The organism is Winogradskyella psychrotolerans (assembly GCF_018860545.1).
GTDB classification, from domain to species: Bacteria; Bacteroidota; Bacteroidia; order Flavobacteriales; family Flavobacteriaceae; genus Winogradskyella; species Winogradskyella psychrotolerans_A.
This window is the reverse complement of the sequence record NZ_JAHKPN010000055.1, coordinates 1-47125: the sequence shown is the minus strand read 5'-3', so window position 1 is coordinate 47125 and position 47125 is coordinate 1. Positions and strand designations below refer to the sequence as shown.

39 protein-coding genes are annotated in these 47125 nt (G+C 33.7%); 16 read left to right on the top strand and 23 right to left on the bottom strand.

From position 1 onward, the window contains the following. Positions 1-95: 95 nt before the first annotated feature. The 8 genes from KO515_RS18180 to KO515_RS18145 all read left to right on the top strand — a co-directional run bounded on the left by KO515_RS18180 (position 96) and on the right by KO515_RS18145 (position 5880). The gene (locus KO515_RS18180; RefSeq protein WP_215937768.1) at positions 96-560 is read left to right on the top strand and encodes an HAD domain-containing protein; all 465 of its coding nucleotides are present in this window, start codon (positions 96-98) and stop codon (positions 558-560) included. Positions 561-563: 3 nt separating this feature from the next. Beyond that, positions 564-1034 (top strand): hypothetical protein, encoded by a 471-nt coding sequence (locus tag KO515_RS18175; RefSeq protein ID WP_215937767.1) that lies wholly within the window; start codon positions 564-566, stop codon positions 1032-1034. Positions 1035-1190: 156 nt separating this feature from the next. Next, positions 1191-1748, top strand: coding sequence for a hypothetical protein (locus KO515_RS18170; RefSeq protein ID WP_215937766.1), 558 nt, complete (start codon positions 1191-1193; stop codon positions 1746-1748). A 183-nt stretch (positions 1749-1931) separates the two neighbouring features. After that, complete coding sequence (locus KO515_RS18165) at positions 1932-2441, top strand: hypothetical protein (protein ID WP_215937765.1); 510 nt, start codon at positions 1932-1934, stop codon at positions 2439-2441. A 190-nt stretch (positions 2442-2631) separates the two neighbouring features. Further along, positions 2632-3123, top strand: a complete 492-nt coding sequence (locus KO515_RS18160; protein ID WP_215937764.1) for a hypothetical protein — start codon at positions 2632-2634, stop codon at positions 3121-3123. Between the two features lie 131 nt (positions 3124-3254). Beyond that, complete coding sequence (locus KO515_RS18155) at positions 3255-4061, top strand: hypothetical protein (protein ID WP_215937763.1); 807 nt, start codon at positions 3255-3257, stop codon at positions 4059-4061. A gap of 198 nt (positions 4062-4259) precedes the next feature. Next, positions 4260-5279, top strand: a complete 1020-nt coding sequence (locus KO515_RS18150; protein WP_215937762.1) for a LamG-like jellyroll fold domain-containing protein — start codon at positions 4260-4262, stop codon at positions 5277-5279. Positions 5280-5421: 142 nt separating this feature from the next. Then, complete coding sequence (locus KO515_RS18145) at positions 5422-5880, top strand: hypothetical protein (protein WP_215937761.1); 459 nt, start codon at positions 5422-5424, stop codon at positions 5878-5880. 150 nt (positions 5881-6030) lie between these two features. Here the strand turns inward: KO515_RS18145 and KO515_RS18140 are convergent, their stop codons facing one another. From KO515_RS18140 to KO515_RS18125, 4 genes are all read right to left on the bottom strand, one after another. Continuing rightward, on the bottom strand, positions 6031-6519 hold the full coding sequence (locus tag KO515_RS18140; protein WP_215937760.1) for a hypothetical protein: 489 nt from the start codon (positions 6517-6519) through the stop codon (positions 6031-6033). 11 nt (positions 6520-6530) lie between these two features. Next, a complete protein-coding gene (locus KO515_RS18135; RefSeq protein ID WP_215937759.1) occupies positions 6531-6791 on the bottom strand; it encodes a hypothetical protein in 261 nt (86 codons plus the stop codon). Positions 6792-6888: 97 nt separating this feature from the next. After that, positions 6889-7365 (bottom strand): Hsp20/alpha crystallin family protein, encoded by a 477-nt coding sequence (locus KO515_RS18130; RefSeq protein WP_215937758.1) that lies wholly within the window; start codon positions 7363-7365, stop codon positions 6889-6891. A 309-nt stretch (positions 7366-7674) separates the two neighbouring features. Then, the gene (locus KO515_RS18125) at positions 7675-8892 is read right to left on the bottom strand and encodes a peroxiredoxin family protein (RefSeq protein ID WP_215937757.1); all 1218 of its coding nucleotides are present in this window, start codon (positions 8890-8892) and stop codon (positions 7675-7677) included. A 118-nt stretch (positions 8893-9010) separates the two neighbouring features. Here KO515_RS18125 and pheT point away from each other — a divergent pair, with 118 nt between their 5' ends. The 8 genes from pheT (at position 9011) to ribB (ending at position 19848) form a co-directional block, all read left to right on the top strand. Beyond that, positions 9011-11437, top strand: coding sequence for a phenylalanine--tRNA ligase subunit beta (pheT, locus tag KO515_RS18120; protein ID WP_215937756.1), 2427 nt, complete (start codon positions 9011-9013; stop codon positions 11435-11437). Between the two features lie 158 nt (positions 11438-11595). Then, a complete protein-coding gene (gene tpx / locus KO515_RS18115) occupies positions 11596-12096 on the top strand; it encodes a thiol peroxidase (protein WP_215937755.1) in 501 nt (166 codons plus the stop codon). Between the two features lie 7 nt (positions 12097-12103). Further along, entirely contained in the window at positions 12104-12469 is a 366-nt protein-coding gene (locus KO515_RS18110) for a diacylglycerol kinase (RefSeq protein WP_215937754.1), read from the top strand. Positions 12470-12639: 170 nt separating this feature from the next. Then, a complete protein-coding gene (locus tag KO515_RS18105) occupies positions 12640-13407 on the top strand; it encodes a M15 family metallopeptidase (protein WP_215937753.1) in 768 nt (255 codons plus the stop codon). A gap of 33 nt (positions 13408-13440) precedes the next feature. Further along, positions 13441-15894 (top strand): FtsK/SpoIIIE family DNA translocase, encoded by a 2454-nt coding sequence (locus KO515_RS18100; protein ID WP_215937752.1) that lies wholly within the window; start codon positions 13441-13443, stop codon positions 15892-15894. A gap of 60 nt (positions 15895-15954) precedes the next feature. Then, entirely contained in the window at positions 15955-16596 is a 642-nt protein-coding gene (locus KO515_RS18095) for a LolA family protein (protein ID WP_215937751.1), read from the top strand. 68 nt (positions 16597-16664) lie between these two features. Then, positions 16665-18668, top strand: a complete 2004-nt coding sequence (locus tag KO515_RS18090; protein ID WP_215937750.1) for an LptF/LptG family permease — start codon at positions 16665-16667, stop codon at positions 18666-18668. 31 nt (positions 18669-18699) lie between these two features. Further along, positions 18700-19848, top strand: coding sequence for a 3,4-dihydroxy-2-butanone-4-phosphate synthase (ribB, locus tag KO515_RS18085; RefSeq protein ID WP_215937749.1), 1149 nt, complete (start codon positions 18700-18702; stop codon positions 19846-19848). A gap of 1 nt (position 19849) precedes the next feature. On the opposite strand, the gene KO515_RS18080 is transcribed toward ribB, so the two are convergent. The 19 genes from KO515_RS18080 to KO515_RS17990 all read right to left on the bottom strand — a co-directional run. Continuing rightward, on the bottom strand, positions 19850-20617 hold the full coding sequence (locus tag KO515_RS18080; RefSeq protein ID WP_215937748.1) for a T9SS type A sorting domain-containing protein: 768 nt from the start codon (positions 20615-20617) through the stop codon (positions 19850-19852). A 12-nt stretch (positions 20618-20629) separates the two neighbouring features. Further along, complete coding sequence (locus tag KO515_RS18075; RefSeq protein ID WP_215937747.1) at positions 20630-21664, bottom strand: hemagglutinin protein; 1035 nt, start codon at positions 21662-21664, stop codon at positions 20630-20632. A 282-nt stretch (positions 21665-21946) separates the two neighbouring features. Continuing rightward, positions 21947-22570, bottom strand: coding sequence for a hypothetical protein (locus KO515_RS18070; RefSeq protein WP_215937746.1), 624 nt, complete (start codon positions 22568-22570; stop codon positions 21947-21949). A 20-nt stretch (positions 22571-22590) separates the two neighbouring features. Next, positions 22591-23772, bottom strand: coding sequence for a hypothetical protein (locus KO515_RS18065; protein ID WP_215937745.1), 1182 nt, complete (start codon positions 23770-23772; stop codon positions 22591-22593). A gap of 108 nt (positions 23773-23880) precedes the next feature. Then, on the bottom strand, positions 23881-25023 hold the full coding sequence (locus KO515_RS18060) for a hypothetical protein (RefSeq protein ID WP_215937744.1): 1143 nt from the start codon (positions 25021-25023) through the stop codon (positions 23881-23883). A gap of 20 nt (positions 25024-25043) precedes the next feature. After that, positions 25044-25736: a hypothetical protein gene (locus tag KO515_RS18055; RefSeq protein ID WP_215937743.1), complete on the bottom strand. Its 693-nt coding sequence runs from the start codon at positions 25734-25736 to the stop codon at positions 25044-25046. Positions 25737-25758: 22 nt separating this feature from the next. Further along, a complete protein-coding gene (locus KO515_RS18050; RefSeq protein WP_215937742.1) occupies positions 25759-27486 on the bottom strand; it encodes an OmpA family protein in 1728 nt (575 codons plus the stop codon). Between the two features lie 12 nt (positions 27487-27498). After that, positions 27499-28788, bottom strand: a complete 1290-nt coding sequence (locus tag KO515_RS18045) for a hypothetical protein (protein WP_215937741.1) — start codon at positions 28786-28788, stop codon at positions 27499-27501. Between the two features lie 23 nt (positions 28789-28811). After that, positions 28812-29426 (bottom strand): hypothetical protein, encoded by a 615-nt coding sequence (locus KO515_RS18040; protein ID WP_215937740.1) that lies wholly within the window; start codon positions 29424-29426, stop codon positions 28812-28814. Positions 29427-29511: 85 nt separating this feature from the next. Next, positions 29512-30816 (bottom strand): hypothetical protein, encoded by a 1305-nt coding sequence (locus KO515_RS18035; protein ID WP_215937739.1) that lies wholly within the window; start codon positions 30814-30816, stop codon positions 29512-29514. Positions 30817-30827: 11 nt separating this feature from the next. Next, complete coding sequence (locus tag KO515_RS18030; RefSeq protein WP_215937738.1) at positions 30828-32414, bottom strand: tail fiber domain-containing protein; 1587 nt, start codon at positions 32412-32414, stop codon at positions 30828-30830. A gap of 11 nt (positions 32415-32425) precedes the next feature. Then, complete coding sequence (locus KO515_RS18025; protein WP_215937737.1) at positions 32426-33955, bottom strand: tail fiber domain-containing protein; 1530 nt, start codon at positions 33953-33955, stop codon at positions 32426-32428. Between the two features lie 11 nt (positions 33956-33966). After that, on the bottom strand, positions 33967-35379 hold the full coding sequence (locus KO515_RS18020) for a tail fiber domain-containing protein (protein ID WP_215937736.1): 1413 nt from the start codon (positions 35377-35379) through the stop codon (positions 33967-33969). Between the two features lie 4 nt (positions 35380-35383). Beyond that, complete coding sequence (locus tag KO515_RS18015; RefSeq protein WP_215937735.1) at positions 35384-35536, bottom strand: hypothetical protein; 153 nt, start codon at positions 35534-35536, stop codon at positions 35384-35386. Positions 35537-35841: 305 nt separating this feature from the next. Next, a complete protein-coding gene (locus tag KO515_RS18010) occupies positions 35842-38463 on the bottom strand; it encodes a response regulator (RefSeq protein WP_215937734.1) in 2622 nt (873 codons plus the stop codon). A 91-nt stretch (positions 38464-38554) separates the two neighbouring features. Next, entirely contained in the window at positions 38555-39751 is a 1197-nt protein-coding gene (locus KO515_RS18005) for a DegT/DnrJ/EryC1/StrS family aminotransferase (protein ID WP_215937733.1), read from the bottom strand. A 79-nt stretch (positions 39752-39830) separates the two neighbouring features. Then, positions 39831-40460, bottom strand: a complete 630-nt coding sequence (locus tag KO515_RS18000; protein ID WP_215937732.1) for an NAD(P)H-dependent oxidoreductase — start codon at positions 40458-40460, stop codon at positions 39831-39833. A 139-nt stretch (positions 40461-40599) separates the two neighbouring features. After that, the gene (locus tag KO515_RS17995; RefSeq protein ID WP_215937731.1) at positions 40600-46557 is read right to left on the bottom strand and encodes a T9SS type B sorting domain-containing protein; all 5958 of its coding nucleotides are present in this window, start codon (positions 46555-46557) and stop codon (positions 40600-40602) included. Positions 46558-46837: 280 nt separating this feature from the next. Beyond that, on the bottom strand, positions 46838-47125 hold a 288-nt coding region (locus tag KO515_RS17990; RefSeq protein WP_215937730.1), incomplete at its 5' end, for an OmpA family protein.

The window sequence follows — 47125 nt, the reverse complement described above, 5'->3', positions numbered from 1 at the left end:
GAATATTCCTGCGGAATATTCACGGATTCGTTAAAGTTTGCTAACTTAGTTGCTAAACCACGCAACTAACCATCTACAAACACGTTAGCTACAATTTGAACGACAAACTTTTGATATTAGATTTAGATGGAGTTTTATTAACAAATCCATCGTGGAAAGCCGACCGAATTCACTCGGATGGGTATTCTGAATTTAATGAATCTTGTGTTGAAAATCTAAACCGACTTCTTACTCTTGCGGAATTTGACATTTGGTTGAGCTCAACTCGTAGAACTGTCAAAACTCTGACTGAATTCAATCTCATTTTCAAAAATCGTGGAATAAAAAAAGCAATTGTTGGGTTTTTACCTAAATACTCTCATTGTAGAAACCGAAAAGAGGAAATCTTAAATTTTATAACGGAATTTAAAACATCTGACTTTCTGATTATCGATGATGACAAATCACTAAACGGATTGGAAAGTGAAATAAAGAAAAAACTAATTCTGACTGTATTAACAAAAGGATTTGATTCAGAGAAATTAAAAGAAGCGATTAATAAAATAAACAACTGCAACTAAATTATGAACGATAATTTTACAGAAAAAATAGATTCAAAAAACATACACTATTTTGGAATTGGAGCTTTCTTCATATTAACATTATTTGAACTATGCGGATTTTTTGGCGAAATACTAAAAGATACTTTAATTGTATTTAACCAAAACCCAAAAACAACCTATATATTATCAGTTTTAATTTCACTTGTAACTTTTACAATAATGCTAATATTATTGCTAAAAAAGATAAAATCAAGCTCTAAAAATGATTCTCGAAAATTATTAATAACTTCAATTGTCGCTTTAATTATTACTTGGGTTTTGACTGCTGGTTATGACCAGTTTATTTCTGATTATTTGTCAACTGAGTACTTGGAAAAGTATAAAACTTATAGGGACTTTTGGAGTGATAAATATCTTTTATTAGGATTTTTAGCGTTAGTACCAACTCTTTATTATGTTGTACTTGGAATTTTAGTTTTGAAAAGAAAATAAAAACTGTAGCTAACACCGTGTATAATTAATTGCTTGTTTCTAGCCTACTTACGAATATTCCTGCGGAATATTCACGGATTCGTTAAAGTTTGCTAACTTAGTTGCTAAACCACGCAACTAACCATCCACAAACACGTTAGCCACAAGCTGAAAAAAATGACAACCGAGAAACAAATAGCATTAGGAAAAAAGACAGCTCAGATTTCATTCATTATCGGAACTGCAATTTTTGGAATATATTTTTTGACATCTAATTGGCAATTACTTTTTGTCGGTTACGGATTTATAATTATTGCAGGAATTTTTAATATCATAATACTGATTTTAACGCTGACTAAAGCAAGTAAAGACTCTGAAAATCGGCAAAAATTACTAAAAACGAGCGGATTAATGCTTTTGAATATTCCAGTTTTATTTATTTACGTTTGGTTCGCAATGTTGTTGATTGGAAATATGCGAATTACATTTACGAATACAACTGAAAACAAACTGACTGAAATAAATATTATTGGATGCGAAACTGAACATATTGTGAAACTCGAACCGAAAGAAAGTAAAACAGTTTGGGTAGAAATTACTGGGGATTGTTCTATAAATATAGATTACAACGAAAACGGAGAAATAAAAAACGAAATTGTTGCTGGATATGTAACTCGTGGAATGGGACAAAAAATGAACCATAAAATTGGGGGCGAAAATCATTTGGAATTTTAGAACGGAAAAAAGCCAGATAACTAACACCGTATATAATTTATTGCTAGTTCTAGCCTACTTGCGAAAATCCTCACAGATTTCCGATTAGGTTTGTATTTGGTAAATTAGGGGCTTAAACACGCCACTAATCATATACAATCACGTTCTGTGAAAGCTCAACCAAACATTACGCTGAGAAAATAAATGGATAAAACTTATTACGCTGAAAAAGGATTATTTGTTGGAATTACTTCTATTATCTGTGCATTTTACTTTTTTGCACCAACTTTTTTTACCCTTAAAAGTTCTCTAATTAAACAAACCGGAAAAATTGAACATTTAAGTATTCATTATACTGAGGTAGAAAGTTCACGAGGTTCAAAAAGTATTAAATCTGAACTAAAATTCACGCTGAACTCAACTCATAGTTTTTATGTTCTAATGAAAAATATAGGATACAGTAGATATAACGAAAGATTTGAAGAGTTAGAAAAACAATTAAATAAATCGGAAATAGCAACTGTATGGATAAAAGAAAGTCAAAAAGAAGAATACAAGCCAACCGTTTTTCAAATAGCCGATAAAAGTGGAAATGTACTTTATGACTTAAATGAATCGAAATCGCATTCAAAATTCGGGTTTCTAATTTCTATTTCACTAGGAATTTTCGGAATTGGATTATATTTAAGACATAAATACTGGAAAAGGCTATAAAAATCACCGAATAAAAAATAATGACCATTTTGTGCGTAATGAAGGTAATTAGGTATTTGCTTCGCCTGTTCTCTTCACTCGGGTCTATCTGTGATTTATTTGATAACTTTAGTGCTTAAAGGCGCAACTAAATCATACACAAAACTGTTGTGAGCAATTAAAAAGACAATCTGTGAGAAACATTTTCAATTTGATTTTACTACTAATTTTCTTCGTTTCTTGTGGACAAAAAAGAAATGAAGCTACCGATAATGAACTCGGAAATTCTGATTTAAAAAATCAGGATAATTTATTTGAATTTAAAATACCTGATACAATTTCTCTAGGAAAACATATTGGAAGAATAGCTAAATATAAACGGAATAAAAAAGCGAATTTTGACTATTTATTATCGGTAATTGTGAGTAATGAGTATAAAGATTCTAAAATCAAAACTGATACCTTCAGTAATGGAACTTTTAATCCATTTTTTGGAATAAACGGATTTAAAACTGGAACACAGGACATAAAATTAATCGTTGAGGAGCAAATTTTGGAACCTTATAAAATGGATATAGATTCGTTTTTAAATATAAATAAAATATATCACGAGTACGAAGTCCGAATTACTGTAGTTGAAAGAGATTATATTTCTGACATTGAGAAAAATTTACTCGCTGAATTGAAAAATGAAAAACAATAACTGCACACTACACCATGTCTAAATAATTGCTTTGTTCTTTCCCTACCGTTGAATATTTCCTAAATTACGTGCTTAAACCACACAACCAACCATACACAATCACCTTACCACACATTTGAACCACCCTACTAATGGAAAGACTTAAAGACAAAAAAATACCATTTACAATTATACTAGTCTCTATTCTCATGTTAATTTTCGGCATAATCACAAAGGATTATTATGGAGAAAGAGTTTATCTTATAAGAAGAAGATTAGAAGAAGCACCTTTAAGGCTTTTAGATGTACAGATTTTTGGAATTTCATTTGATTACAGGAATTTTCTTTTATTTTTCATTGTTACTCTAGGCATTGGAATTTATTTATTTGTGTATAAAAATGACAAATCTCTTAAAAATGGAATAAAGAAACCTGCTGTTTATGCATCGCTAAAGAACAAATATTCAAAATTTGAAAACAAAAGTCTTCCCAATAAAGAATTGGACGCTAAAATTGATTTAGGAAATGAGAGCAGAACTTTGTCTATAGTTGGAACCGTTTCGCTTTTTGCTTTATGCTTTACTTTTTTTATGGCATATAAAACAAGTTTTTCACTTTGGTTTTTTGTAATACTATCATATTATCATCACATATCGCTAAAGCCAAAAACAAGGAAAGAAATACTAGTAAAATCAATTGGTTATCCCTTAATTTTTCTTTTCCTTTTTATGATAATCGATAGTGGAGATTTATACGACTTGAGCAGAAATTTGTCTGGTTTATCAAAACATGTCATTCCTTTTTTAATTGGCGTTTTAATTATGTTCTTTACGCTACGAAAAAGATTTGAAAAAGAGCCTGCATTCAATATTAAGAGTCCATTGTTATGGGTTTCTACAATTTGCTTATTGGTAAGTATCGTCAGATTTGGAATTTATAAATCAATGGAAACATTTTAATTCGGAAATAAAAATCTGTATTAACACCGTATCTAATTTATTACTAGTCGCCTATTTAAGAACATCTTATAGGACTTTACTTCGCCAGTTCGCTTCACTCGGGTCTATCTGTGATTTATTTGATAACTTTAGTGCTTAAAGGCGCAACTAAATCATAAACAAAACCGTTGTAAACAATTTAAACAAAATCCTGAATAAATGAAAAAAAGTATCTTAATCCTGATTTTAATTATTTTAATTTCTTGTAGTTCAGACAATAGTTCTGATAATAACACAAATAATTCACCAAGTAATTTTGATATTTCTGTATCCGAAATCACAAGAATTTCTGCGACTATAACTTGGACAGAATCAATTGACCCTGAAAATGAAGTTGTTAAATACGATGTTTATTTGGATGAAAATTTAACTATTGAGAATACTTTAGTACAAAATTATAACTTTATAAATCTTGAAATAAACACATTGTATAATGGGAAAGTAATTGCAAAAGATGAATTTGGGAACACACTCGAAAAACAATTTTCATTCACTACCGAGACTATTTCTTGTATTCCAGATGAATTACAAAACGAAGTAATTGCATTTTATCCTTTTAATAACGGAAGTTTAAACGATATAGTTAACTTTAATATATTAACCAATAACACATCTGCAAATTCTACATCAGATAGAAACTCTAACGAAAATTGTGCATTCGAATTTAATACTTCTACAAATGATTTTTTGACAACTACTGATACAGACTTCTTAAATGACTTATCTGAATTTTCAATTTCGCTTTGGTTTAATCCTCGTTTATATTGGAATTGGAATTATAATGTATTAGTAAGTAGAGACGAAGGTTTTAGTTGTCCAGACACCTATGGTCAATGGTCTCTAGGTTTATATGATTTAAACAGACCTACATTTGGACATCTAAATTCCGTATGGGACCAATCATGGGATTCTGATAATGACTACAATAATTGGCATCATTTAGTTGCAACATACAATGAAATAAATAATTCTTTAAGTCTTTATAGAAACGGTATTCTTGAAGGAACTATAACGGATATTACTAGTGGTTGTTCAGATACACCTACTTCTGAAGATATTGGCGATTTAATAATTGGTAAAAATTTTGATGGAAAACTTGATGACATTGCTATATTTAATGTTGAATTGAACCAAGCACAAGTTACAGAATTATTTGAAATAGAACCTTGCTGCGAATAAAAAACTGGCTAAACAAAGTACTGTGACAAAACACAAGAAAAAACGCATTCATTTTTCACTAATGTATCTTGTAGCGCTATTTTATGATGAGATAAACGCAACCCTTACCATATTTTTACATCTTAAATAAAACATCTATTTTATGAAAAAACTATTGTTACTCATTATGAGCATATTGTTTTTCAATGTGGCTATGACCCAAAATAATGCGATAAAAATCACCAACTTAAATACCAATAAAGAAAAAGTCATTAAGGAAAATAAAAGAATAAAATTAAAAACTTCAGATGGACGGAAGATTAAAGGTCGTTTTAAAATAGAAAATACAAGCACCATTAGCATTGATGACGTACAACTAAATTTAATTGACATAGAAGAATTAAAACGCAATCCTCTTTTAACAGCTATACTCACCACCGGATTTTTTATATACGTTGGCACTATTACGGCTGGAGTTGCTGTTTTAGTTGGAATATTAGTAGATTCCACCGCGTTTTGGTTGGTTTTGCCGGCAGCTGGTCTCATATATGCAGGAATTACATCACCAAATATTAATAAAAATCATAAAATTAATAAAGGTTGGAAATTTGAAATCATTTAATATCAAACTAAAACAGTTACAAATAAGCAGAGCGCTATAAACTACGTATAAAAACTTTCTCCTTTTTTTCCTATTGTTATTTCAAAACAGGAACACTTTAGTGACCATACGGTCATAATAAAACGAAGGCATAAAAAAGACGAAAACTGGTTAGTCTTCGTCTTCAGTTTTAATAAATTCTGATTGGTACTTTTCTAAAAACTTCCGCTGGCGATCCATCATTTGTTGTCTTAATTGATCTATTTTCATAACATCGTTACCAAAATTACTATCAAAAAAATCATCATTAAAAAAATGGTTACTGAACAATGAATCTTGTAAAAAAATAGCGTCGAATCCTTGGTTTTCAAATCCCGAAAAATTGGTAAAAAATCGTGATTTAAAAGATTGCATCACGCTATCCTTATCGGACTCTGAGAGATCATTATACATATCATGGGAAGACCAAGAATAAATACTATCATATCTAATTAAATTCCCTTGTTCATCAAACTCTTTATTAACCGTCCAATTTCCTTCGGGTTCTTTAAGTGTTTTGACTTTGCTATCATCGTTTTCTGCTGTTTTGGCCTTACTATCTTGTCCACTACAGTTTGTACACAATAAGCCAACCATAATTAATAAAATATACTTTTTCATCACTTTATATTTTAAGTTAATCTCAATTTTGGATTTGTTCTAAAGGTTTGAAACAACCCTCCACTTTCCATAACTTTAATCAATTTCCTTTGGTGAAACACTTCTAATAAGCGTTCCCCATTTTTATACCAAACACATTCCAAATAATTATCATGATCTACCACACCAAATATGGAATCTTTTTTAGGAACATATTTGATAACTTGCATTTTTGGAGCGGTAAGTTTACCTCTAACTTTCACCCAGTCTCCAGGTTTAAATTTTCTTGGCATAACATTATAATTTTAAAGAATTAATCCAATCATTGAGAGGATGCTGAACTTAATCAACACCCTCCTCAATTGTATACTCTAAAATTTAGTGAAACACTTACGAAATCTTAATACTTCTGGCTGGCTTTTGTATAGCCTCTTCTTTTTTAGGTAAATGGATACCTAAAATACCATTATCATAATTGGCTTTAATCTTTTCCTCGTTTACACTTTCTGGTAAATTGAAGGTTCTTTTAAAAGAGGAATAACCAAACTCTCTACGGGTGTAGTTTTCTTCCTTAATTTCATTCTCCTCTTTCGTTTCTGTAGAAATAGATAATACTTGATTATCAAGATCAATATGAAAATCTGATTTCTTTAAACCTGGAACCGCCATTTCAACCTCAAAAGCATCAGCCGTTTCTTTAATATTTACTTTTGGTAAAGTCATACCCATATTAAAATTTGAAGTAAATACAGATGGTAGATCTCTATTAAAAATATCATCTAACCAACTTGATAATGTTGTGTGGTTTTGATTTGAATTGCTGTTCGCTAAACTTCCATTTTTAGGAACACTAACTAAATTGTTCATAATTAAAAGATTTAAATTAAACATTATTTCAAATTTGAAATCGTTTTCGACTTCACTACTCTATTAGCAAATTAAATGCCAAAATTAGACGTATACAGTTGCACTGTAATATTTTCACATATGCTATAAAACGCTACTATAATTCTGAAAAAATGACAGCATTTAGCCCATTAAAAATGACATATTTTCACTTGAATTAGAATTTACAAAAAGATGCGAACTTCATTGCAGATAAATTAAAAGGTGCTCAATTATAAACGCAATACTCACGGCATAGAAAAGACGATATAACCAATACAATACAGAGTCTTATTCGTTTAACAAGGCATCAACAAACGATTCAAATTCAGTTTTAAACTCTTCATATTTATCGCCAGTAGCAGGACCATTAAAACCTGTGTGAATTTTTCGTACTTTTCCTGTCTTATCGATAAATATAGAAGTTGGATACGACAGCACATGGTTTAACATCGGTAACTTTTCTTGAGCCTTAACTTTGTCAGAACTTCCATATTGCGCCAAAAGAATAGGATACTCTATGCCAATACGAGATTGTAAACGATTTATATTACTATAAGCGTCTGCTTTGGTTTTAACATATTCAAACGCCAACGCCACAAATTCAACTCGTTTAGAGTTATTGTTCTTATAAAACTCTGAGAAATATTTAGTTTCATCTAAACAATTAGGGCACCATGTGCCCATTATTTGCACAATGACAACTTTACCTTTAAATCGATCGTCTTTTAGAGACACTAATTCGTCCGACGTATTAGGAAATGTAAATTCAATACTATCATAGCCGTCTTTTAAAAACGTAAGATCGTTAGCTTCTGGCAATTCAAAAGATTCATTTCTCTTAGCTACAAACGGTTCTTTCCAATGGTTCCCAGAATAGAACGTACCAACCATAGTAGAGTCCGTCACTTGAGCAGTAAATAAAAACGCATGTGCTCCATCAAACGTGGATAGCTTCATTTCGTTTCCGTCCATAACACCTTCTAAATAGCGATAATCTCCAGTTGTGGTTCTAAAAGTTCCGGTAACTCTATCTCCCTCTTGTTCAAAAATACCTTTCGCTATATATTCCTCACCAGCAATATCTTTACTAAAAACGGTTTCCCAAATTCCAGAAACATCTTTTGTGGATTTCGATTGCACTTCAAATCTATTAGTTAAATGCCCTTCTGCCTTAAAAGGCACTACTCTATCCAAACTTTCTTTCACGTAATAACCTTGCAGAGTTTCTTCGTTACTAATTTTAGCTACTAAATAACCTTCAAAAACTGGAGCCTTTATATAAACGGAATCATTTTTATACTCAATTTCATCAACTTCAATGACTTCTTCGGCATTGTAAATATGTAAACTATGAGAAGATTTGACTTCAAAAATAAATGGAAGCACCTCATTATCTTGCATTGTTAACCAAGCTCTATAAGTGCCCACTTCCAAATTTTTAGTCTTAATTTCATTACGACAAGAGAAAATCAATACAGTTAAAAGGCAAGTAATTATAAGGCGCATAAAAAGTTTATTTTAATAAAGTTCGAAATAACAACAAATACCTTACATAAAAAAGATAAAATCAAGTTTCGCAACCTAAGTTGAATTACTATCTTTGTGCCCTGATTAAATTGAAAAAATGAAGATTTCATACAACTGGCTTAAACAGTTTATAAAGACCGATTGGAACGCTGAAAAAACAGGCGAATTACTAACTGATCTAGGTTTAGAAATAGAAGGCATAGATACATACGAGTCTGTAAAAGGTGGCTTAAAAGGCATTGTTGTTGGCGAAGTATTAACTTGTGTACAACACCCAAATGCAGATCGTTTAAAAGTAACCACTGTCAATATAGGTGAAGAAACTCCATTACAAATTGTATGTGGTGCACCAAATGTGGCTGCCGGACAAAAAGTACCTGTGGCCACTATAGGCACAACCTTATATACTGCAGAAGGTGAAGCCTGGACCATCAAGAAAGGTAAGATTAGAGGCGAAGAAAGTCATGGTATGATTTGTGCCGAAGACGAATTAGGTCTTGGAGAATCTCACGATGGTATTATGGTTTTAGATGCCGATTTAAAAGTAGGTACGCTAGCTGCAGATCTTTTTAAGGTTGAAAATGACGAGGTATTTGAAATAGGCCTAACTCCAAACCGAGCAGATGCCATGAGTCATTATGGTGTTGCTCGCGATTTAAAAGCAGGTTTATTACAAAAGGAAATTTCCTTAGAGTTAATTACCCCTTCGGTAAGTTCTTATCACGTTGATGCTAGAGCTTACAAAGTAGATGTGGACGTACAAGATTATGAAAAAGCTCCACGGTATTGTGGTGTTACGATTTCAGGAATTAAAGTTGAAGCCTCTCCAGCTTGGTTACAAAACCGTTTAAAATCAATTGGCTTAGCTCCTATTAATAATATCGTAGACATCACTAATTATGTGTTACACGAATTAGGACAACCCTTACATGCATTTGATGGTGATAGAATCACAGGAAATAAAATTGAAGTTAAAACCTGTGAAGCTGGTACAAAATTCACCACTTTAGATGGTGTTGAGCGTGAATTACACGAGGATGACTTAATGATTTGCAACGCTAATAAACCAATGTGTATCGCTGGGGTTTTTGGCGGTATTGATTCTGGAGTTTCAGAACATACCTCACGTATCTTTTTAGAAAGTGCGTATTTTAATCCGGTAAGTGTTCGTAAAACGGCAAAACGTCATGGTTTAAATACGGATGCTTCGTTTAGATTTGAGCGTGGTATTGATCCAAACCTTACAGAGTATGCTTTAAAACGTGCCGCTTTATTAATTCTTGAAATTGCTGGCGGAGAAATTACAAGTGATATTGTGGATACGTACCCAAAGAAAATTAAAGACTTTGAAGTACGATTAAGTTTTGACAATGCAAAAAAATTAATTGGTGAAACCATTCCTGAAGAAACCATAAAAAGCATCTTAACCTCTTTAGAAATTAAGGTTAATAATGTGACTGAAGCCGGTTTAGGATTAACGGTTCCGGCGTATAGAAATGACGTACAGCGAGAAGCTGATATTATTGAAGAAATTCTAAGAGTCTATGGCTATAATAATATAGCAACGACAACGAAATTAAATGCGTCTATTTCAAATTCATCGCGTTTTGAAGATTATAAACTTCAGAATATTATTGGAAATCAATTAGCGTCTCAAGGCTTTTTTGAAATCATGGCTAATTCCTTAACCACACCAAAGTACGTGGAGTTAAGTGATGATTTAAATGCTGATCACAATGTAAAAATGATCAATCCGCTCAGTAGTGATTTAGAAGTAATGCGTCAGTCGTTATTATTCTCTGGATTGGAAGCTGTAGCTCATAATATTAATAGAAAGCGCAATGATTTAAAATTGTTTGAATACGGTAAAACCTATCATCAATTTAATGAGTCTCGTGAAGAATTTAAGCACTTATCACTTTTTGTAACAGGAAATAAAACAGAAGAACGTTGGAATGCTGCGGCAAACCCAAGTGATTTCTTTTATTTAAAAGGAACCATTGAAGTAGTTTTAGAGCGCTTAGGATTAACCCGTTTTAAATCAGCACCAAGTACATCTGATGTCATTAGTGAAGGCATGAGTTTTTCTGTTGGAAAGAAAAAGATAGTTGACTTTGGATTGGTTAAAAAATCAGTATTAAAGCACTTTGGAATTTCTCAAAATGTATTATTCGCTGATTTTAATTGGGATAATGTTATAGAAATGGCAAAATACAATAAAATTAAGTTTAGCGCTATTTCTAAATACCCATCCATCCGTCGTGATTTTGCTTTGTTATTAGATAACAAAGTTACGTTTGAAGATATTGACACGATCGCAAAACAAACGGAAAGACATTTACTTAAAAACGTGAGTTTGTTCGATGTTTATGAAGGTAAAAACTTACCTGCTGGTAAAAAGAGTTATGCCGTGAGTTTTACTTTTCAAGACGAAAACAAAACGCTTAACGATAAGCAAATTGATAAAATTATGTCTAAGCTACAAGCCAATTTTGAAAACAAGCTTGCTGCTGAGTTGCGTTAACCACACGCCAATATTACATACAAAGCCCTTAAACTATTTTAGATTAAGGGCTTTTGCATTTTTAAAAACGCATATACTATTTAAAATATTTAGTCTTTCTTTAAGATAAGTACGCCTAAAAGTTGGTATTTTTAACAAACTAAAAAAAAATAAAAGTCATGGCAAATATAACTTTAGGTGGAAATCCTATTGAAACTACGGGAACCTTACCGTCTGTTGGTAGTAAAGCTCCAAATTTTAATCTTACAGCAACAGATTTATCTACAAAATCTATCGAGGATTATGCAGGCAGTCGAATCGTCTTAAACATTTTTCCAAGTGTAGATACTGGGACTTGTGCTCAATCGGTTAGAACATTCAACGAAAAAGCAAGTACATTAGACAACACAAAAGTGTTATGCATATCTAAGGACTTACCTTTTGCTTTAGCTCGTTTTTGTGGAGCTGAAGGTTTAGATAACGTTGAAAGTCTTTCAGATTTTAAAACTGGTGATTTCGGAAAGGATTACGGTTTAACGTTTAAAACAGGCCCTTTAGAAACTTTATTATCAAGATGTATTGTTGTTCTTGATACTGATGGTACAGTTTTATATACCGAACAAGTTGCAGAGATTAAAGACGAACCAAATTATGAAAACGCTTTAGCTAGTTTAGCATAAATTCTGCATGCAAAAAAAAGAATCGTTTTTAATTAATAGATTAAAAAGTGTCGGCTTTGCTTTTAAAGGCATGCTGATTCTAATTAAAACAGAAGCTAGTATTAAAGTCCAATTGTGTATTGCGTTGGTCATAACATGTACTGGCTTCTATTTTGATATTTCCAAAATGGAATGGATAGCTCAGGTCACTATGATTGGTTTGGTGATGTGTGCAGAAGGTATCAATACTGCTGTTGAAGCTATTGCCGATTTCATTCATCCAGATTATAATAAAAAAATAGGACTCATAAAAGATGTTGCTGCTGGTGCCGTTTTTATTGCGTCTATTGCTGCAGTTATTATTGCATGCATCATTTACTTTCCTAAGTTCTAATTCACATCCAAAGCGTAGCTTAAAAATCATTAAAATACTGAAGCCTTGACATTCGTCAATACATTAATTGTTTTCAATTATATATCACGTTTACATACCAAAATCCACATAATAAACGTTTCATATTTGTATTTTTGTAGCGTCCAAAATCAAATAGTATATAGCATCAAATGAACCTCTCTATTGCCATATTTTCTTTATTTACTAGTTTTCTAAGTTTCAATTGGAGCACGACTAAAATCTATCCTGTCAACATAGTAAAAACTGAAGCAGACTCTATTAAACCTGTTGAGAAGTTAAGTATCACCAAGGCATTTGTATTGGGCAAGTTTGATTATAAAACAGATACTACATTCATAAAAGTGAGTGCTCAACATTCGGCAAAACCCATATATTTGAATAAAGACGTGTATTCGGCTTTTTTAGAAATGTATAACGCAGCTTTAAAAGACGACGTACAATTAGTAATCTTATCTGGCACGCGAAATTTCGAAGAACAAAAAGCGATTTGGGAGCGTAAATGGCATAGGTATTCTATTCTAAAACCGATAGAACGTGCTCAGAAAATTTTAGAATATAGTTCTATGCCAAGTTCATCACGTCATCATTGGGGAACAGATTTAGACCTAAATAGTTTAAGTAATTCGTATTTTAGCAGTGAAAAGGGAAAAGCTATTTATGATTGGTTAATTTTAAATGCTCATAAGTTCGGATTTTATCAAGTGTATACGACCAAAGAAAATGGTAGAACTGGCTATAATCTCGAAAAATGGCATTGGTCCTATTTACCATTAGCACATCAGTATTTGGAATTTTATAATTCCAATATTAGTATTGACGATATAAATGATTTTGAAGGTTTTGAAATTGCGAAAGAATTACATATTATAGAAGACTATGTCAATGGCATTTCTCAACAGGCAAAAAATTACAATTAAACAATAGACTTCTGAAACATTCAGAAAGTAAGTATGGCAAAAAAAGCAACAAAAAAGAAAACCCCAACTAGAGCAACATCTAAGGCTAAAACAAAAACGGCATTTAAAAAGCCTTCGTTAAAGTTATCGAATCAGCAAAAACTGATTTTAGGTAGTTTTCTTATTATTTTAGGAGTCCTTCTATTTATTTCGTTCTTATCTTTTGTATTTACAGGAAGAGAAGACCAAAGTGTACTTCAAAATTTCCCAGAACGCTCTACGGAGTATAAAAACTGGGCAAGTCAGCTGGGCGCATGGGTGAGTGAATTTTTTATTACCAAAGGATTTGGTTTACCATCTTTTATTTTTGCTGGTCTATTTTTTCTTTCAGGTGTTTACGTGACTTTGAATTTAAAAAAATCAAAACTTAGAAAACATTGGATTTGGGGAACACTTATCGTCGTGTGGTTGTCCATTCTTTTTGGATTTTTTACACATAAATACGACTTTTTAGGGGGTACTATCGGTTTTGAAATGAATCAATTTATTCAAGATTATATCGGTAAAATAGGAACTATACTTCTTTTAGTATTTGGACTTATCACCTATTTAGCGATTAGATTTAAAGTTACAGGCGAAAGCATAGTGAATAGTTTTAAGCGCGCAAAAAGTTCAATTAAAGACGATTTACAATCCGACAAAAAAACGACTGAACCAACGCCCATTTTTGATAATAGTTTAACGGAAGAAGCTGAAGCCATAAAATCTACTTTTGAAATCCCGCTAGAAGATAAGAAACCTACCATAAACAAGCATTCTAAGCCAGATGCTAAGGTTGAAGGGCTAACAATGGAAGTGACTGAAAAACCAAAAGAAGAAACCATTGAAGCTACAGTTGAAGAAACTGTAGAAGGCCCTGAATTGAAAATGGAGGTTGAAAAGGTTGAAGAAGAAAAATCTGAATCCGATAATTTAGCCGATAAATTGGTGGAAGATTTTGGGCAATTTGACCCGACTCTCGAATTAGGAAAATATCAGTTTCCTGGCCTAGACCTCCTGAAAAAATACGATAACGAAGGGATTTCTATAGACCAAGAAGAGCTAGAGGAAAATAAAAATAGAATTGTAGATACTCTAAACAATTATAAAATTGGAATTGCGAGTATAAAAGCAACGATAGGTCCAACCGTTACCCTTTATGAGATTGTACCCGAAGCCGGTATTCGTATTTCAAAAATTAAAAATCTAGAAGACGATATCGCCTTATCACTTTCAGCTTTAGGTATTCGTATTATTGCACCTATTCCGGGAAAAGGAACGATTGGTATTGAGGTTCCGAATAAAAATTCAACTATTGTATCGATGCGTTCTGTAATTGCTTCACAGAAATTTCAAAAATCTGAAATGCATTTACCAATTGCCTTCGGTAAAACAATTAGTAACGAAACCTTTGTCGTTGATTTGGCTAAAATGCCACACTTACTTATGGCTGGTGCAACCGGACAAGGAAAATCCGTTGGTTTAAATGCGGTATTGACATCCTTATTATATAAAAAGCATCCTGCTGAAGTAAAGTTTGTACTTGTCGATCCTAAAAAAGTAGAATTAACACTTTTCAATAAAATAGAACGTCACTATTTAGCAAAGCTTCCTGATAGTGAAGATGCCATTATTACAGATAATACTAAGGTTATAAACACCTTAAACTCACTCTGCATTGAAATGGATAACCGATACGAAATGCTTAAAAATGCATTTTGTAGAAATATTGCAGAATACAACGCTAAGTTTAAGGCTAGAAAGTTAAATCCAAATGATGGTCATGCCTTTTTACCATACATTGTTTTGGTTGTAGATGAGTTTGCCGATTTAATTATGACGGCTGGTAAAGAAGTAGAAACACCTATTGCCAGACTAGCGCAACTAGCGCGTGCTATTGGTATACATTTAATTGTGGCTACACAGCGACCTTCTGTAAATGTGATAACAGGGATTATTAAAGCGAATTTCCCTGCGCGTATTGCATTTAGAGTAACGAGTAAAATAGATTCGCGTACTATTTTGGATGGTTCTGGTGCGGATCAATTAATTGGTCGTGGAGATATGCTCTACACGCAAGGTAATGAACTGATCCGAATTCAATGTGCTTTCGTAGACACACCAGAAGTTGAGAAAATCACTGAATTTATAGGCTCGCAAAAGGCATATCCGGATGCCCATTTACTGCCGGAATATGTTGGTGAAGAAGGTGGCACAAATCTTGATGTTGACATATCAGATAGAGATAAATTGTTTAGAGAAGCCGCAGAACTTATTGTAACCGCACAACAAGGTTCCGCATCTTTATTGCAACGGAAATTAAAATTAGGATATAACAGAGCTGGCCGTATCATTGACCAACTCGAGGCTGCAGGAATTGTCGGTAATTTTGAAGGCAGTAAAGCGCGCCAAGTTTTAGTACCTGATTTAGTATCTCTAGACCAGTTGTTAGATAACGAACAACAATAAAATTATAGTAGTTACCAAAAAAAATCATTTTACAATATTTAAAAAAAGAAATAAAAACGAATGAAAAATTTAATTATTATCGCATGTCTCGCTATAGGTTTCAATGCTTTTGCTCAAAACGATACACAAGCTGAAACATTACTTAACGAAGTGAGCACAAAAATTAAAAGTTATAAAAATATCAGTTTAGACTTTAAATACGAGCTGAATAATACGAGTGAAAATATAAAGCAAGAAACTCGTGGTGATGTGGTGATTGAAGCAGACAAATACAAGCTTAATATCTTAGGCATTACACGAATCTTCAACGGAAAAACCTTATACACTATTAGTCCAGAAGATGAAGAAGTAACTATTTCTACAGATAATACGGAAGACGAAAGTACTATTACACCTAGTAAAATGTTATCGTTTTACGAAGATGGTTATAGTTTTAAAATGGACATCGTTCAAACGATTAAAGGACGAAAAATTCAATATGTAAAACTGAGTCCAATAGATACAAATTCTGAAATAAAACACGTTTTATTAGGTATTGACGCCACAACGAAGCACATCTACAATTTAATTGAAGTTGGTAAAAACGGAACTAAAACAACATTAACTGTTAATTCTTTTAAAACCGACCAACCTATATCAAAAACCTTATTTACATTTGACAAAAGTAAATACAGCGATTATTTCATCAATAATATTGATTAATTCGATTTAAATATATATCATCGCGAAACGATCGTTTTTTAATTGATTATAGGCTAAATTTTAACAGTGTGAAAATATTAGATAGGTACATACTTATCACTTTCTTAAGGACGTTTTTTAGCGTCTTTATTATATTCATGTTCATCTTTATTTTACAAGGGGTTTGGCTGTATATCTCCGAACTTGCAGGTAAAGATTTAGATGTCATGGTGACGGCTAAATTTATTTTGTACTACATGCCAAAATTAATTCCTTTGGTAGTGCCACTAACCGTTTTACTATCCTCCATAATGGTTTTTGGAAATTTTGCTGAAAACTATGAGTTTGCGGCCATGAAATCTACAGGGATTTCATTGCAACGTGCCATGCGTAGTTTAAGTGTATTTATTGTTGCGCTAGGTATTGGTTGCTTCTTTTTTGCCAATAACGTGATTCCTTGGGGTGAATATAACTTCTACAATTTAAGACGAAACATCGCCAAAATGAAACCTGCTCTTGCTATTGCAGAAGGACAGTTTAATGACATTGGGAATATTAATATAAAGGTCGCTAAGAAAAGTGGTGATCGTGGTCAGTTTCTCGAAGATGTGGTTATTCATAAAAAGAACACCACTCGAAGAGGAAATTATACCGTTATTGTTTCTGAAAAAGGGGAACTTATAAGTAGTCCAGATTCTAATATTCTCCAACTCGAACTACAAAATGGAAATTATTACGAAGAAGTTATTAGTAATAATCTTAAAAAGAATGAAGCCAAACCACATGTACGTAGTTATTTTGACACCTACATCACTAATGTAGATTTAGAAATATTAAATAGTGAGGACTTAGAAGAAAAAAGTCACTCGGATAGATATAACATGCTCAATGTAAGTCAACTTAATAAATATATTGACACCTTAGAACAAAACCAAAAAAACGATTATAGAGCCTTAGCCACCACGTTGTATAATCGAAGTACATATGCCTCTCTTAATGTTAATATTGATACTTCAAAGACAAGAAAAAATATACCAAAGGATTCTATCCTAATAGCTCAAAATCTCTTAGATTTTTACAATACGGCTCAAAAAATCCAGATTCTAAATTTGGCGATAAACTCTTCGAATAGTACAAGGCAAATCTTGGATTCTAATAAAAAGAATTTAGAAATTAAAAAAGTACATTTAAACAAACACATTATTGTCTTACAAGATAAATTTGTATTAGCATTTGCGTGTGTTATTTTGTTTTTTGTTGGAGCTCCTCTTGGTGCACTAATTCGTAAAGGAGGATTAGGTTTACCAATGGTTGTGGCCATTGTACTGTTTTTAACCTATCATTTCTTCGGGATTTTTGCAAAAAATAGTGCCGAAAAAGACAGTTTTAATCCAATCATTGGATCTTGGCTTTCTACAGCGGTGATGTTACCTTTAAGTATTTACCTAACAACTCGTGCAACAAACGATAAAGGTGTATTTCAGTTCGATAATATTATAGTGCCTTTAAAACGCTTATTCAATTCAAAACAACGACTTCAACTTTCAGAGAGTGATACTAAAGTCTATAATGTCTATTCAAAAAACACCATTCCTGAATTGATTGCAATCATCAAAAACCAAGATGAATTTGATTTAGATAAAAAACCTAAAGAGATTGCACTGCATAATGTACTAGATCGTAATATTTCACTTGAAAATTTAAAATCTGAAGGTTTAGAAATACCTGATACTCTCATAAAAGCTCGAGTTTTATTAACAGATTATAAGGATTATTCTAAAACGAGTTTAATCAGTTATTGTATTGGAGCCATACTATTAGTATTACATTTCGTATTTAAAAACAATAAGTTGCCCGAATTAGCAGAGACGACCTTTAGCTTAAGTATTATCGCATTTATCTTTTTTGTTATTTATGTCATTGTGAATGCTTTTGTGTATTCAAAATTCTATAAAACAATCGATCAAGATAACAAGCGTATCAATCCTTTAATTTTAATATTAACGCTACCAATTTATCCTTTAAAATACGTCATTGTAAGAAGTAGAATTTCTCAAGACTTCTACCTAAGCTGTCTTAAAAATATAAAATAACTGTATCTTTGTTTCGTCTAAAATTAGCACCATGATAACTAAAACCATGAATACTCAAACTAGCTTAAATACTATTGAAGAAGCCATCGAAGACATCAAACAAGGCAAAGTTATTATTGTTGTAGATGATGAAAATAGAGAGAATGAAGGGGATTTTTTAGCTGCTGCCGAAAAGGTAACGCCAGAAATGATCAACTTTATGGCAACGCACGGTAGAGGATTAATTTGTGCTCCACTCACAGAACATCGTTGTGAAGATTTAGATCTTAATATGATGGTGCGTAACAATACGGATCCGATGGAAACGGCATTCACGATTTCTGTTGATTTAAGAGGAAATGGAGTAAGTACAGGTATTTCTGCTAGCGATAGAGCAAAAACGGTAAAAGCTTTAGTCAATAAAGACACCAAGTCTTTTGAGTTAGCAAGACCAGGACATATCTTTCCTTTAGTTGCCAAAGAAGGTGGTGTGCTAAGACGTACAGGTCATACTGAAGCCGCGATCGATTTTGCACGTTTAGCTGGTTTTGAACCTGCAGGCGTGATTGTAGAAATCATGAATGAAGATGGCACTATGGCACGCTTACCTCAATTATTAAAAGTGGCTCAAAAGTTTGACTTAAAAATTGTGTCTATTGAGGATTTAGTGGCTTACCGTATGGAACACGATTCTTTAATAGAAAAGAAAGAAGACTTTACCATGGAAACGCGTTTTGGTCAATTTAGACTTAGAGCGTATCAACAAACAACAAACGATCAAGTTCATATCGCATTAACAAAAGGCACATGGAAATCTGACGAACCTATAGTTACACGTGTAAATAACACGTTGGTAAATAGTGATATTTTGGGTGCATTAACCAATAATGCAGATCAGAAGTTAGATGATATGTTCCATGTGATTAATAACGAAGGGAAAGGCGCTATTATCTTTATTAATCAGCAACCAGAGTCTATGAACTTATTAACACGTCTTTCGATGTTAAAAGAGAGTCAAGTGGAAGGTGAATTAATAAAAGCGCCTAGCTTAGGTATGGATACTAAAGATTTTGGGATTGGTGCTCAAATTTTACACGACCTTAAAATTAGTAAGCTTAAACTATTATCAAACAGTCTCCAAACTAAACGTGTTGGAATGATTGGATATGGTTTGGAGATTGTTGAATATGTAGGATATTAATTTATTTTACAACTATTTTTCGTGTTTCTACTTGATTACCAATCTGTATTTTAAATAAATAGATTCCAGCTTCTAAGTTTGAAACATTAACCTCAGCAACATCTTTTAATTCTTGTACTTGTTTTCCCAAGATGTCATAAACTTCAATACGATCTATTGGGTGATTAGAGACAATATTAACTTTATTTGACGCAGGATTTGGATGAATGGATAGTTCTGTGATTTCATTGGTTTCTACATTAAGTACATTCCCAATATATTCATCAATGGCTCCAGCAAAAGAAATAACATAGAATGATGATAATGCGTTTATTCCTAACATCCCTTCACCAGATGAGTCTGGATCTACTCCATTTTCAAATAATCGTGCTTCAGAATTACCATCTGAGGGTGTAAACGTCATCCAAAGAACTGGTACGTTAGCCTGAAAAACTCCGACATAATTAGCTCCACCTGTGGAGTTAAACACATAAAAATCTTCTTCAGTAGCCGCTCCCGGACTTCTAATAACTCCAGCGGGATTATAATTAGAAACACTCTCACTTGTATGCGCTAGAGACCTTGTACCGGTAGCACCATCCGTCGGAAAAACAATAGTTACAGAAGACGTACCTGCGACTGTTGGCGGCTCTTCTGCTGTTGTATCTCTTGTGACATATAATTCATATTGAGAATTGTCCGAATTCCATTCTAAATCAAACGTCACATTCTGTGCGAATAGTGATGTTGTGCAAACTAAAATTGCTAAAAGTGTAATTGTTTTTTTCATAATATTTTATTTTTAATAGTTTAATAATTCTAAGGTTTGTTCTGATCGTTGCATATCTAAATCAAGCTGTGTTGCCGTTCTTAATAATGAAGCAGAAGGCAATTGCTCTTCAAAAAAGTTGTATTGTGAACTAAAACTTGCATTTAAAGGGTACAAAATTATTGATAGCAGTATCTGATTATTTTCATTCGCGAAGGATACATTACCATCAAGAAATACATCAGACTGAAAATACCCATCCACAAAATCATAACTTGAGCTAAAGCTATTATTTGAAGGAAACAAAACGATATCCACCAAAACACGATTAATATCACCTGAGAAGTTTATCAATCCATCACCATTAACATCTCCTGCCCAAAGTGCCATATCGCCAGATGACAATGTTGATTGTGCGAGTGTACCATAAGTTGTGGTACTTACATCCGTAAAATCTACAACAGCTGGTGTTGCTGTACGTGCAATAGTTATAGGTGTATTGGTCATAACACCTAAGTGGTTTTTATGATTTACTACGATATAATAATCATCTGACGCGATATTCAGATTTATGTTAGAGACTCCATCTGTTGCAACAACATCACCATCACGTTGCAACAAAGCGGACTGTGATAAAATAACCAATGTATTATCTGTTTTGTCTCGTAATTCTAACCAAACCCAGTCTACAATAGCATTTTCCCCTGTAACATTAAATACTGAGGCATTACAAGTCACAGCATCCGTATATGGACTTGTGGTTGGGATGTAACCAGCCTCACGTAAATCATCATTCATTAATCCTGTATTTAAAGGATTGAGCATTGGACCTTGCAGAAATAGTTTAGGATTTATACTGATTTTGAGATCGGCATTGATAAAACCTTCGGATATAGAGATACCCCCAGCGCTTAACTCTTGTACATTGACTTCGCCGATGGTATAGAGCATTTGAATACCAACTGCGGTTACTGACGCGCCACCAGAATCGATGCTGAATTTATCTATGGATTGTGCGTGCACGAAAATGCCAATAGCCATGGCAAATAGGGTTGTTAGTGTTTTCATCTTTTGGGATTTATTAATTTTTTAAATTCTGATTATATCATTTAATTATGATCTTTTTTCAAAGTAAGTAAACATATTATCCAATAGCTTTTATTCTGTTGAACTCAAAATTAAAAACTATCTTATTTACAGTGTATTACTATTGTAACAAATAGTGTAACGTATGTAACATTGCCTATAATTATTGATTATTAGTATTGTTACAGCTAAATTTTAATAGTAATAAGTTAAATACAATCAATAGTAGCATTGCTGAACAGATGTAAATTAGAGTTGTCATTTTTATTGTTTTTTATGTTTTGTCACCAAATAATTCGCCAAATCCTTTGATTTTAGATTGAGTTCATCATGCTGTTCTTCAGTTCTACCTTGTACAGAAGCTTTAGTTTGATAAGTGACCACAATGAAGCTGTCATAGTTTTCATTTAGTATGCGTACTTTGCCTCGCTTTGGCTGAGACGCGATATAGCAATCACCAGCATCTGCTAACACGATATCTCTGCCCATAAGTATGCCGCTTGGTAACTCTGCTTTGTCTTTTAAAAGGTTTGCAATTTCTTTTTTGCTTTGTCCCTTACTACTAGGCACTGACATTAAACGCAACGTTGTCCCTGTATTATCGTGACCTTCACCAAAACCTTTGATTTTAAAAAGACATTCGTTTGGCGATTTACTTGTTTGTGCCGTAATATCAGATGCTGGTATTTGTAGCACTTTGGCAAGTTCAGCTACATCCATATCGCATGTATAAGTATCAAATAAGCTACTGTAATTTGCACTAGAGTTACTTAATTTGGAGACTTCTTGCTTTGTTTCGTTTTTAGCAGTTGAGCTGTTGTTTTCTTTGGTTTCTGATTTGCATGCGACTAATAGTGTAATGACTGCAAGAGTTATTAATTTTTTCATGGTTATGTGTTTAAATAATTTTATAGTTTATAAATTACAAATTGAAAGGTGGTTGTTACTTGCGCGCCACTAGAATTAAAGATGCGTACATTAAGGTCAGCATCATTATCTCCATTTCCATCAGTAATTACCGTACTTGCGGTTCTAGGCGACGTACTAATTGGAGTAATCGAACAGACAGTATTACCGTAGCTTAACGATTCTGTACCATTTACATCTATAACAAAGACATTACCACTAACAAACGCTGTAAAATTTCCTGTACCACTTAAAATATTTCCTGTAGATTCTACGATACCATACGCAATTGGGACTAAATTGGCATTTCCAGTGGCTTCTCTGTTTATTTCTTCGGCAACATTTAAAGTTCCTGCAACTACCACATCATTTGTAACATTTAAACTATTTTTAACATCTAGAGTACCTTCAAAATTGGTGTCTCCATTACCATAAACTGTTAAAGCATTACTACGGTTGTCGTCTGCTGTTCCATTTCCTATTATAAACAAAGGGCTTGTATTAGAATGAAAAGAATTTGGACTACCTTCATCTAAACTAAATTTACCTATTACAGTTGAATATTGTCCTATAGCTCTAGTGCCATAGCCCAACGCTACTGACCAATATCCAATAGCACCGTTATTAGACCCCACAGAAGATGCACTTAAATCTAAAGCCTTATGTCCAATATCACCTTTAGTATAACTCTCTCCTACTAACTGCCAACCATAATATGGATCACTAGAAGTTCGCGCTAAGCCAAAATTCGGTTTGTTGGATAAATCGTTATAATTACCACTGAAAATATTTTCTGCGGTTTTGGCATTAAGTGCATAAGGCACTGCCATAATTTGTGTAGTGCTCATATCCGTATAGTTAGTACCTCCTGTGATATCAATTTGTACATTTAACCAATGCTCATTGCTGCTCCAATTAATATGCGTAAATATGTCGCTAGTAGTACCAGTACCAATGTTTAAAATTAGTATGCCGTTAGCGTCTGTCGTTTCTGTATGTGTCTCTGTATAAACGGCAGTACCATTTGCTGTGGCTTCACGTACTTGAAATTGCACACTAATAGACTGACTGGATAAAACGTTTCCTAAATTGTCTTTAATAAGTGATTTATAGTTAATGCCTTGCTGCGCATAGCTTGATATTGATATGAGAAGCGCAATAACTAATGTGATTAAATTCTTCATGATTTTTGCTGTTTAGTTGTTTACAATCTGTTTGTCTTTATAATTGCCTCATTGCAATCCTTCAGTACATAAGGAATAATCCATATTATCCCTCCTAATAAAATATCTCTACTCTTGTCCCAGATAAATAAAATTGTTTATACTTAAATATTCTGGCGTGATATTTAAATCTAAACCAGAACCTCCTGAGCTAACTTCCACAGTATGTGAATGATTTCCGTCAGAAGAACTATTAAAACTTGCAATATTTAAATTATGTGAATGTGCACCTGATGCGGTCGAATTAAAAGATGGTATGTTAAGTGTATGGTTATGAACACCATTACTAGAAATAGCAGATGAAGAAACAGTTCGATCTCTAGACCTATCTGACGTCCTAAATGATTGATGATCATCACCTTGTGGATATCCTTGAGATATAGCACCATTAGTATCATGCACAGGTGCGAATGCATTATGTGTATGACTACCACCTGAAGATGTAAAAACTGCAGGTGGGTCTATAGCATGTATATGATTACTTACAGCACTAGTCACTGAATTCGGAGGATTTATTAAATGAGTATGACTTCCTTTACTTTCCGCAGTTCCTGTAAAATTTAACAAAGGTAAATTAAACTGTTCTATTCTTATCAAATTATCAGTTGCGCCACCAGTTGCACCAACTGCCTCAGGAGTATATGTATGTCTTAAAAATTTTTCTCTCGCATCCGGTAAATTGGTATTAAATCCGAATGAAATAGCTTGGGTTTGAGCTAATGAAGGAAGTGTTGTTATATCACGACCGTTTAAAATATACCAACCATTGTGATCATTAATTTGAAAGCCCTGTTTAACATCACCATATTCCGGTCTAGGTGGTGCTGACTTAGCATATTTTGCATAGGGTACTGCCATAAATTGTGCAGTACTCATATCGGTATAATTTGTACCGCCTGTAATGTCAATCTGTACATTTAACCAATGCTCGTTGCTACTCCAATCAATAGCGCTAAATGTGTCGCTAGTAGTTCCTGTACCAATGTTTAAAATTAGGATGCCATTAGCGTCTGTAGTTGCTGTATGCGTTTCCGTATAAACAGCAGTACCATTTGCTGTAGTTTCACGTATTTGAAACTGCACACCAATATTCTGGCTGACTAAAACATTGCCTATATCGTCTTTAATGAGTGCTTTGTAGTTTATGCCTTGCTGCGCAAAACTTAGTGTTGTTATTAAAATGGCAATGAGTTGTGTGATTGTATTTTTCATCTTTTCTAGCTTTTAAATTATTAATTGTTCCATTTCTCTGATACGAGTTGAGCCATGCCATTTGATTCAAAAAGCTTTTTAAATTCTCGTTTTAAAATGGTCCTTAATGATTTTGTGTAATTTTTATCCAATTCTTTTTTATCTTCTCTTTCAAACTTGCCACTTAGGGTAATGCCATTTAACTCGAAATTAATTTTGTTGTCCTCTTTTGTTGGTGTAAGCAAAAGACTGATGTATTTATCACCTGTCCATTCTACTATATGTGACGCAGAATTCGATAGTTTATGATAACTCGTATAAGCATTAAGCATACTCCTTAAACGAATAGTGTCTTGGTCTTTAAATGAAATAGTGCAGAATACCTGTTGATATTTATTTGATTTAAAATCGACGCCTGAATTAAGTGTCGTTGTAAAACCATACTTCCAAAAAACTGGACCAATGTAGCGACCTGTATATAATTTTTTCTTAGCTAATTTTGTTAGACTATCTTCTGCGATCTCATGCTCGCTTCTTAAATCGAGTGTTTTATTGAACTCACCAATACTGCAATGTGCCTGGTTATTAGTTAATTCAACTTTAAAATTAGCAGCAACATCAGAATTTAAAATATCTTTCAATTTCTCCACGTCGTTCTGTTCTAGTTTTTGTCCACTCATACTTTGGACGATGCAGACGAATAGGATACTTAAAATGAGCTGTTTATCTTTCATGATTATTGTTTTTTAGCTTTTTTTAGTTCGGTAAAATCAAAATTTCTACCCGTCTGTTTTTTGCTCTGTTTATGTCGGAATCATTTTCAACTAAAGGCTGAGATTCTCCATAGCCTTTTTCTTGCCATTTAAATTGCGTACTTGGTATTAATTGTCTCAACGCTTTGGAAACACTTTTAGCTCTCGCCAAAGACAAGGCATTGTTTGTAGTTTCACTGCCAACATCATCGGTGTGGCCTTCAACGATAACTTTTCCTTTTTTGAGAACCGTGATACTATTTACTAATTCTTTTAAGGTCGAAACTCCTTCTGGTTTTAATTCGCTTTTACCAGAATCGAAGAGTACTTGACTATCTAAATTTAATCGCATGGCCGCACCAATAGCGGCAATAGCATCTATATCAGCTCCGGGAAGTGCACTTTCCTCTTTAAGATCTTTTAACCGCACGTAGTAGAAAAGGTCTCCTTGTTTTACAAAAGGACCTATATCTACTTCAGCAGTTCCTCCATCAATCTTACCCACTTTAATCCAGTTTTTTCCGTCTTTTGAAATTTCAAGATCTGTTGGTTCTATTTGCCCAATTTCAAATATGTATAAGTCAGGACCATTTACATTGGTTAGAGCGTTGTCTTCAAATTGTACTGTTAATGTACCCGCTAATCCTAAACTGTAAATTCCGGTTATATCCTCAATATCATAACCTTGAATCACATCGGGTTCTCCGAGCACATTATTAACTTGTTGGGATAAGAGTTTTGGATGATTAAACTTTACCACTTTATCTGCAAATGAGAGTTTTCCAAGAGGTAGATAGACCGCCGTTTTCTGAGAACTTATGTAGGTTATTCCAACGTCGTCTCCAAAATATAAATCAGGATTAAGTTGCTGAAATTTCTTCTTTGCTGCCGTAGCCTTACGAACAATTTGGTTACGATAGGTATTAACAATGCTTTTATTGAATTTTATGGCGCGTTGATACTCAGGACTGGCATTTAATTTTCCAGATTCTATATCTTGTTCCTTTCTAGTGAGTTCAGCTAATAATTTGGTCGCTTCTATATCACTGTGCACTTGTGAAGACAACTTACTCAATACTTCCATTTCTCTTTTTTCATCGGTAGTGGCTGGCACTTCATTTATCCGTTCTACATCACGCATTACGTAACCCGCTTCTGTGAGGTCCAATTGAGACATCATATTGGTACCAGCCAATGAATCTATTTTTTTAAGTTTTGCCATTGTGGCTTTCGGACCAGATTCGGCTTGTACTATTAAAATGGCTTCTTCCAATGACATTCCAGTACTTGTGTTTTTTGAGGTCAATTGTTCTTTGGAAATTTTTCCTTTTAAAAAAACTATCTCTTCAGCATTTTGTGTTTCCTGTCGCTCCTTCATAGCCTGTTGAGCTAATACCTTAAGACTATCTGGATTATTAATGAGTTTTTCCATAGACTCGCGTGAGACTCCACTTTGCTCCAACATATCGAGCACCATTTCGGTATCTAATTGAAAGTCCGTTTCACCTTTTTCAGAAGCTTCAAGCATACCCTTGCCCATATTAAACAGGTCATTTAATTCGGAATTAGTAGTGCGATCTGAAGAATTATTTGAGTGCGTTTTCGTCGTCTGAGAGTCTGAACTTGTTTGAGACTTAGAACTCACTTGGGTATCATTTTTTTTAGATTCACCTGCCGTGTTACCACACGAATAAACCATCACTACTATTAATAGAAAACTTAACTTTTTCATAATTTTTTTCATTTAACGATGGTACCTCATTTCTACAAAATTGTAGAACATTACACCAAATCTGTCATACCAATCTTCTAAGCCATGAGCACGCTCGCAGGCATCTAAAGCCATTAAGCTATTATGGAAGGATTCTAGCATTTCCACACGTTTTAAATCATAGGCTCTATCCACTTCTTCAATGCTCCGCATAATCCCCCTTCTTTGAGATTGCCATACAATCCCTACTACTCCGTGATAACCAGATGTATTATCTCCTAAAGCAACAGCAGCATCTGTGTAGGCTTTAGAGCAATTGTAAATGGTTTGAAGTTTTTCTAAGTTATATCGGGTTCTATTAAATTCGGCACGAGCAGATCTAAAACAATCTGCACAAGCATTTTCTTCATCATTGCAAAAAGATGGAATTCTCGGTTGTCCTGGAGGAGTACCTGAGCCTAAACAAGAGCCTAAATTTCTATAGGCATTGGCAAAGTCTTCCAAAACCTTCTCCGTTTCAAATGCTTTGTTTATGGTATTAATTTGTGAATCAATATGCCCATTAATTGTTGCATTAACTGAATTTCTTTCTCTTCTATGAAATATTTCTGTTTCTAAATTAGATTCTCTGGCACGTTCAATGCCCACTGTTTGTCCATAACTTAAAGTTGATACTCCATGTATTGCAAGTAAAAGAAGTAAAAGCATGGTTTTTTTTCTACGCATTAGTTTTCCTGCTAGTAATCCTACAACTAATAAAAGCACACCGATAATAATAAGTATCCAAAGATTGCTTTCCGTTGTTTGGGCTGTATCCACTTTTCCCACTGGAGTTTCTATATCCAAATCTTTTTCTGTCGCCTTAACAAAGGGTGATCCCAAATAATTTTTAACCTCTGGGCTTGCATTAACTACTACAGTATATGGAATGTCATAAGCTTCTTCCGATGACACTGTAAATCCGATATCCTGATAGCTTCGAACTTTAAAGTTGATATAACCATCTTTAGAAGTAGCTGTTTTTTGCGTTTCTTCTACATTACTCCATGTGTTAAAAACAATATCCGCGCTTAAATTAGATTTGGCATCATTAGCAAAAATGAAAATATCTACATATTGAAAAACGTCATGCCCCTTTACATAATGATAATTTATAGAGTCTTTCATTAATGTTGTACTACCCTCTAGATACTTTGCGCCTTTATATTCGGGGTGTTCTGCGAGTTCTAATTTCGTAGGCTTTATCTTTTTATCTAAGGTAAATGGTTGCGCAAAACCAACATAGCTAAAAGCAACAAGGACAAGTGTGATTATAGTTTTCATAGTGGTGTTGTTTTTTTTATTAATTATTTATTGCCAAACGCTTTATCGAGATCGGAGTAGCCTACACCACTAAACTTTAGTGATGTAAAAGATATTACCGCCATAGATTGGTCTTCTAATTTGCCTTCTTCAAAACGAATTTTCATATTTGAAACCTCAGCTGTTCCTGAAGCTGAAGTAGCATTAGATAAATCTATGCTCCCTGAAATTGCGCTATCTGGTAAACGCTTACCTCCTTCATTAAGTAAATGGTACATGGCACTCATTGTACCACCTCCTTTTTCTGGAGTCTTTAGAATAGCTGTAGCTTTTTCTAACTGATAGGTGTCTGCATCGTAAAACAACTGCACACTTTCTGAGCCTTTATCGAGTTTCTTGGTAAATGTCATTATTGCCGTACGTTTTTTTGTTTTTGCATGTGTATCTACAATACCTGAGGCTTTGGTGTAAGCCCAATCTTTGTCATTGATTTTACAAAGAAAAGTACCTTTAGATACTGGTTTGTTCTCAGTTGTAGCCTGTTTGCTTTCTACCTGTTCTTTTTGTTCTACTTGAACGGTTTGGGTCGTGTCCTTTTTGGTTTCCGATTTACAGGCTACCAATAGAACGATGGAGATGAGTGTGATGTATTCTTTCATGACATTTAATAATTATTGTTCTAATGAATTATTTTTTTTTTATAGTTGCGAATGAAATAGTAGTGAGACAAACTATATGTGTATTTTATTCTTCTTCGTAACGCACATAAACTTTATGAACTTTTACTCCGGGAATTCCCGTAACTATACCTCCATTCCCCCAATTAGCTCCGGCACTTGCGCTAATTACGTATTGACAACCTGCTTGAATAGTTTCATTAATGTTATATGTATATTTATGGAGGTTAGAACTTTCGATACCATTTGCGACATGAGTATTTATAGTAGTAATCGTTTCTGAAGTAACATTGGAATCGCCACAGTATTTTGAAAAAACAAAACTCAAATCTATGTAAGGGTTATCATCTTCAAAGACATAAGAAATTGAAATTAATCTTGAACCAACAGGAACTACTAAAGGAGCTACTACATAAGGCAAGGTACTTGAAGGTGTAGATCCTGATAAATAAACAGTATTAGAACTGTAAGCGACACTCATACTGCTAACTAAACGAGCAACAAAATCCGTTGCCGGAATAACCATTGTTTTTTCCATTTTTTTTGCTCCAAGTGTTACCCAACCTGTTTCTGCGATATAACCTTCAAAAGCATTAGTTGTAGAATTATATCTTATGGTTCCGTTAGAAGGAGATATAGCATCATTTCCTACTTTAATTTTTCCATTCACCTCTAGACGTTGCGTTGGGTTTTGAGAGGCAATACCAACAAATCCGTTTGGTATTACAGTTAACTTAGGAGAGGCAAGTGTCGTTAAATGGACCTTACCTGTAGAATTTGTTGCTCCTGTGCCAAAATCCATATCATTATTACCAGTATAAATCCCTGTATAACCTTTATAGCCTCCTGAATTATAAAAAGCAATATAATCATCTGTACTTGTTGATCTAATTGATAAAGGGTTTCCTAGAGTACTATTTATATTTACAATTCCTGAATTATCATTTTCAATATTATTTCCTGTTTTAGTCCAATTTGCATTACCAGCTGTTTCTGCATACTTTGCATAGGGCACCGTTTTAAATGATGTCTCCTCAAAAACAATTAAACTACCATTAGGTTCAACTCTAACGGCAACCTCTAAATTGTATAATTCGGCATCCCAATCTATGGCATTAAAATCATTAAACTGGCCTGGATTGCCTTCACCTATATTTAGAATAAATATTCCATTTAAATCAGTTGTGGTTTGGTGTGATTCAATGTACTCACTGCTTCCATTGGGGTTTTCTATAATAAAACGGACATATATATCTTGATTAACTAAAACAGTACCATTATCATCTTTTAATAACGCTTTATAGTTAATACCTTGCTGCGCAAAGCTTGAAATTGAAATGATTAATACGATTAATAATGTGTATAGTTTCATAGTGCTGATTTTTATTGGTTATTGGTTTCTATTTTTTCTACTCTTGAAATAAGATTATTAACCATATTTTCCAGAGTTGAATTATCTGTTGACAACGTTTCTATTTTTGAGTTTTGTGTGTTTATAACACCTTGTTGCTCTTGTAACGCTTTTATCAGTATTGGAATCAGCTCTGTATAAGACAAGGTGATTAAGTCTGATTCTTCAACATAGGTGGTGATACTTGGGAAAATCTCTTGCACTTCTTGTGATATTAAACCTAGATTCCGCTTGGTGTCAGTTTGGTCTTTCATTAAGTAACTCACAGGGTTGAGTTGCATCACTTTATGGAGTGTGCCATTTTCTATAGCTGTGATGTCTTTTTTGGTACGTCTATCGGAAATTGATGAATAATTACCTGTAGATTCACTGAAAAAACCACGGTAATCACCATTTCTATACAAAGATAAACTACCATTGGGCCGCGTTTCAAGGCGCCATGTGGACGTCGCATCTGTTGCATTTTGAATTGTTAATGGACCATCAGCGTTTAAATAATTAGTATCTGCATACTCTTTAGTAACTAAAGCTTTGTCATCTGTTATTTGAGAAATATCAAAACTTGGTGCTGTAATTGTCCCATTTTTTAAAACAATTAAGGCATCACTTCTATGATAGGTGCCTTGCCAATAACCATTACCAATTACAAATAGCCGATCATTTGAATTCCATTCAGACTCACTATTAGGAGTATAAGTTGTATTAAACAAGCCTAAAGCTATTTCTCCGTAAGACGATGTTTGAGAAGACGGTCCTATAGCTGTTGAGTGGTGTCCTTTTGATTCCGAATCATAACCAATAGCTGTTGAATATTCTCCTACTGATTTCGAGAAATAACCCAAAGCAGATGAAAAATCACCAGAAGCAATATTACCATTACCTAATGCAGTTGACGCAATACCTGAAGCGGTATTGCTATGTCCTGAAGCAAAAGAATAACGACCAGTCGCACCTCGTGTCGTGGAATTATAACCACTATAACTTAAATCTACTGCGTTTTCACCTAAATTTCCGTAAAAAGCAGAATTTTGGCCAATTAATCGCCAGCCATATATTGGTTCTCCAGTATCGGTATCTGTACTCTCTGTAATTCTTTCTAAACCTGAAGGAACGGTTATTGTTGGTTGATTGGTTAAATCGTTATAATCACCACTAAAAATATTGGCTGCTGTTTCGGCATGTTTTGCATAAGGCACCGCCATAAATTCCGTGGCATCAAAATTTATGATGCCCCCATTATATGTTATTGTAGTTTGTAAAAAATGTTGGTTGGCACTCCAATTTATATCTCCAAAAACACCAATGTTTGGCGTTGCATCCGTACCAATATTTAAAATAACTAAACCGTTAGTATCAGTAGTATAATTATGGTCTTCTTGATATATTATGGTACCAGTTGTAGAATTTTCATGTATACTAAATTGCACGCTCATAAATGTATTTGCAAGTACATTGTCATTGGAATCCTTTAATAAGGCTTTGTAATTAATGCCTTGTTGTGCATGGCTTGAAACTGATATAAATAACGTAACGACTAATGCGATTATAATTTTTTTCATTTTTTTATTTTTTAATGCGTTGATTTAGATTCTATAAGATTTAAGCGTGTTAATAATGCTTCAATAGATTTATCTTGGACTACATCTTTTGCTTTTAGCAATGAATTATCTGCTGTTATTGTTTCTATTAAATCACTTTGCTCATTAATAATACCTTGTTGCTCTTGCAATGCTTTTATAAGTATTGGAATCAGCTCCGTATAAGACAAAGTGATTAAATCTGCTTCTTCAACATAATTGGTAATACTTGGAAATATCTTTTGTACTTCTTGAGAGATTAAACCTAGATTCCGCTTGGTATCTATTTGGTCCTTCATTAAGTAACTTACAGGATTGAGTTGCATCACTTTATGGAGTGTGCCATTTTCTAAAGCAGTGATGTCTTTTTTGGTACTTCTATCAGAAATAGATGAATAATTACCTGTAGATTCACTAAAAAACCCACGATAACTACCATTTCTATACATGGATAAACTTCCATTTGGTCGCGTTTCAAGTCGCCATGTGGACGTAGCATCTGATGAATTTTGAATGGATAGTGGACCACCAGTAATAACTTCACCATTTTTTAAAACTGTTAAAGCGTTACTACTTATGTTTGAACTACTATTACCAATTTCAAATAAAGGATCAGTGGGAATCCACGTTGTTGGGTCTCCACCAGCGACGTTATTTCTACCAATAGCAGTAGAATAGTAAGATTCTGCTATCGTCAAAGCCCCCAATGAAGTTGAGGAAATACCTAAAGCTTGAGTACTTATTCCAAAAGCAGTTGAGTAGTCTCCAGCGGCCACAGTTCCAAAACCTATGGAAGTTGCCCCCTCCCCAATAGCATAATTAGAATTTCCTATAGCTGTTGAACCGTCTCCAATTGCACGAGAGTCTTCACCCGCTGCAATTGAATTTTTACCAGAAGCAGTAGCGTAATACCCCATTGCGGTTGACCTATCGCCAGAAGCAATAGTGTTATACCCCATTGCTGTTGAATAATTTCCAATTGCACCCTTTTGTGATGAAGTCACATGTGAATAGGATAAATCTGTAGCATCCTTACCTATCGGTCCATAATTTGCGGGATCTTGCCCTACCAATCTCCAACCTGTTTTATCTTCCGTACCATCGTTTTCAGTAATTTTCTCTAAACCAGAAACATTTTCTGCAGATAGCGCATAAGGCACAGCCATAAATTGAGTTGTACTGATATCAGTATAATTAGTACCTCCTGTGATATCAATTTGTAGATTCAGCCAATGCGCATTGCTACTCCAATCGATAGTATTAAATAGGTCTGTGGTAGAACCTTTACCAATGTTTAAAATTAGGATTCCGTTAGCATCCGTTGTTGAGGTATGTGTCTCTGTATAAACAGCACTCCCATTTGCTGTGGCTTCACGTATTTGAAACTGAACACCAATAGTTTGGATGGTTAGGACATTTCCCAAATCGTCTTTAATAAGCGCTTTGTAGTTTATGCCTTGTTGGGCAAAACTTGAAACTGTTGCCAATAACGTAACGACTAATGCGATTATAATTTTTTTCATGTTCTTGTTTTTTAATTGCTCGATTTTGCTTCTAAATGATCTAATCGTGCTACTAATGATTTTATAGTTTGGGATTGTTTTGAAATCGATGTATCCTGCACAATATCCTTAGCTTTTTGTGCTTCAATAATGTTTTGTTGCTCTTGCAATGCTTTTATAAGAATTGGAATCAGCTCCGTATAAGACAAAGTGATTAAATCTGCTTCTTCAACATAATTGGTAATACTTGGAAATATCTTTTGTACTTCTTGAGAGATTAAACCTAAGTTACGCTTGGTATCTGTTTGGTCCTTCATTAAGTAACTGACGGGATTGAGTTGCATCACTTTAAGGAGTGTGCCCTTTTCTAAAGTTTTAATATCATTTTTTAAGCGTCTATCTGAGATTGATGAATAAACACCTGTAGATTCACTAAAATAACCACGATAATCACCATTTCTATATAAAGACAAACTTCCATTAGGCCGCGTTTCTAATCGCCATGAGGAAGTGTCGTCTGATGCATTTTTAATTGTTAACGAGCCACCTATATCCAGTTTTTCAGAAATATCTAATGTGCCATTAATACGTATTAAATCGTTATCAAACTCACCATAAATAAGAGGACTATTTGATCTTTCATTATTTATATATAATTTGTCACTTTCTATTATAGAAGTAGGAAGATGGCCTGCTTCATTGCCAATGAATACATTATTATTTCCATAATTAAATTGACCTGACCCATAACCTATCGCAACATTATAAGCTCCTTCTGTTGTATTACTTAAGGCATCCTTTCCAATTGCTGTGTTATTATATCCAATTTGATTATCATGAAGCGCTTCGTAACCAAAGGCAATATTTCCATTTCCTGTTGTATTGTTCTGCATACTTGCGTAACCGACACTAGTGTTTTTATTACCAGTTCCATGATCCTCATATCCAGCAAGTCTGCCAAGAAATATAGAAGAGCCATTATTAGCATTAAAATCATCATCTGATTTTGCATCGAGCAATTGATTTAAGCGATTTACAGCATTGCCAGCTCTTTCAGCATATTTTGCATAAGGAACAGCATTAAATCTAGAAGATCCCATATCTACAAAGCTATTACCGCCATTAATGTCAATTTCCACCTTCAGGAAATAGTCATTATTGCCGAAATCAGAGCTAACGGAAGAAAAACTTGTTACACCTCCAAATGGTGTACCTTCACCAATACTTACGATGACAATACCATTTGCATCTGTTGTTGGTGATTGAGTTTCTTTATATATATCGTTATTGTCATAAAATATGGTGAATCTTAGTTTTACGGTTTGATTTGACAGAATGTTACCATTAGCATCCTTAATAAGTGCTTTGTAATTAAAGCCTCTGTCTTGTCCAAAAATTAAAATTGAAAATAAAAGCCAAAAAAGTAGAGTTAATTTTGTTTTCATAATACTATTTTTTAAAAGTGGTTGTTTTTATAACTTTGTTTTTATGTGTAATTTTTAAAGTATATGTGCCTTTTTCTAAATGGTTGACATTGAGGTAAATTTGATACTCAGGGAAGCGATCTATTTCACCTTTTATACTGTTTGTTTTTTTTACCATTAGAACGATATTACTACTACAGGGAAATAGTATGTAGTAAATGTAGAATGTAAGTTGTGAGAAGGATATTACTTATGTAACAATTGTTATGATTATTGTAACATGCTAGCTATAGCAAGAGATATATGAGCTATGGAAGTGAATTTATTTAGGATTAGTTAGATAAACGCGTCAAGACCGCTTACTTCAACATGTGCAATACGAGACATTTAGAGCCAAGAACCAAGTCTAAAAAGTGAAGAGGAATACAATATTTAGATGAAATGAGAACCTAATACTTCAAATTGATTAAAGTGTCGTTGAAATCAACTACGGTTTGCAAATTCAGTTGGTGTACAATGATAAACTTCTTTAAAACATTTGGTAAAATACGAGTGGTCATTAAAACCAACTGAATAGCCAATCTCTGAAACATTAGCATCGCTCTTTTTAAGTAAGTCAGCAGCTAATTTTAATCGTTGAGAACGCACAAACTCAGTTGCAGATAAACCTGTAAGTGCTTTTAATTTCCTATGTAATTGCATACGGCTCATACCGACGACTTTACTAAAATCTTTAGCACTAAAATTTGGCTCTGTAAGATTTTGATTTAATACAAGTTGTATTTTTTCTAAAAATTGTTTGTCAAAATTAGAAATAGCGATGTCTTTTGGTCTTAAGATTACTTCTTGACTGTAACGTTCGCGTAATTTTAATCTAGAGACAATTAAGTTTTTAACCCTTGCCTCTAATCCTTTTATTTTGAAGGGCTTTACAATAAAATCGTCTGCACCAGTTTCTAAGCCCATAAATTTATCCGTATCATCTGCTTTGGCTGTTAGCAATATAATTGGTATGTGGCAGGTACGCTCGTCTTGTTTTAAGATTTCGGAGAGTTGAAAACCGTTAACTTTAGGCATCATTACATCTGAAATTATAATATCTGGAATTAACTCAATAGCTTTTTCTACGCCTATTTCACCATTAGCTGCTTCAACGACTTGATAGTTATTTTTAAATGCAGTTTTAACAAAAGCTCGTATATCTTCATGATCATCAACAATCAATAAAATGGGAAGGTCTTCGTCTATTATTTGGATAGTTTCATTTTCGGTTTCAACGGTATAATCTTTTTGTTCAGCTATGGACAGGTCTATGGTATCATCTGTTAAATCTTTGGGCTTAAACTGTGATTTTAGAATTGGCAACTGGACGTTAAACACCATCGTTTTACTAGACGTATTTTCTACGGTAATTATTCCATAAGATAAGTTGACTATTTCTTTTACCAATGATAATCCTATGCCAACACCTTCAGTATTTTCATCGGCTTGGTAAAAACGATTAAATATATTTTCAATCTGTTCTTTGGTTAAAACCTTACTATTATTTTCTATATTTAATTGTAACTTATCATCAATAACTGATGCTATAAAATGTATGTTTCCATTTTCAGGTGTATATTTAAATGCATTAGATAAAAGATTTATTACCGTTTTTTCAATCACATCTTTATCAAACCAAACGTTCTCAATTTCTTCAATATTAATCGTGTAATTTATTTGTTTTTGAATGGCTTTATGCTGAAATGAAGATGCCATAGATTTTAATAAAACCGATAAATTTCCTTGACCCACTTTTAGTTTTAAATGACCAGATTCTAACTTCGAAAGATCCAAAAGTTGATTCACCAAATTGAGTAATCTATCAGAATTTCTTTGTATCATCTTAAACTCAGTTCTATCTTCATCATTTAAACCTTTAGAATTTAAACGCTTGTCAATAGGTCCTGAAATTAAGGTTAATGGTGTTCGGAATTCGTGTGATATATTGGCGAAAAGCTTGGATTTAAAACCATCTAGTTCTTGTAATTTTCTGGTTGTTTTTTGTCTGTTTTTAAATAGGAAGAAAAAGAACAAACCTGCAATTGAAGTTAAAACCAAACCACCTAAAAATAAATTCCGTTGATTTATTTTTTGTCCTTCTACTAGCTGTTTTTGTGTTGTAAGTAATTCAATTTCTTGTTTTTTATTTTCAGTTTCATATTGAGTTTCTAAATTTCTAGAAAGAGTTCGATTAGCTCTTTTATTGAGTTCAATTTTCAACATATAAGCGTCCTTATAATATTTACTAGAATTGTTATAATCTCCTATGGCGTCATAACATATAGCTAAATCTCGTAAACAGCGATGATAAATTTCGCCATCATTATTATTAGTTGTTTCAAATAGATCTTTTGCTTCTTCAAGAAAAACTAACGCCTCTTTATATTCTTTTTTATCATACCTTATATAATGACCAAAATAATATTTTGCCTTTGCCATTTCATAATCATTGCCTTTGTCTTCTAAATATAAAATAGCTTTATAGCGAGATTCCTCACCTTTTATAAGGCTGTCTTGATCAAGATAATAGGCAGATTCAATTAAATAAAGCCGAGATATTTTGTCTTCATCTCCATTATTTTTGTTTATATAATATTGAAGTCCTTTATCTACATATATTTTAGCTTCATCAAAACGTTTTGTTAGTTGACAATAATCTGCCAACTTTACATATGCAAGATGTATAGATTCTTGTGAATTTATATCTTCTGCTAGTTTTAGAGCTTCTTTACCAAGTTCATAAGCAACTTGAGAGCTTTCTTTAGTAAATGTCAGTTTAGAAATTTCAGCTCGTTTTAGAATTGCCAAAACAGTCGTAGAATCCTTAATACTATGCTTTTCGGATATTGAATCAATCTTTAATAATATAGGTATGGCTAATGCATAATCTTCACTTTCATAATAATTATTTGCTTGTGCAAAATATAGGTCCGAAAGTACTTCCCAATTTTTATTAGCTTTTGCAAGTTGAAGTAGATAATTTAACGAATCAAGTTTCTTTTTATCTTGCCCATAAAAAATACATGAAACAAATAAAAATAGAATAATGAGCCTGTTTTTCATGGCATATTGATTGCGAAACTTAAAGATACGCAATAATATGAAAATGAAAACCTTAAGACTGTAAGAATTGTAACACTTTAAGTTACATAATTTACAAAAAGATAGATTTTATAATCTTCGCCATTTTCTCAGCACGTGCTTTAACTTCAGCTTCTGTCCAAGATAATTTTATTAAACAAGAAATATTTCGACCGATATAATGATCCGATTGTTCAAAGGTTTTTGTTTGAAGATATTCTAAACCTTCTCTGACTTCTTTTGAAATTGGAAATAAAGATTTCTGATCTTTTAGATGATTCCATTCTTTAATGTAGTGCCAATTGTTTTGGTAGTAATTCCAGCACGCATCGACTCCATTTACTTTAAAAGCTTCAATCACTTTTTGTGAAGATTCTAAATCTGGTAAAAAGAAATTTAAAAACGCATAACTCTCTTCCCCTCCCTTAGGAACAGTTCTAAATGTTACACCTGGTATATCTGCTAATGCATTTCTTAAAATGGTATAGTTACGTTTTTGAATAGAAATAAATTCAGGTAATCGTCTTACTTGTGCTAAACCAACGGCTGCATGCAATTCTGAAATTCGAAAATTATAACCTAAAAACGGATGTGTTTCTGCACCTCTATCATTACCAACATGATCGTGACCATGATCGCTATAATGGTCAGCATTTATATAGTACTCTTTATTATTTGTAACTACGGCTCCACCTTCGCCACAGGTAATGGTTTTTACAAAATCGAATGAAAAACACCCAATATCCGCAATGCTTCCCAATGGTTTTCCTTTGTATGTGCCACCAATAGCTTGACAAGCATCTTCTATAAATAACAAGTTGTGCGTGTTACAAATGGTTTGTAAGGCATCCATATTTGCCATACTTCCACACATTTGAACCACCATTACCGCTTTGGTCTTTGGTGTAATTGCAGCTTCAACTGCTTTTGGATCTAAAGTTAAGGTATCATCGATATCAACTAAAATAGGAATAGCGCCTAACATCATAATAGCCTCAAAACTAGCCACAAAAGTAAAGGTAGGCATAATCACTTCATCTCCTGCCCCAACTCCTGCAGACGCTAAGGCTACAGAGACTGCGGCTGTTCCGCTAGACACCAATTGAACGTGCTTAGATTGAAACGTAGTTGCCAATTCAGCTTCCAATTCTTTAGCTTTCCAATGGCCTTTTCGCATGCCATCAAAACCGTAGCGCATTAATACTCCGTTATCTAAAACATCATTAACTTCTTTACGTTCTAAATCGCTAAATAACTCGAATCCTGGCATAGTGTATTTTGGTTTTATGGTATTTTTTCAGTCGAAAAACAAAGATATCATTTTACCTATTTCAAGAGGTTAAAAACTGCTATAATTCTATAACTGTTTTTGACAAAGGTTGTCTTACTTTTTTAAAATTCGCAAACATATCGTCATCCGCTCTATAACCAACAGGCAATAGCAAAACCGAACTTAAATCATGTTTATCTAATTCTAATTTTTTGTCTAAGGCTTCAGGTAAAAAACCTTCCATAGGGCAACTATCAATTCCTTCTACTGCGCATACCGTCATTAAATTACCCAAAGCAATATACGCTTGGCGTGTTGCCCAACCTACTTTTTTATCATTGTGCATATCGCTAATGGTAGACTTCATTTGTTTTTTAAATGGCTCTAGAATGGCATCAGGTGTATTTCTTATCGCTTTAATTGTTTCAAAATGTGTATTTACATCCTTCTCATCGATGTCATTTTGAATGCATAATACCAACAAATGAGAAGCCTCTACAACTTGACGTTGACCATAAGCGACTTCAACCAATTTTTCTCGTTCTATTTTATCTTCGACAATAACTAGTTTTAAGGTTTGTAAACCATAAGACAAAGCTGTTAAATTAAACGCCTCCTTTAAAATCTCTAATTTTTCTTTTGATAGTATTTTGGTAGCATCAAATTTTTTGGTCGCATAACGCCATTGCAACTTTTCTATAATGGACATTTGTTCTTAATTTTTGTCAAAAATACATAATATATCGTTTCAACTATAAATTGACATCTAGTCGAATATTCTACAATGAAAAAAGCTGAATAACAAAAAACGTTATTCAGCTTTAAACTCTTCTTTTATTTTAAAAATATTATCGCTTCAAAGTAAAATTCGCTTGAAACTCTTTGCGAACACCACTACTCGGCTCATCATATTCTACTGTAAACCAATAATCACTTGTTGGTAAAGCGTTACCATTAAATGTACCGTTCCATCCCTCTCCATCAGGACTCAATTGCTTTAATAACTTGCCGTAACGATCAAAGATGTAAATGATGGCATTACTTCCAATACCTTCAATATTCCACGTATCATTAGTTCCATCTCCATTTGGTGTGAAATACAATGGATAATCGATTACAAAAACGGTTTCCGTAGTAATTCCACAACCGTTTTTATCTCTTGCTGTAATTTCATGCTCTCCTGTAGACACATTCGAAAATATACCTTCATCCTGCCAAGGTCCTCCATCTAAACTGTATTCGTAAACACCAATACCTGTTGCTACAGCTTCTAAAATATGATTATCTGCAAAAGCTTGAGTTACGAGCTCTACAGTTAAACTTGGTGGTTCACTTTCTAAGACTATTGTTGAATCATCATTTTCACAACCTGTAATCAGGTTCGTTATAAATACAGTATAAGTTCCACCTTCTGACGGAGCCAAACTAGATCCTGTTTCACTTAAGACTGTACCTTCAAGAGTCCATATAAAACTATAATCTGCTGTAGATAAACCTGTATCGATTACTAAAGGTTCTAGTATTTCCGTTCCATTGGTATTCAAACAGAGTGTATAGGTGTCTTCTAAGTCAAACTCGGGTAATGGATTCACCTGTAAGGTCAATTCTGCAACTTCATAACAAATCGATGTATCACTACCTGTACCGTCGGGTGTATTATTATCGACTCTTGCATAGATGACTTGCGGGTTAGTAATGTTTTCATACAATGTTGGCAAAGAATTTACATTTAAATCTGCCTCCTCTTGTGTCGCAAAATATGTTACTATGTAATTTAGTGGATCTTGCCCATCTAAAACTTCAGCATCTCTAGTCGTTAAATCAAACTGGGCACTATCGTTGGTGGTATTACCATCAGTTTCCATATTATCATCACAAGTATCAAAAACAATAGGATCCATATTAGGATTCGCTTGTGCTGCTTCTTGAACTTCAATATAAAAACTTTGTGTACTAATAGAACACCCTGTAACCGTATTAGTAATCGTCACAAAAATTTGTTGTGGATTACTACTATTGGTATATAAACTTACCAAACCATTCATTCCCGCTTCGGCATCTGTTAAATTATCGTGATAACTCACTACAAATTGTGATGCATCTTGACCATTTAAAACTTCTTCGTCTTTAATCGTTAGATCAAAATTATCAAAGCCATCGGTGAATAATTCACATTGAATAAAGTCCGTTACAGCGACCACTTCTGGTAATGGATGCACTATGATTGTAAAGTCTACTATGGTATAGCAACCGGTAACGTCATTGGCTACTCTCACGTAAATCTCTTGCTCTGGTATCTCTATATTAGTATATTGTGTTGGGTCTGGTATAGCATTAGTTCCAGATTCAGCATCGTCTAAACTCTCATAGTAGCTTGCCGTAACTCCAGCTTCTCCATTGAGAATTAGTATTTCATTATCGGTTAAATCAAATACTTCTATTCCATCACCTGTATTGAAATCGTCACACACTTCTATGTTCGGTAATTGGTCGCTTGGGGTTGGTGTAGGATTTGGCATAACACGAATCGTTAATGTCACCATATCTGTACAACCTGTATCTGTATCGGTTACTACCGCGAACAATGTTTGTGGATTGGCTATGGCACCTGCAATGGATACATTAGTATAAGCCTCATCATCAACAGGATCTGTTTGATCTAAAGCAGCTACAATGGTTTCATAATAAGCAACATTCCAACTTCCTTCACCTCCGGTAATCTCATCGTTCTTAACTGTTAAATCAAAAACTGTAACTTCATCTGCAACGGCATCGTCACATAATTCTAAAGGTGTTGGCTGAATTGCTTCCGGTGGAAGTGCTACACTAATCTCAAAAGAACCCGTATCAAAACAAACGTTAGCATCATTCTCTAATCGTACCCAAATAGTTTGGAAATTACTTGAATTCGTAAAACTCTCAGGTGTTGATATTGGATTATTTCCTGATAAGGCATCGGCTTCGTTAACATGATAGGTTAAACTGACATCTGTTTGACTCCCTATAATTTCTGAATCTTTAGTAGTTAAATCGAATTGAGCATAACCATCTGCATCTGCATCCGAATCGCAAATTACATATTCTGTTAATATTACAGGAACTTGTGGTGTTTCCAAAACACGCAGCGTTAATGTTCTTGAAATATCATAACATCCTGTAATTGTATTTGTTGCTCTAATATAAATCGTTTGCTCATTCATCACGATGTTGGTGTATGGACTAGCAAAAGCATTACTACCTGTATTAGCATCTTCAAGAGTTTCATGGTACGTAATAGCAACATCGAGCTCTCCACCTATAATTTCGATGGTTCGGTCTTCTAAATCAAAATTTGTAAAACCATCTGTATCATCATCACAAACTTCTAAATCTGCTGGTGCTGCTGGTGAAGGAATTGGATTCACTCGCAACGTTAATGTTGTTAGATTTGTACAACCTGTTTCATTATTTGTGGCTTTTACAAAAATGGTCTGTGGATTCGCTATATTAGAATATGGACTAAAAATTGGATTGGTATTATTATCTGCATCGTCTTGAGTTTCAAAAAAGGTTAAGCCAATACCTGTTTGTCCATTTAATATATCGTCTGAAGCTTCTTCTAGTATAAATGCTTCAATCTCATCTCCAGGATTATTATCATCACAAAGCACTAATGGATCTGCTTGCACTAATACTGGAATGGCATTTACAACTAATTCTAGAGTGGTTAACTTATAACAACCTGAGGTATTATCTTCAACTCTAACCCAAAGCACCTGACTAAAATCATCGCTATTGGTATAATTAGTAGTATTTGTTATTTCATTTATGCCATTATCAGCATCTGTTTCATTTAAATAAAACGTAACTGTATATAATGTTGGATCTGCTAAATTCTCTAGAATCTCTGTTGTTTTACTTGTTAAATCAAACTGCCCATAACCATCTGCAGAACTATCATCGCAAATCTCATAAGGCTCTGGTGTTGTTGCTCCCAATTGTGGAGTTGGATTTACAGCTAAAAGTAAGGTCACAATTGAATCACAATCTGTAGCAATTGTAGAGCTCTCTACACGAGCATACACCGTTTGTGCATTAATCACAATATTTGAATACAGACCTGTAATTGGGTTTACATTATTATCAGCATCTGCCATGGTTTCATGGTAACTCACCGTTAAGGTCGTATCACCACCTGTAATCTCATCGTCTTTTAAGGTTAAATCAAAAATACCAAAACCATCACTATCCGGATCACAATAATCAAGAGGTGTTGGACTATTAGCTACAGGAGCTTGTTCTACAACTAATTCTAAAGTGGTGAAATTGTAACAGCCTGTATTTATATTATCAACGCGAACAACAATAATTTGACCATTACTTGTATTGGTATATAGTGTTGGTAAAGGATTGGTTTCTGATTCAGCATCACTCAGATTTAAATAATAATTTACAGCATAATTAGGATTGCCTCCTGTGATTTCAGAAGTCTTTAAGCTTAAATCGATCTCCGTTAAACCATCTGGCGTACCATCGTCACATACTTGTAATGGAGTTGGTGCAATGGGTGTTGGTAAAGGATTAACAATTAAGGTAAGTGTCGTGATTTCAAAACAATCTGTATTAAAATTATTTTCTGCACGAATATAAATGGTTTGTGTACTGTTCGTATTTGTATATAATCCAGTAATAGCATCTATTCCATCTTCAGCATCAGCTTCGGATTCATAATATGTTACTATAACATCAGTTGCACCGCCTAAAAGTAAAGGGGTTTGTGACTCTAAATCGAATTGTGTAAAACCATCGTTTACAACATCATCACACACTTCAAAAGGTTGTAAAGCGTTCATCGTTGGTGTATCAAACACTTCTAAGTTTAAACTTGAAATATTATAACAGTCTGTTCCATCAGTATCCACACGAACATGAATCGTTTGGTTGTATGCAGACGTATTTTGAAACACTGTTGGATCACTTATTTCTGGTGTACCCGCTTCCGCTTCAGCTTGTGATATATAATACGATACTTCAACGGGTTGTGTATTTCCTGCAATAATATCAGCTTCGACTTGGGTTAAATCAAACGTTCCAAAACCTTGACTATTGGCATCACAACTTTGCAATGCTGGAACTGTATTCGCAATAGGTGCACCAACTACTACAAGGTTAAGGGTTGTATAGTCTACACAACCTAGATCCGTTTCTACACGTACATAAATCGTTTGATTTGCAGACGTACTATTATAAGGAGAAACCAATGCGGTGAGTGGGTTTCCTGCTTCAGCTAAAACTTGAGTTTCATAATACGTTACACTTACATTAGGGTCGTTATTAGAAATCGCTGCACTTTCTAATTCTAAATTAAATTCTGCTGAATTAGGATTTACTCCATCGTTACAAACTAGTAAAGGACTTGGATCTATAACCGTTGGTGATGGATTAACTACAATTGTTTCTGTAATATTCAGTGCAAGTACACAATTTGGAGGTAATGGATTTGTAACTGAAATAATTTCTACCTCAGTATCTACAAGTAAACCAGGTAAGGTTAATGTATAATTACCTGAAGCATCTAAATCGAATGTTTGCGTAGCACCTGAGTCTACAGAATATGTAATAGTGGCATTAGGATCACCAGAAAACTCTAGCTCTCCATCTTCACTTTCGCAAATAGGAGTATTATTACCTATTGTAGGTGTTGTATTTTCATATACAGTTATGGATTCCGAATCCGTCAGAATATTGGAGCAGATTAACACTCCTGAATCATTTAAAATTTGTGCTTCTTCTAAAGTTAAAACAAAATCATCTGAAGGCGATTGAATTATAGTTGCTGTACCTGTGGCATCTAATAAAATTTGTTCTGACGTTCCTCCGTCAATATTGTAAAAAATAGTCGCATTTGGTGAGCCCGAAATTGTAAATGTGACGTCTTCACCTTCACATAAGGCATTACTCGAAGCAGATAATGTGGCTTCAGGAATTTCAGAAACTATTAAATCAAATTCAACTAAAGAATAACAATCTGATCCTGATATTACTTTAGCATATATCGTTTGAGGATTAGAGGTATTAGAATAAATGATAGGTAACGGATTAACACCATCTGTAGCATCGGCTAAATTAGCGTAATACTCAACCGTTTCATTTGCTAAATCATTACTTATACTACTGTTTAAGCTAACTAATGGAAAAACTCCTGTAGGCACTCCTCCAATAACACTATTACTGCACGCTATTTGATCATCAATTTCATTTGGTGCTGGAGGTGCAGGAAAAGCTCCTGTGCCGTCCATTGCTGTACCTGTCCATTCTATTTCAAATCCACCATCTCCTTCTGGTCTATCAACAATAATATAATAAGATTCTCCTGCATTTACATCTAACCAATACACGTAACCATTACCATTAGACCCTGGTCCTGATTGCGTTAAAGTTGTACTTCCATTAATCCCAGTATGGTTATTGGCAAGACCAGCTTCATTAGGGTTGGTAGTTGCACAGCGAATAGGACTTCCAAGGTTAGAACAAATGCGATTTGGTCCATAAACCCAAAAGTCATAATCGACCATAATATCTGGATCATTAGGAATTAAGTCAAAACCTAAGGTACCAGCTTGTACAATATTCACCTCTAACCATAGTGAATTATGCTCCTGACCACCACAAGAATTAACTTCAAAATCATTACCATACCCTGTCGCATTAGACATAAATGTACCATTACCACATACGGTTACGGCATTAACACAGTCATTTGGCTCTTGTGCGTTTGCCTGAAATAAAAATATACTAAAACCTATTAAAAATAAATACCTTTTCATTTGAATTCTTTGTCACAACTTTTAATACTCAGTAATTTACACACATGTGCAATTGGACTATATTAAAAATATCTGTTTAACTTAACAAGCAATTGTTAATTGATTGTAAAAATAAAGTTTTACATAACAATAATAAAACATTTATATCCTATAATTCCCTACCTAAAATAGGTAACAGCCAAGCTAATAATTTGTATAGCTTGACTGTTAATTTAATTTTGTTATTAATCGCTCTACTATGCTTTAGTTTATTACTAACAACTAAAACAATTGGCTTTAATTAACCCTTCACAATCAAAAACTCAGAGCGTCTGTTTTGTGCGTCTTCATCTTCTGTGCAGTTAGATTTACAATCGATTTTTGGTGCTGTTGCTCCCATACCTTTTGCTGATAATCTATCTTTACTGATGCCTTTTGATATCACATACTGCATCGTAGATTGGGCACGTCTTTCGGACAATTTTAAATTGTAATCTGCTTGACCTTTTGAATCTGTATGTGATCTCACCATGATTTTCATCTCTGGATAATCCTTCATTATTTCTACCAATTTATCTAACTCTAAGGC

Excerpts from the sequence above, each read along its gene's own strand:
- pheT (WP_215937756.1), top strand. The coding sequence starts at position 9,011 with ATGAAGATTTCATACAACTGGCTTAAACAGTTTATAAAGACCGATTGG.
- KO515_RS18100 (WP_215937752.1), top strand. The coding sequence starts at position 13,441 with ATGGCAAAAAAAGCAACAAAAAAGAAAACCCCAACTAGAGCAACATCT.
- KO515_RS18015 (WP_215937735.1), bottom strand. The coding sequence starts at position 35,536 with ATGGTAAAAAAAACAAACAGTATAAAAGGTGAAATAGATCGCTTCCCT.
- ribB (WP_215937749.1), top strand. The coding sequence starts at position 18,700 with ATGATAACTAAAACCATGAATACTCAAACTAGCTTAAATACTATTGAA.
- KO515_RS18145 (WP_215937761.1), top strand. The coding sequence starts at position 5,422 with ATGAAAAAACTATTGTTACTCATTATGAGCATATTGTTTTTCAATGTG.
- KO515_RS18070 (WP_215937746.1), bottom strand. The coding sequence starts at position 22,570 with ATGAAAAAATTAATAACTCTTGCAGTCATTACACTATTAGTCGCATGC.
- KO515_RS18140 (WP_215937760.1), bottom strand. The coding sequence starts at position 6,519 with ATGAAAAAGTATATTTTATTAATTATGGTTGGCTTATTGTGTACAAAC.
- KO515_RS18040 (WP_215937740.1), bottom strand. The coding sequence starts at position 29,426 with ATGAAAGAATACATCACACTCATCTCCATCGTTCTATTGGTAGCCTGT.
- KO515_RS18055 (WP_215937743.1), bottom strand. The coding sequence starts at position 25,736 with ATGAAAGATAAACAGCTCATTTTAAGTATCCTATTCGTCTGCATCGTC.
- KO515_RS18170 (WP_215937766.1), top strand. The coding sequence starts at position 1,191 with ATGACAACCGAGAAACAAATAGCATTAGGAAAAAAGACAGCTCAGATT.
- KO515_RS18165 (WP_215937765.1), top strand. The coding sequence starts at position 1,932 with ATGGATAAAACTTATTACGCTGAAAAAGGATTATTTGTTGGAATTACT.
- KO515_RS18175 (WP_215937767.1), top strand. The coding sequence starts at position 564 with ATGAACGATAATTTTACAGAAAAAATAGATTCAAAAAACATACACTAT.
- KO515_RS18110 (WP_215937754.1), top strand. The coding sequence starts at position 12,104 with ATGCAAAAAAAAGAATCGTTTTTAATTAATAGATTAAAAAGTGTCGGC.
- KO515_RS18130 (WP_215937758.1), bottom strand. The coding sequence starts at position 7,365 with ATGAACAATTTAGTTAGTGTTCCTAAAAATGGAAGTTTAGCGAACAGC.
- KO515_RS18005 (WP_215937733.1), bottom strand. The coding sequence starts at position 39,751 with ATGCCAGGATTCGAGTTATTTAGCGATTTAGAACGTAAAGAAGTTAAT.
- KO515_RS18150 (WP_215937762.1), top strand. The coding sequence starts at position 4,260 with ATGAAAAAAAGTATCTTAATCCTGATTTTAATTATTTTAATTTCTTGT.
- tpx (WP_215937755.1), top strand. The coding sequence starts at position 11,596 with ATGGCAAATATAACTTTAGGTGGAAATCCTATTGAAACTACGGGAACC.
- KO515_RS18045 (WP_215937741.1), bottom strand. The coding sequence starts at position 28,788 with ATGAAAACTATAATCACACTTGTCCTTGTTGCTTTTAGCTATGTTGGT.
- KO515_RS18025 (WP_215937737.1), bottom strand. The coding sequence starts at position 33,955 with ATGAAAAAAATTATAATCGCATTAGTCGTTACGTTATTGGCAACAGTT.
- KO515_RS18125 (WP_215937757.1), bottom strand. The coding sequence starts at position 8,892 with ATGCGCCTTATAATTACTTGCCTTTTAACTGTATTGATTTTCTCTTGT.
- KO515_RS18000 (WP_215937732.1), bottom strand. The coding sequence starts at position 40,460 with ATGTCCATTATAGAAAAGTTGCAATGGCGTTATGCGACCAAAAAATTT.
- KO515_RS18155 (WP_215937763.1), top strand. The coding sequence starts at position 3,255 with ATGGAAAGACTTAAAGACAAAAAAATACCATTTACAATTATACTAGTC.
- KO515_RS18095 (WP_215937751.1), top strand. The coding sequence starts at position 15,955 with ATGAAAAATTTAATTATTATCGCATGTCTCGCTATAGGTTTCAATGCT.
- KO515_RS18030 (WP_215937738.1), bottom strand. The coding sequence starts at position 32,414 with ATGAAAAAAATTATAATCGCATTAGTCGTTACGTTATTTATATCAGTT.
- KO515_RS18010 (WP_215937734.1), bottom strand. The coding sequence starts at position 38,463 with ATGAAAAACAGGCTCATTATTCTATTTTTATTTGTTTCATGTATTTTT.
- KO515_RS18135 (WP_215937759.1), bottom strand. The coding sequence starts at position 6,791 with ATGCCAAGAAAATTTAAACCTGGAGACTGGGTGAAAGTTAGAGGTAAA.
- KO515_RS18020 (WP_215937736.1), bottom strand. The coding sequence starts at position 35,379 with ATGAAAACAAAATTAACTCTACTTTTTTGGCTTTTATTTTCAATTTTA.
- KO515_RS18065 (WP_215937745.1), bottom strand. The coding sequence starts at position 23,772 with ATGAAGAATTTAATCACATTAGTTATTGCGCTTCTCATATCAATATCA.
- KO515_RS18075 (WP_215937747.1), bottom strand. The coding sequence starts at position 21,664 with ATGAAAACACTAACAACCCTATTTGCCATGGCTATTGGCATTTTCGTG.
- KO515_RS18060 (WP_215937744.1), bottom strand. The coding sequence starts at position 25,023 with ATGAAAAATACAATCACACAACTCATTGCCATTTTAATAACAACACTA.
- KO515_RS18050 (WP_215937742.1), bottom strand. The coding sequence starts at position 27,486 with ATGAAAAAGTTAAGTTTTCTATTAATAGTAGTGATGGTTTATTCGTGT.
- KO515_RS17995 (WP_215937731.1), bottom strand. The coding sequence starts at position 46,557 with ATGAAAAGGTATTTATTTTTAATAGGTTTTAGTATATTTTTATTTCAG.
- KO515_RS18105 (WP_215937753.1), top strand. The coding sequence starts at position 12,640 with ATGAACCTCTCTATTGCCATATTTTCTTTATTTACTAGTTTTCTAAGT.
- KO515_RS18035 (WP_215937739.1), bottom strand. The coding sequence starts at position 30,816 with ATGAAACTATACACATTATTAATCGTATTAATCATTTCAATTTCAAGC.
- KO515_RS18080 (WP_215937748.1), bottom strand. The coding sequence starts at position 20,617 with ATGAAAAAAACAATTACACTTTTAGCAATTTTAGTTTGCACAACATCA.